At 66.8% G+C, this 55335-nt stretch carries 60 protein-coding genes and 1 tRNA gene (1 of these 61 running past the window's edge); 48 read left to right on the forward strand and 13 right to left on the reverse strand.

Annotation, left to right across the window (positions count from 1 at the left end; translation table 11 throughout):
- The first annotated feature begins 213 nt into the window (after window positions 1-213).
- Window positions 214-2451, forward strand: a complete 2238-nt coding sequence (locus BW991_RS13355; RefSeq protein ID WP_076602605.1) for an NADP-dependent isocitrate dehydrogenase — start codon at window positions 214-216, stop codon at window positions 2449-2451.
- Window positions 2452-2755: 304 nt separating this feature from the next.
- Window positions 2756-4000: an NADP-dependent isocitrate dehydrogenase gene (gene icd, locus BW991_RS13360; RefSeq protein ID WP_076602606.1), complete on the forward strand. Its 1245-nt coding sequence runs from the start codon at window positions 2756-2758 to the stop codon at window positions 3998-4000.
- Window positions 4001-4093: 93 nt separating this feature from the next.
- Here icd and BW991_RS13365 read toward each other — a convergent pair whose 3' ends face one another.
- The 5 genes from BW991_RS13365 to BW991_RS13385 form a co-directional block, all read right to left on the reverse strand.
- Window positions 4094-4354: a DUF4212 domain-containing protein gene (locus BW991_RS13365; RefSeq protein WP_076602607.1), complete on the reverse strand. Its 261-nt coding sequence runs from the start codon at window positions 4352-4354 to the stop codon at window positions 4094-4096.
- Window positions 4355-4372: 18 nt separating this feature from the next.
- The gene (gene fusA / locus BW991_RS13370; protein ID WP_076602608.1) at window positions 4373-6424 is read right to left on the reverse strand and encodes an elongation factor G; all 2052 of its coding nucleotides are present in this window, start codon (window positions 6422-6424) and stop codon (window positions 4373-4375) included.
- 76 nt (window positions 6425-6500) lie between these two features.
- Entirely contained in the window at window positions 6501-8126 is a 1626-nt protein-coding gene (locus BW991_RS13375; RefSeq protein ID WP_076602609.1) for an MFS transporter, read from the reverse strand.
- Between the two features lie 49 nt (window positions 8127-8175).
- A complete protein-coding gene (locus BW991_RS13380; RefSeq protein WP_076602610.1) occupies window positions 8176-8907 on the reverse strand; it encodes an LrgB family protein in 732 nt (243 codons plus the stop codon).
- Window positions 8904-9263, reverse strand: coding sequence for a CidA/LrgA family protein (locus BW991_RS13385; protein ID WP_076602611.1), 360 nt, complete (start codon window positions 9261-9263; stop codon window positions 8904-8906). Before BW991_RS13385 ends, BW991_RS13380 begins: the two co-directional genes overlap by 4 nt.
- 344 nt (window positions 9264-9607) lie before the next feature.
- Here BW991_RS13385 and BW991_RS13390 point away from each other — a divergent pair, with 344 nt between their 5' ends.
- Window positions 9608-11740 (forward strand): TonB-dependent receptor plug domain-containing protein, encoded by a 2133-nt coding sequence (locus BW991_RS13390; RefSeq protein WP_076602612.1) that lies wholly within the window; start codon window positions 9608-9610, stop codon window positions 11738-11740.
- Between the two features lie 24 nt (window positions 11741-11764).
- On the opposite strand, the gene BW991_RS13395 is transcribed toward BW991_RS13390, so the two are convergent.
- Window positions 11765-12703 (reverse strand): nucleoside recognition domain-containing protein, encoded by a 939-nt coding sequence (locus tag BW991_RS13395; protein WP_076602613.1) that lies wholly within the window; start codon window positions 12701-12703, stop codon window positions 11765-11767.
- Between the two features lie 130 nt (window positions 12704-12833).
- Here BW991_RS13395 and BW991_RS13400 point away from each other — a divergent pair, with 130 nt between their 5' ends.
- Window positions 12834-13259 carry an acyl-CoA thioesterase gene (locus tag BW991_RS13400; protein ID WP_076602614.1) on the forward strand — a complete coding sequence of 142 codons (426 nt, stop codon included), beginning with the start codon at window positions 12834-12836 and terminating at the stop codon, window positions 13257-13259.
- 90 nt (window positions 13260-13349) lie between these two features.
- Here BW991_RS13400 and BW991_RS13405 read toward each other — a convergent pair whose 3' ends face one another.
- From BW991_RS13405 to BW991_RS13415, 3 genes are read right to left on the reverse strand one after another with little or no spacing between them, the layout of a single operon-like run.
- Window positions 13350-15527 carry a malate synthase G gene (locus BW991_RS13405; RefSeq protein WP_076602615.1) on the reverse strand — a complete coding sequence of 726 codons (2178 nt, stop codon included), beginning with the start codon at window positions 15525-15527 and terminating at the stop codon, window positions 13350-13352.
- A gap of 13 nt (window positions 15528-15540) precedes the next feature.
- Window positions 15541-16317, reverse strand: a complete 777-nt coding sequence (locus BW991_RS13410) for a sulfite exporter TauE/SafE family protein (RefSeq protein WP_076602736.1) — start codon at window positions 16315-16317, stop codon at window positions 15541-15543.
- On the reverse strand, window positions 16314-17021 hold the full coding sequence (locus BW991_RS13415) for a haloacid dehalogenase type II (protein ID WP_076602616.1): 708 nt from the start codon (window positions 17019-17021) through the stop codon (window positions 16314-16316). Before BW991_RS13415 ends, BW991_RS13410 begins: the two co-directional genes overlap by 4 nt.
- Window positions 17022-17198: 177 nt before the next feature.
- Between BW991_RS13415 and BW991_RS13420 the strand changes: the two genes are divergently transcribed.
- Window positions 17199-18140 carry a LysR family transcriptional regulator gene (locus BW991_RS13420; RefSeq protein ID WP_076602617.1) on the forward strand — a complete coding sequence of 314 codons (942 nt, stop codon included), beginning with the start codon at window positions 17199-17201 and terminating at the stop codon, window positions 18138-18140.
- 7 nt (window positions 18141-18147) lie between these two features.
- On the opposite strand, the gene BW991_RS13425 is transcribed toward BW991_RS13420, so the two are convergent.
- A complete protein-coding gene (locus tag BW991_RS13425) occupies window positions 18148-19764 on the reverse strand; it encodes a bacteriohemerythrin (RefSeq protein ID WP_076602618.1) in 1617 nt (538 codons plus the stop codon).
- Window positions 19765-19917: 153 nt separating this feature from the next.
- Here BW991_RS13425 and BW991_RS13430 point away from each other — a divergent pair.
- Window positions 19918-19993: transfer RNA gene (locus BW991_RS13430), tRNA-Thr, on the forward strand.
- A 416-nt stretch (window positions 19994-20409) separates the two neighbouring features.
- Here the strand turns inward: BW991_RS13430 and BW991_RS13435 are convergent.
- Window positions 20410-21066, reverse strand: coding sequence for a hypothetical protein (locus BW991_RS13435; RefSeq protein ID WP_076602619.1), 657 nt, complete (start codon window positions 21064-21066; stop codon window positions 20410-20412).
- 23 nt (window positions 21067-21089) lie between these two features.
- Window positions 21090-21602: a helix-turn-helix domain-containing protein gene (locus tag BW991_RS13440; protein WP_084205078.1), complete on the reverse strand. Its 513-nt coding sequence runs from the start codon at window positions 21600-21602 to the stop codon at window positions 21090-21092.
- A gap of 115 nt (window positions 21603-21717) precedes the next feature.
- Between BW991_RS13440 and BW991_RS13445 the strand changes: the two genes are divergently transcribed.
- From BW991_RS13445 to BW991_RS13635, 39 genes are all read left to right on the forward strand, one after another.
- The gene (locus BW991_RS13445; RefSeq protein ID WP_076602621.1) at window positions 21718-21981 is read left to right on the forward strand and encodes a DNA-binding protein; all 264 of its coding nucleotides are present in this window, start codon (window positions 21718-21720) and stop codon (window positions 21979-21981) included.
- Window positions 21968-22777: a hypothetical protein gene (locus tag BW991_RS13450; protein ID WP_076602622.1), complete on the forward strand. Its 810-nt coding sequence runs from the start codon at window positions 21968-21970 to the stop codon at window positions 22775-22777. The genes BW991_RS13445 and BW991_RS13450 overlap by 14 nt, the downstream gene beginning before the upstream one ends.
- A gap of 34 nt (window positions 22778-22811) precedes the next feature.
- Complete coding sequence (locus BW991_RS13455) at window positions 22812-24947, forward strand: DNA-binding protein (RefSeq protein ID WP_076602623.1); 2136 nt, start codon at window positions 22812-22814, stop codon at window positions 24945-24947.
- 61 nt (window positions 24948-25008) lie between these two features.
- Window positions 25009-25785, forward strand: a complete 777-nt coding sequence (locus BW991_RS13460) for an AAA family ATPase (RefSeq protein ID WP_076602624.1) — start codon at window positions 25009-25011, stop codon at window positions 25783-25785.
- A 2-nt stretch (window positions 25786-25787) separates the two neighbouring features.
- Window positions 25788-26351: a hypothetical protein gene (locus BW991_RS13465; RefSeq protein WP_139335935.1), complete on the forward strand. Its 564-nt coding sequence runs from the start codon at window positions 25788-25790 to the stop codon at window positions 26349-26351.
- Window positions 26348-26662 (forward strand): helix-turn-helix domain-containing protein, encoded by a 315-nt coding sequence (locus BW991_RS13470; RefSeq protein WP_076602626.1) that lies wholly within the window; start codon window positions 26348-26350, stop codon window positions 26660-26662. Before BW991_RS13465 ends, BW991_RS13470 begins: the two co-directional genes overlap by 4 nt.
- A complete protein-coding gene (locus BW991_RS13475) occupies window positions 26659-26889 on the forward strand; it encodes a hypothetical protein (RefSeq protein WP_076602627.1) in 231 nt (76 codons plus the stop codon). Before BW991_RS13470 ends, BW991_RS13475 begins: the two co-directional genes overlap by 4 nt.
- Window positions 26886-27140 carry a hypothetical protein gene (locus BW991_RS13480; protein ID WP_076602628.1) on the forward strand — a complete coding sequence of 85 codons (255 nt, stop codon included), beginning with the start codon at window positions 26886-26888 and terminating at the stop codon, window positions 27138-27140. The genes BW991_RS13475 and BW991_RS13480 overlap by 4 nt, the downstream gene beginning before the upstream one ends.
- Window positions 27137-28144 (forward strand): hypothetical protein, encoded by a 1008-nt coding sequence (locus BW991_RS13485; RefSeq protein ID WP_076602629.1) that lies wholly within the window; start codon window positions 27137-27139, stop codon window positions 28142-28144. The genes BW991_RS13480 and BW991_RS13485 overlap by 4 nt, the downstream gene beginning before the upstream one ends.
- 4 nt (window positions 28145-28148) lie before the next feature.
- The gene (locus BW991_RS13490; protein ID WP_076602630.1) at window positions 28149-28772 is read left to right on the forward strand and encodes a DUF3164 family protein; all 624 of its coding nucleotides are present in this window, start codon (window positions 28149-28151) and stop codon (window positions 28770-28772) included.
- Window positions 28773-28783: 11 nt separating this feature from the next.
- Entirely contained in the window at window positions 28784-29695 is a 912-nt protein-coding gene (locus BW991_RS13495; RefSeq protein WP_076602737.1) for a recombination-associated protein RdgC, read from the forward strand.
- A gap of 138 nt (window positions 29696-29833) precedes the next feature.
- Window positions 29834-30124 (forward strand): HU family DNA-binding protein, encoded by a 291-nt coding sequence (locus BW991_RS13500; protein WP_076602631.1) that lies wholly within the window; start codon window positions 29834-29836, stop codon window positions 30122-30124.
- A gap of 203 nt (window positions 30125-30327) precedes the next feature.
- Window positions 30328-30753 (forward strand): hypothetical protein, encoded by a 426-nt coding sequence (locus BW991_RS13505; protein WP_076602632.1) that lies wholly within the window; start codon window positions 30328-30330, stop codon window positions 30751-30753.
- Between the two features lie 2 nt (window positions 30754-30755).
- Window positions 30756-31190: a phage protein GemA/Gp16 family protein gene (locus BW991_RS13510; protein WP_076602633.1), complete on the forward strand. Its 435-nt coding sequence runs from the start codon at window positions 30756-30758 to the stop codon at window positions 31188-31190.
- Complete coding sequence (locus BW991_RS13515; protein WP_076602634.1) at window positions 31187-31627, forward strand: Mor transcription activator family protein; 441 nt, start codon at window positions 31187-31189, stop codon at window positions 31625-31627. Before BW991_RS13510 ends, BW991_RS13515 begins: the two co-directional genes overlap by 4 nt.
- Before the next feature lie 36 nt (window positions 31628-31663).
- Window positions 31664-32326: a hypothetical protein gene (locus BW991_RS13520; RefSeq protein WP_076602635.1), complete on the forward strand. Its 663-nt coding sequence runs from the start codon at window positions 31664-31666 to the stop codon at window positions 32324-32326.
- 111 nt (window positions 32327-32437) lie between these two features.
- Window positions 32438-32950, forward strand: coding sequence for an N-acetylmuramoyl-L-alanine amidase (locus tag BW991_RS13525; protein WP_076602636.1), 513 nt, complete (start codon window positions 32438-32440; stop codon window positions 32948-32950).
- Window positions 32947-33150, forward strand: a complete 204-nt coding sequence (locus tag BW991_RS13530) for a hypothetical protein (protein ID WP_076602637.1) — start codon at window positions 32947-32949, stop codon at window positions 33148-33150. The genes BW991_RS13525 and BW991_RS13530 overlap by 4 nt, the downstream gene beginning before the upstream one ends.
- Complete coding sequence (locus tag BW991_RS13535) at window positions 33147-33572, forward strand: holin family protein (RefSeq protein ID WP_170879103.1); 426 nt, start codon at window positions 33147-33149, stop codon at window positions 33570-33572. The genes BW991_RS13530 and BW991_RS13535 overlap by 4 nt, the downstream gene beginning before the upstream one ends.
- On the forward strand, window positions 33569-33931 hold the full coding sequence (locus tag BW991_RS13540) for a DUF2730 family protein (protein ID WP_076602638.1): 363 nt from the start codon (window positions 33569-33571) through the stop codon (window positions 33929-33931). The genes BW991_RS13535 and BW991_RS13540 overlap by 4 nt, the downstream gene beginning before the upstream one ends.
- Window positions 33928-34218 (forward strand): VpaChn25_0724 family phage protein, encoded by a 291-nt coding sequence (locus BW991_RS24020; RefSeq protein ID WP_076602639.1) that lies wholly within the window; start codon window positions 33928-33930, stop codon window positions 34216-34218. Before BW991_RS13540 ends, BW991_RS24020 begins: the two co-directional genes overlap by 4 nt.
- Complete coding sequence (locus tag BW991_RS13550; RefSeq protein ID WP_076602640.1) at window positions 34218-34535, forward strand: hypothetical protein; 318 nt, start codon at window positions 34218-34220, stop codon at window positions 34533-34535. Before BW991_RS24020 ends, BW991_RS13550 begins: the two co-directional genes overlap by 1 nt.
- The gene (locus BW991_RS13555; RefSeq protein ID WP_076602641.1) at window positions 34522-35022 is read left to right on the forward strand and encodes a DUF1804 family protein; all 501 of its coding nucleotides are present in this window, start codon (window positions 34522-34524) and stop codon (window positions 35020-35022) included. Before BW991_RS13550 ends, BW991_RS13555 begins: the two co-directional genes overlap by 14 nt.
- Before the next feature lie 19 nt (window positions 35023-35041).
- On the forward strand, window positions 35042-35329 hold the full coding sequence (locus BW991_RS13560) for a Gp49 family protein (protein WP_076602739.1): 288 nt from the start codon (window positions 35042-35044) through the stop codon (window positions 35327-35329).
- Complete coding sequence (terL, locus tag BW991_RS13565) at window positions 35310-36956, forward strand: phage terminase large subunit (protein WP_076602642.1); 1647 nt, start codon at window positions 35310-35312, stop codon at window positions 36954-36956. The genes BW991_RS13560 and terL overlap by 20 nt, the downstream gene beginning before the upstream one ends.
- Window positions 36956-37267 (forward strand): hypothetical protein, encoded by a 312-nt coding sequence (locus tag BW991_RS13570; RefSeq protein WP_076602643.1) that lies wholly within the window; start codon window positions 36956-36958, stop codon window positions 37265-37267. Before terL ends, BW991_RS13570 begins: the two co-directional genes overlap by 1 nt.
- A gap of 2 nt (window positions 37268-37269) precedes the next feature.
- Complete coding sequence (locus tag BW991_RS13575) at window positions 37270-38868, forward strand: DUF935 domain-containing protein (protein ID WP_076602644.1); 1599 nt, start codon at window positions 37270-37272, stop codon at window positions 38866-38868.
- Complete coding sequence (locus tag BW991_RS23520; RefSeq protein WP_084205081.1) at window positions 38858-40123, forward strand: phage head morphogenesis protein; 1266 nt, start codon at window positions 38858-38860, stop codon at window positions 40121-40123. Before BW991_RS13575 ends, BW991_RS23520 begins: the two co-directional genes overlap by 11 nt.
- A 106-nt stretch (window positions 40124-40229) precedes the next feature.
- Window positions 40230-40757 (forward strand): phage virion morphogenesis protein, encoded by a 528-nt coding sequence (locus BW991_RS13585; protein WP_076602645.1) that lies wholly within the window; start codon window positions 40230-40232, stop codon window positions 40755-40757.
- Between the two features lie 133 nt (window positions 40758-40890).
- Window positions 40891-41685, forward strand: coding sequence for a response regulator (locus BW991_RS13590; RefSeq protein ID WP_139335936.1), 795 nt, complete (start codon window positions 40891-40893; stop codon window positions 41683-41685).
- A gap of 439 nt (window positions 41686-42124) precedes the next feature.
- Window positions 42125-43174 carry a phage protease gene (locus BW991_RS13595; RefSeq protein ID WP_076602647.1) on the forward strand — a complete coding sequence of 350 codons (1050 nt, stop codon included), beginning with the start codon at window positions 42125-42127 and terminating at the stop codon, window positions 43172-43174.
- A gap of 6 nt (window positions 43175-43180) precedes the next feature.
- Window positions 43181-43588, forward strand: a complete 408-nt coding sequence (locus BW991_RS13600; protein ID WP_076602648.1) for a hypothetical protein — start codon at window positions 43181-43183, stop codon at window positions 43586-43588.
- 28 nt (window positions 43589-43616) lie between these two features.
- Window positions 43617-44633, forward strand: coding sequence for a Mu-like prophage major head subunit gpT family protein (locus BW991_RS13605; RefSeq protein ID WP_212566896.1), 1017 nt, complete (start codon window positions 43617-43619; stop codon window positions 44631-44633).
- Between the two features lie 6 nt (window positions 44634-44639).
- Window positions 44640-45191 carry a hypothetical protein gene (locus BW991_RS13610; RefSeq protein WP_076602649.1) on the forward strand — a complete coding sequence of 184 codons (552 nt, stop codon included), beginning with the start codon at window positions 44640-44642 and terminating at the stop codon, window positions 45189-45191.
- 34 nt (window positions 45192-45225) lie between these two features.
- Window positions 45226-45498 carry a hypothetical protein gene (locus BW991_RS13615; protein ID WP_212566897.1) on the forward strand — a complete coding sequence of 91 codons (273 nt, stop codon included), beginning with the start codon at window positions 45226-45228 and terminating at the stop codon, window positions 45496-45498.
- A 3-nt stretch (window positions 45499-45501) separates the two neighbouring features.
- Window positions 45502-45924: a gp436 family protein gene (locus tag BW991_RS13620; protein ID WP_076602650.1), complete on the forward strand. Its 423-nt coding sequence runs from the start codon at window positions 45502-45504 to the stop codon at window positions 45922-45924.
- Window positions 45921-46373 (forward strand): phage tail terminator protein, encoded by a 453-nt coding sequence (locus BW991_RS13625; protein ID WP_076602651.1) that lies wholly within the window; start codon window positions 45921-45923, stop codon window positions 46371-46373. The genes BW991_RS13620 and BW991_RS13625 overlap by 4 nt, the downstream gene beginning before the upstream one ends.
- 16 nt (window positions 46374-46389) lie before the next feature.
- Window positions 46390-47157, forward strand: coding sequence for a phage tail tube protein (locus tag BW991_RS13630; RefSeq protein WP_076602652.1), 768 nt, complete (start codon window positions 46390-46392; stop codon window positions 47155-47157).
- A gap of 148 nt (window positions 47158-47305) precedes the next feature.
- The gene (locus BW991_RS13635) at window positions 47306-50779 is read left to right on the forward strand and encodes a tape measure protein (protein ID WP_076602653.1); all 3474 of its coding nucleotides are present in this window, start codon (window positions 47306-47308) and stop codon (window positions 50777-50779) included.
- 11 nt (window positions 50780-50790) lie between these two features.
- Here the strand turns inward: BW991_RS13635 and BW991_RS13640 are convergent, their stop codons facing one another.
- Window positions 50791-51102 carry a hypothetical protein gene (locus BW991_RS13640; protein ID WP_076602654.1) on the reverse strand — a complete coding sequence of 104 codons (312 nt, stop codon included), beginning with the start codon at window positions 51100-51102 and terminating at the stop codon, window positions 50791-50793.
- Window positions 51103-51230: 128 nt separating this feature from the next.
- Here BW991_RS13640 and BW991_RS13645 point away from each other — a divergent pair, with 128 nt between their 5' ends.
- The 3 genes in view from BW991_RS13645 to BW991_RS13655 are tightly spaced (at most 15 nt apart) and all read left to right on the forward strand, a layout consistent with a single transcriptional unit that may run on beyond the window.
- Entirely contained in the window at window positions 51231-51635 is a 405-nt protein-coding gene (locus BW991_RS13645) for a hypothetical protein (protein WP_076602655.1), read from the forward strand.
- 6 nt (window positions 51636-51641) lie between these two features.
- Window positions 51642-55157 carry a hypothetical protein gene (locus BW991_RS13650; RefSeq protein WP_076602656.1) on the forward strand — a complete coding sequence of 1172 codons (3516 nt, stop codon included), beginning with the start codon at window positions 51642-51644 and terminating at the stop codon, window positions 55155-55157.
- Window positions 55158-55172: 15 nt separating this feature from the next.
- On the forward strand, window positions 55173-55335 hold the 5' portion of the coding sequence (locus BW991_RS13655; protein ID WP_076602657.1) for a hypothetical protein. 968 nt of this gene lie beyond the right edge of the window; 163 of the gene's 1131 nt are visible here — the first part of the coding sequence; its start codon is at window positions 55173-55175; its stop codon lies off the right edge, out of view.

A 55335-nucleotide genomic window follows, 5' to 3' on the forward strand; every position in this document is an offset into this window, starting at 1 on the left:
CCGATCCGGCGCGGGTTCATGTCGTCTGCAACATCTTGTGTCTTATATAAGACCTGATTTATCCGAATTGCGCCAAACTGCTGCCGGGGCAGGTTTATAATGAGCGGTCGTCTAAAGATGTCCGGGTGCGATCCCGCTGTGGAGGGGCGTACTCCGGTCGGTTCAAGCGTCGGCCTGGCTTCGCGCCATATAGAGATAATCCGGGAGAAATGCATGACAGACAAGAGTTCGACGATCATCTACACGCTCACCGACGAGGCGCCCCTGCTGGCGACCTATTCGCTGCTGCCGATCATCGAGACGTTCACGGCGCCGGCCGGTGTGACGATCCAGAAGACCGACATCTCGGTCGCGGCCCGCGTGCTGGCTGAATTCTCGGATTACCTGACCGACGCTCAGAAGGTCCCGGACAACCTCGCCGAACTCGGCCGCCTGACCCAGGATCCCGACACCAACATCATCAAGCTGCCGAACATCAGCGCCTCCGTTGCGCAGCTGGTCGCCTGCGTCAAGGAACTCCAGTCGAAGGGCTATGCGATCCCGGACTACCCGGAGAACCCGACGACCGAGGAAGAAAAGGCGCTGAAGGTCCGCTACGGCAAGTGCCTCGGCTCCGCGGTGAACCCGGTGCTGCGCGAAGGCAACTCCGATCGTCGCGCGCCTGCGGCAGTCAAGAACTACGCGAAGAAGCACCCGCATTCGATGGGCGAGTGGAAGCAGTGGTCGCAGACCCACGTCTCGCACATGGAGCACGGCGACTTCTACCACGGCGAGAAGTCGATGACGCTCGACCGCGCGCGCAACGTGAAGATGGAACTCGTCACGAAGAGCGGCAAGGCCATCGTGCTGAAGCCGAAGGTCGCGCTGCTGGACGGCGAGATCATCGATTCGATGTTCATGAGCAAGAAGGCGCTGTACGAGTTCTACGAGCAGCAGCTCGACGACTGCCGCGAAGCCGGCATCCTGTTCTCGCTGCACGTTAAGGCGACGATGATGAAGGTGTCGCACCCCATCGTCTTCGGCCACTGCGTGAAGATCTACTACAAGGAAGCCTTCGAGAAGCACGGCAAGCTGTTCGACGAGTTGGGCATCAACGTCAACAACGGCATGGCCACGCTGTACGAGAAGATTGCGACGCTGCCGGAATCGCAGCGCGACGAGATCATCCGCGACCTGCACGCCTGCCAGGAACATCGTCCGCGTCTGGCGATGGTCGACTCGGCCAAGGGCATCACCAACTTCCATTCGCCCAACGACATCATCGTCGACGCTTCCATGCCTGCCATGATCCGCTCCGGCGGCAAGATGTGGGGCGCCGACGGCAAGCAGTACGACAGCAAGTGCGTAATGCCGGAATCGACCTTCGCCCGCATTTACCAGGAGATGATCAGCTTCTGCAAGTGGCACGGCAACTTCGACCCGGCGACGATGGGCACGGTGCCGAACGTCGGCTTGATGGCGCAGCAGGCCGAGGAATACGGCTCGCACGACAAGACCTACGAGATTCCGGAAGACGGCGTCGCGAACATCACCGATCTCGACACCGGTGAAGTGCTGATGTCGCAGAACGTGGAAGAAGGAGACATCTGGCGCATGTGCCAGGTCAAGGACGCGCCGATCCGCGACTGGGTCAAGCTCGCCGTCACGCGCGCGCGCAACTCGGGCATGCCGGCGATCTTCTGGCTCGACCCGTACCGTCCGCACGAGAACGAACTGATCAAGAAGGTGCAGAAGTACCTGAAGGATCACGACACGAACGGCCTCGACATCCAGATCATGTCGCAGGTACGCGCGATGCGCTTCACGCTGGAGCGCGTGGCGCGCGGTCTCGATACGATCTCGGTGACCGGCAACATCCTGCGCGACTACCTGACCGACCTGTTCCCGATCATGGAGCTGGGCACCAGCGCGAAGATGCTGTCGATCGTCCCGCTGATGGCCGGCGGCGGCATGTACGAGACGGGCGCGGGCGGTTCGGCGCCCAAGCACGTGCAGCAGCTGGTCGAGGAAAACCACCTGCGTTGGGATTCGCTCGGCGAATTCCTCGCGCTGGCGGTGTCGCTCGAGGAGATGAGCTTCAAGACCGGCAACGCCAAGGCGAAGCTGCTCGCGAAGACGCTCGACCAGGCGACCGGCAAGCTGCTCGACAACGACAAGTCGCCGTCGCGCCGTACCGGCCAGCTCGACAACCGCGGCAGCCACTTCTACCTCGCGCTGTACTGGGCCGAGGCGCTGGCTGCGCAGGATGAGGATGCGGATCTTAAGGCCCGTTTCGCGCCGCTCGCCAAGACGCTGGCGGAGAACGAGCAGAAGATCGTCGCCGAACTCAGCGCCGTGCAGGGCAAGCCGGTCGATATCGGCGGCTACTACTATGCCGATCCGGTCAAGACCGAGGCGGTAATGCGTCCGAGCGCGACGCTCAATGCGGTGCTCGCTGCCGTGAATGCCTGACGGCGAGTTGCGCCGGTCCTGCCCTTGAGCCGGGCGGAGCCGACAATCCAGAAAAGCCAGCGCACTGCGCTGGCTTTTTTTTCGGCGGATTTCCCCGGGGAGCCCGGTAGCGGCGGTACAACGCGCGCCGGATCGTCCGTCTTGCATTTTTGAGCCATAATCGCAAGCTGGATTGGGGAGATGTCATCCGCTTTGCATGATCCTGTCACGACCTGCATGCGCGATGGTCCCCCAGCTGCAAGCCAAGGGTTTTCAGCGACGAGCTGAATCGAGCGAGACATATCCACATGAAGAGGGAGTAGGCATGAGCGCATCCAAGATCAAGGTTCCCGCAGGCGGCCAGAAAATCGTTCCGGGGCAGGCAATTCCCGACCAACCGATCATCCCCTTCATCGAAGGCGACGGCATCGGTGTCGACATCACGCCGGTGATGATCAAGGTCATCGACGCGGCGGTCGCGAAAGCATACGGCGGCAAGAAGAAGATCCACTGGATGGAGGTCTACGCGGGCGAGAAGTCGACCCAGCTGTACGGCCCGGACGAGTGGATGCCGAAGGAGACCTTCGACGCGCTGAAGGAATTCTCGGTCTCGATCAAGGGGCCGATGACGACCCCGGTCGGCGGCGGCATCCGTTCGCTGAACGTGGCGCTGCGCCAGGAGCTGGATCTGTACCAGTGTGTGCGTCCGGTACGCTACTTCAAGGGCGTGCCCTCGCCGCTGAAGAATCCGGAACTGACCGACATGGTCATCTACCGCGAGAACACCGAAGACATTTACGCCGGCATCGAGTGGGCGTCGGGCTCGGAGCAGGTGAAGAAGGTGATCGCCTTCCTGCAGAACGAGATGGGCGTGAAGAAGATCCGCTTCCCCGAGACCTCGGGCATCGGCATCAAGCCGGTGTCGGTGGAAGGCACGACCCGCCTGGTGCGTGCGGCGATCAAGTACGCGATCGACAACGACCGCAAGTCGGTGACAATCGTGCACAAGGGCAACATCATGAAGTTCACGGAAGGCCTGTTCCGTGACACCGCTTACAAGCTCGCGCAGGAAGAGTTCGGTGCCCAGCCCATCGACGGCGGCCCGTGGTGCAAGTTCAAGAACCCGAAGAGCGGTCGCGAGATCGTCGTCAAGGACGCGATCGCCGACGCCTTCCTGCAGCAGATCCTGCTGCGTCCGGCCGAATACGACGTGATCGCGACCACCAACCTGAACGGCGATTACATCTCGGACGCACTGGCCGCGCAGGTCGGCGGCATCGGCATTGCGCCGGGGGCGAACATCTCCGACCAGTACGCGTGCTTCGAGGCGACCCACGGGACGGCGCCGAAGTATGCCGGGCTGGACAAGGTCAACCCCGGCTCGCTGATCCTGTCGGCCGAGATGATGCTGCGCCACCTCGGCTGGAAGGAAGCCGCGGACCTCGTCATCAAGGGCATGGAAGCGGCGATCGGCGACAAGGTCGTGACCTACGACTTCGCGCGCCTGATGGAGGGGGCTCAGGAAGTGTCATGCTCGGCCTTTGGCGATGCGATGATCGCGCGCATGTAAGACGCACGTGCAGGCGCCCCGCGCGGGGCGCTCCGACGAAAAACCCGCCGTCTCGTCGATTCGGCGGGTTTTTTGTCGCCGGTTGCCCGGAGTTCAGCGCTTTTCGCCGATCTGGTACTTGCGGTCGAGGTAGTTCATCGCCAGCACGTAGATCCCGATCAGGATGACGAAGGTGATCTGCGAACCCTGGGCGAAGATGTAGAAGCCCAGCGGGAAGCTCATGAACGAGAAGCGGTTGAGCGCGTCGGCGTAGTAGCCGGCGACGAAGCTCACGAGAAACCACACCGACAGCAGCGAGAAGGTCAGCAGCAGATTGCTGCGCCAGTACGCCCGATGCTGTTCGGTGAGTTTCATCGTGTTCCCTCGCCGGTCTTACTGGCCGCTGCCGTGGCCTGTCCAGGACTTGACGAGACGCTGCTGCACGTCCTGCGGAGCGGGCTCGTAGCCGGCTGCGGTGATCGAGAACTCGCTCTCGCCGGCGCAGATGGCCTTCAGCCGCGCCTCGAAGCCTTCCATCTCGGCCAGCGGCAGTACGGCGGTGAGCAGCGTGACGCCGCTCGCCGGGCTCTCGGTGGTCGTGAGGTGCCCGCGCCGGCCCGCGAACTCCGCACTGACTTCGCCGAAGTTGCCGTCGGCGACCTTCACCGTGACGCTGACGAGCGGTTCCAGCACCACGGGACGTGCGCCGAGCAGCGCCTCGAGCGTCGCGTGCCGGCCGGCCGTGACGAAGGACACCTCGTTCGAGTCGACGGCGTGCGCCTTGCCGTCGACCAGCACGACCCTGACGTCCTGCACCGGGAAACCGGCGAGCGCCCCTTCGGCCAGCGCCTGGCGCACGCCCTTTTCGACCGCGGGCAGGAAGTTGGTCGGGATCGCGCCGCCCTTGACCTCGTTGCCGAGTTCGATGCCCGCGCCGCGCGGCAGCGATTCGACGCGCAGGGCCACTTCGCCGAACTGGCCGGCGCCGCCGCTCTGCTTCTTGTGCCGGTAGCGCGCCTCGGCCGTGCCGTTGATCGTCTCGCGATAGGGCACGGAGGGCGTCGCGGTGTCGAACTGCAGGTTCCAGCGCGTGCGCAGCTGCTCGAGGATGATCTTCAGGTGCAGCTCGCCGAGGCCGCGCACGACGGTCTGGCGGGCCTGATGGTCGAAGCCCACTTCGAGGCAGGGGTCCTCGTCGAACAGGCGTGCGAGCGCTTCGGCGAGTTTCTGTTCGTCGCCGTGTTTCTGCGGGATCAGCGCGAGGCCGAACACCGGCTGCGGGTAGCTGGCGGGCGCGAGGTGGTAGTTGTCCTCGTCGTGCGAGTCGTGCAGCACCGCGTCGGGGTGGATGTCGTCTACGCGCGCGACCGCGCAGATGTCGCCGGGCACGCCCAGCGGCGTCTCGGTCTGGTTCTTGCCCTGCAGCCGCAGCAGGTGCGAGACCTTGAAGGGCTTGCGGCTGTCGCCGATGTAGAGCTGGGTGTTGGGGCTGATACGCCCCTGATGGATACGGAACAGGCCCAGTTTGCCGCGGTAGGGATCGTTGGCAACCTGGAATACGTGCGCGATGACGTGGCGTTCGGGATCGGCGGCGACCTCGACTTCCAGAGCGGCGGCGCCTTCGCCCTTGAGGAAGCGGGGCGGGTTGCCTTCGGTCGGGTCGGGCATGAGGCGGCCGAGGATGTCGAGCAGTTCCTTCACGCCGGCGCCGGTGCGCGCGGAGACGAAGCACACCGGGATCAGGTGGCCTTCGCGCAGGGCCTGCTCGAAGGGGGCATGGAGCTGCTCGGGATCGAGCGATTCGCCCTGTTCGAGATAGCTCGCCATCAGGGCCTCGTCGAGTTCGACGACCTGGTCGACGATGCTGTCGTGTGCGGCGGAGACCGAGGAGAACGCAGGTTCGCGGTTGGCGTCGGGGTCGAAGAAGCAGTCGATCACCGAATCGCCGCTCGCGGACGGCAGGTTGATCGGCAGGCACTCGCGTCCGAAGGTCGCGCACAGCTCGTCCAGCAGCGCGGCGAGCGATGCCGGGGTGGCGGCGTCGATCTTCGATACGACGACGAGGCGGCATTTGTCGCGCGCGGCTTCCATCATGCGGCGGGTCCCGCTCTCGATGCCGGCCGGGGCGCTCACCAGCACCGCAGCGGTCTCGACCGCCGGCAGCGCGGTCAGGGCGCGGCCGGCGAGGTCGGGCAGGCCCGGGGTGTCGAGGAGATTGACCCAGTGCCCGGCCCATTCGAGGTGCGCGAGCGAGGTCGACAGCGAATGCCCCATCGCCTTTTCCTGCGGATCGAAATCGCTGACGGTATCGCCACGCTCGATCGTGCCGGCGGCGCCGATGGTGCCCGAGGCGACGAGCAGGGCTTCGAGCAGGGTGGTCTTGCCGCAGCCGGCGTGACCGAGCAGGGCGAGGTTGCGAATGTCGTGAACCGAAGCAGGTGTCATGGACTTGTCCTCATGTGGCCTTTGTCTCGCAGTTTCCCCCTGTCGCCGCGGCTGTGCAACGGTTTCGCGCCCATGCTCATGCGCTGCGCAGCCCGAGCAGGCGCGTGGCGGCGATCGCCAGCAGCGGCAGCACGAGGCCCAGCACCAGGACCGTCACGAGGAGCTGGCCGAGTTCGGAGTAGTCCGCCGGCACCGTCACCGCAGCGCTCGCTGCGTCGCGCACTTCGCGGGTCACCGTGTAAATGCCGTTGAGGTATTTGGTGCCGAGCTGGGAGGCCGACAGGGCGAGGTTCGTGAACGAGGCCATGACCGCGAAGAAGGTCGCCTTGAGGTGGGACGGGGCGGAGTTCGCGATCCATGCAAGCATCGGCACCATCGACACCTGTCCGAGCGGCGATTCCAGCGCGGTGTTGGCGATGGCGATGAAGCGCGCGTCCACGAGGCCGCCCGTCGCGGCGGCGGTCCACTCGTGCAGGCCGTGGAACATGCCGATGATGGGCAGCGACAGCAGCGTGCTGGCAAGGGTGAGGAAGATGACGATGTGGGCGATCGATTTTTCGGCCATGAAGCGGCGGAAGAGGAAGAGGCCCGCGAGCGTGAGAGTGCTGGTGATGAGATCGAGCCGCGACAGGAAGCTCTGGTCGAAGCCCAGTTCGTCGATCATCCACCAGCCGGCGCCGGCGCCGGGACCGGGCATGGCGCGGAAGACGAAGATCACGATGACGGTGCCGAGCAGGGTGCGGCGGGCGTCGTCGGACAGTTCGCGCACCAGGCGGTAGATCATCACGCCGATGATCGCGAACGAGGCGCCGAAGATCAGTTCCTGGCCGTAGCCGAGGCCGGACAGTCCGACCGCGAGGGTGAGCGCGACGAAGGCGGCGCTGCCGCCGAGGATCCACCAGTTCGGCGCGGTGGTCTGCTCGGGTGCGTGGACGAGGCGGTCGATTTCCGCCGCGCCATGGCCGAGGCGGGCGAGGCGACGGGCTTCGCGGCGCTTCAGGATGCCCGCGAGCAGCACGCCACTGATCGACATCAGCGGGATGACCAGCGCGAGCTCGTAGATGCGTACGTAGATCGCGACCTTTTCGGCTTCCGGCAGCGTTTCGCTGCCCTGGAACATTACGACATTGGCCAGCGCCACGATCACCGTGCCGCCGATGATCGCGACGCGGCCGAGCATCTGCATCGTGGTGTGCATCAGGCGCACGGTCTCGTCCGGGAAGGGACGGCCGTCTTCGCCGATGCGCGGCACGGCTTCGACCGTCATCGCGTCGGCGACGGCGTCCTGCATCACGTAGCCGATCGGCGCCAGCAGCGTCGACAGGACGAACCAGGCCTCCGCCGACATCACCTCGCGCATGGCGGCGGGGTTGCCGATCAGGCCGATCATGACGAGCAGGCTGGCGGCGATGAGCGAGGCGCCGAGATAGACCAGCCCGGCCTTGTGCCGCCACAGCAGGTCCACGAGATGGCCGATGGGCATCTTGAGCGCCCACGGGATGCCCGCCCAGAATCCCAGTGCGGCGAGGAAGGAGGCCGACAGGCCGAGGTAGTCCTTGACGAAGAACGTACCGACGATGCCGGTGAGGCCGGAAACCCCGGCCGCCACGTAGACCATCAGCGGCGGCAGATAGGACAGGCGCATTTCGCGGCCGAGTTCGAGGATGTTGCGGTTGAACCAGCGAAGCAGGGCGGTAATCAAGATCGGGTTCCGTCGGAGCGTGGTCGGGGGAGGGGGATTGCGGCCGGCATCAGCGCAGCAGCGCCTCCAGCCACGGCAGGATCAGGGGCAGCATCACGGCGGTGAGCAGGCCGTTGAGACCCATCGCCAGCGCGGCGAAGGCGCCGGCCTGTTCGCTGACCTGGAATGCGCGTGCGGTGCCGATGCCGTGCGATGCGATGCCGATCGCGAAGCCGCGTACCGCGTGGTCCTCGATGCGCAGCAGGCGGTAGACGTAACGGGCACCGACGGCGCCGAGGATGCCGGTGCTCATCACCAGCACCGCGGTCAGCGAGGGCAGGCCGCCGAGGCGTTCGGCGACGCCCATCGCGATCGGCATCGTCACGCTCTTGGGGGCCATCGACATCACCGACTCGCGGCTGGCGCCGAGCAGCGCGGCGATGCCGACGGCCGACAGGGCTGCGGTCAGCGAACCGGCGACGAGCGTGACGAGGAGCGGGAGCAGCATTCCCTTCAGGCGTTCCCATTGCGCATAGAGCGGGATCGCCAGCGCGACTGTCGCGGGGCCGAGCAGGAAGTGTACGAACTGTGCGCCGTCGAAGTAGGTCTGGTAGGGCGTGTCGGTGAGCGTCAGCACGAGCACGAGGACGGTCACTGCGACCATCACCGGATTGAGCAGCGGGTGGTGGTTCGCCCGGCGGTAGAGCCACAACGCGCCCTGATAGGCGAGCAGCGTGAGGGTCAGACCGAGCAGCGGCGTGGTCGAGAGGTAGACCCAGATTTCGCCGAGCGCGGGGTTCATGGCTGGTCCTCGCCGTGCGGGGTATGTCGGGAAAGCGCGTGGAGGAGCAGCGCCGATACCGCGATCGACAGCAGGGTGCTCGCGATCAGCGCCACCGTCAGCGGCAGCCATTCGTCGGCGAGGCGCTGGAAGTGGAGCATGACGCCGGTGCCGGCGGGGATGAACAGCAGCGAAAGATGCTGCAGGATGCCCGTTGCCGCGCCGCGCAGTTCCGCGCCCGGGCCCTTGCGCAGCACCAGGGCGGCAAACATCAGTCCCATGCCGATGACCGGGCCGGGGATGGGGAGGTCGAGCCCGCGGGCGAGAGCCTCGCCGACGAGTTGGAACACAAGCAGTACGGTAAGTGCGCCGATCATCGGATTGGGAGCTTCATGTCGTGCGGGGTGGCCCTCATTCTAGTGTCAGCGGCGATCGCGGCGTAAGGGTCAGCGCGCCGATGTGTGTCCGCAGGCGCATCCCGTGCCGCTGCCTGAGCCCTGGCTCGTCGCAGAAGAGACGATTGCCCGTTAAGGGAAATGTTGCGTTGCCGCGGGCGGAATTTCTGGTTCAATGACGAATGCGGCGCTTCGCGATGCATCGCGAACGGGAGAGCGCCGCACTGCGGGCATGGGGCGTAGCCTTCAGGGGAAATGATCGCCGTGCTGCAATGCAGCGGACAGGGCGACGGATCATTGCAGTTCGGGACTCGAAAGGGGTGGAGATGGGGTTGAGGAACGCTGCGGCGGCCCTGGTGGCCGCCCTCGCCTGGCCGGCCCTGGCCGCGGAGTCGATCGGCCCGTTGGCTCGGGTGGTCGAGGATCCTTATTTCGACGAACTGCCGGTCGTCCTGTCGGTGTCGCGCCTCGCGCAACCCTTGCACGACGCGCCGGGTTCGGTCACCGTGATCGATGCCGACACGATACGCACCTCGGGTGCGCGCGATTTCGCGGATCTCCTGCGCCTGGTGCCGGGTTTTCTCGTTGCGCACTCGGTGAACGGTGCGCCCAATGCGGTCTACCACGGCATGACCGACGAGAATCCGCGCGGGTTGCAGATCCTGATCGACGGGCGCTCGCAATACAGTCCGCTGTTCTTCGGCGGTGTCGCGTGGAACCTGATCGATGTGGCGCTCGACGAGATCGAGCGCATCGAGGTGATCCGCGGCTCGAATTCGGCCGCCTACGGCTCGAATGCGTTTCTCGGCGTCGTGAATGTCGTCACGCGCTCCGCCGCCGAGACCCTTGGCGTCCGCGTGCGTGCGGGCCAGGGCAACGACGGGATTGCGGACCGCTACGCGCGGGTCGGGATGCGCATCGGCGACGGATCGGTCCGCGTCTCCGCGGAGACCCTGGGCGACAACGGCATCAAGCACTTCGACGACAGGCGCGAGCATCGGCGCATCAATCTGCGTGCCGACATGCCCTTGAGTGCGGCCGACGAGTTGCAGGTGGAGGCGGGGGCCGTCGACCTGCGTCTGCGCATGGGCGAGGCGGGCGAGACGCTTAATCCGGCGCGCGGGATCGAAGCGGAGAAGACCTTCGGATCGCTGGCGTGGCAGCATGCCACCAGCGACGGCGGCGCGATCTCCTTGCGCTTCACGCATACGGCCGAGCGTTATCGCGACGACTACACCGTGTCCGACCCCGATCTCGACAAACTCCTCGGTTCGGTCGGATTGCCGACCCCCTTCCGGCTCGAGATCGATCAACGCATCGACACGGTCCGCGACGAACTCGAATTCCAGCATACCCTGATCCCGAGCGCGAACACGCGTTTCGTCTGGGGGGCGGGCGCGCGCTACGATGCGGTCGAGGGCCGGCAATTCTACGGCCGCGACGGTGACGCGGTACGACAAGCGGTGCACCGGCTGTTCGGCAACTTCGAATGGCGGCCGTCGGAGGCGTGGACGACCAATCTGGGCATGACCTGGGAGAACGATTCGCTTTCGAACACGTCGCTGGCGCCGCGGCTGGCGGTGAACCATCACCTGTCACCGGGGCAGACGCTCCGCGCCGGAGTCTCGCGCGCTCACCGTATTCCATCGCTGACCGAGGCGAAGTCGCGCGAGCACTATGGCGCGCTCGACACGACGCCGTTCGGGCTTCCGCTCGGTGTGATCCCGCTGGAAATACAGCGCGATGCAAGCGGACGTCTCGACAAGGAGGTCATCGACGTCACGGAAATCGGCTATCTCGGCGATTTTCGCGAGCAGGGCGTGTTTGTGGACGTCCGCCTGTTCGAGGAGAAGGTCAAGGATCGCATCATGCCCGTTTCCCTGACGCTTTCCCCGCCCGATTGCGAGGTGCGCGGGCTCAGCCGCTTGCGCCGGCGTCCGCCGGAATGCGGTAACTACCTCGATTACATGAATGCGCAGGACCTCGATATTCGCGGGGCCGAGTATCAGCTGCGCTGGTCTCCCCTGGATGGCACGGAGTTCACGCTCAACCAGTCGTTCATCGTCATCGACTCCGAGGCCAATGCGGAGTTTGCGGCACTCGGGCGGAAGGATGCGGCGAAGGCGGAGCGCCACATGGAGAATTCTGCGCCGCGGCGCGCGACGATGCTGCGCTGGGTACAGCAACTTCCGGGCGGAGCGGAATTCTCCGTCGCGCATTACCGCTACGGGCGCTTCCAGTGGACGCCCAACACGGCGGTCAAGGCATTTAACCGGACAGACCTGCGGGTGGCGTATCCGTTCCGGATCGGCCCGACGCGCGGCGAGGTCGCATTGACGGGGCAGGGGGTGGACGGTCGTCGGGCGGAGTTCAAGGAGCGTGACGCAGACGGGAACGGGCACGTGCAGCCGCAGTTCATCAATCCCCGCGTCTGGGCCGGCATCGCGCTGGAATTCTGAGCGGCGAACCGAGCCGCGCCGCGCTCAGGCCAGCAGTGCGTGACCGGCCGTGCGTGCCAGGATGCCGACGCCGGCGCCGAGCGCGGCCGGTTTCCATACCCCGGCGACGCGTCTGCCGGCCGAGATGAGTACCGCCACGCCCGGAACGTCCAGCGGGTGGATCAGGAAACCCGCGCTGCGGTTGAGCATCCCGATGCTGGCAGTCCCTTCGCGCAGCATTTCGTCCATCACGCCCATCATCGCTGTGCCGCCGCCGATGTACTTGGTCAGGGTCGGCAGGATCAGCGCGGGATCGATCGACACCGCGGTCATCGCCGGGGCAAGGAGGCGCGTGAGCAGGTCCACGGCGCCGCTCGTGCGCAGGGCCAGCACCGCGACGAGCGCGAGCACGAGCATGGGGATCGCCCCGACGGCGATCTTGAAGGCTTCCGCCCCGGCGCGGTTGATGACGTCGAGCACGCCCTTGGCGTCTTCGGCGACGCGGTGGTGCAGGGTCTCGTCGAGCTGCCCTTCGACGGCCGACAGCCCGCGGGCGAAGCCGTGATAGGTGACGGCGGCGGCGACGAGGCCGCCGACGACGGACAGCGCCAGGGTCAGCCCGAAGTCGAGCCCCATCGCGATCATCGGAAAGACCGCGTTGGCCTGTGCCATCGCCATCACCATCGCCAGCGTCGCGGCGAGGTGTCGGTCGGAGGCGCCGCGGCTCTCCATCATCGTCAGCGTTGCGACCGGAGCGGCGAAGCTGACGAAATTGATCTGCAGCGCGGCGAAGACGCCCAGTCCCGTGAGTCCGGCGGGACGCAGTACAGGGGCGAGCGCATGCACGATGCGGTCGAGCACGCCCTTCGCTTCGAGCAGGCGCATCAGCGACAGCATCACGACCATCACCGGCAGGAGCACGAACAGGGCGAGTTCCACCGCGGAGCGCCCGGCGCGCAGGATGATGTCGGTGATGATGTCCATGCAGATGACGTGGAGTGTGCGAAGCGGCGCATGATACCCGAGCAGGTGGATGGGGTGCGGGTATTGCCCTTGTGCGGCGCCGGGGCCTATCGTTCGAGTTCAAACAATTTGAAGTGACAAGGAGACGGACATGGCGATGGTGGAGACGGCGCGCGGCACGGTGTACGAATGGCAGCGGGACCACATGGGGCACATCAACGTGCGCGCCTACCTGGAGTTGTTCGATGCGGCCTGCTGGCAGTTCTACGGGATGCTCGGGCTGAGTCCGTCGCGGCTGCGCAGCGGGGAAGTCAAGCTGGCCGCGGTGCAGCAGAACGTCAGCTACATGAAGGAGCTGTATCCGGGCGATACCGTCTTCGTGCGAACGGGTGTGGTGGAGATGCGCGAAAAGGTCGTCCGTTTTCGCCACGAGCTGCTGAGCGCTGAAGACGGCGAGCTGTCGGCGGTGTGCGAATTCACCGCCGTGTGCCTGAACCCGGAAACGCGCCGTTCGCGGCCGTTTCCCGCCGACGTCGCGCTGCGTGCGGAAGGGCTGATGCTGCCGGCCGAAAACTGACACGGGGCGGCAGGAAAGAAACGGCACCGCATGTGCGGTGCCGTCCGTGAGCTGGCCGGGCCGGACGCGAGGTCCGGCCCGGGAGGCAACTCAGCCCTGCGCCTTCTTCACCTGACGCCACTTGTGCAGCAGCGGTTCGGTGTAGCCGCTGGGCTGCGCGCAGCCCTTGAAGATCAGGTCCTTGGCGGCCTGGAAGGCGACCGACTTGTCGAAGTCCGCAGCCATCGGCTGGTACAGCGGGTCGCCGGCGTTCTGCTGGTCGACAACGGCCGCCATGCGCTTGAGCGTTTCCATGACCTGCGCCTCGTTGGTGACGCCGTGGCGCAGCCAGTTGGCGATGTGCTGGCTGGAGATGCGCAGCGTCGCGCGGTCTTCCATCAGGCCGATGTTGTTGATGTCCGGCACTTTGGAGCAGCCCACGCCCTGGTCGACCCAGCGCACGACGTAGCCGAGGATGCCCTGGGCGTTGTTGTCGAGTTCCTGCTGGATCTCGGTGGCGCTCCAGTTCGCGGTGGCCGCGACCGGCACGGTCAACAGGTTGTTGAGGAGGGTTTCGCGCTCGGCGGCGAGGCTGATCTTCTCCATCTCCTGCTGCACGGACTGGACGTCGACCTGGTGGTAGTGCAGCGCGTGCAGCGTCGCACCGGTCGGCGACGGCACCCATGCGGTCGTGGCGCCGGCCTTCGGATGGCCGATCTTCTGCTTCAGCATCTCGGCCATCAGGTCCGGCATCGCCCACATGCCCTTGCCGATCTGCGCCTTGCCGCGCAGGCCGCAGTCGAGGCCCACCAGCACGTTCTGGCGCTCGTAGGCCTGGATCCACGCGGAGCTCTTCATGTCGCCCTTGCGGATCATCGGGCCCGCTTCCATCGCGGTGTGCATTTCGTCGCCGGTGCGGTCGAGGAAGCCGGTGTTGATGAAGGCGACGCGCGACTCGGCGGACTTGATGCAGGCGGCGAGGTTCACCGAGGTGCGGCGCTCCTCGTCCATGATGCCGACCTTCATCGTGCTGGCGGGCAGGCCCAGCATCTGTTCGACGCGCCCGAACAGCTCGTTGGTGAAGGCGACTTCGGCCGGGCCGTGCATCTTCGGCTTCACGATGTACATGCTGCCGGTGCGCGAGTTGTTCTTCAGCTTCAGGTCGCGCAGCGAGATCAGCGCCGTGACGACGCCGTCCATGATGCCTTCGGGGATCTCCGCGCCGTCGGCAAGCAGGATGGCCGGGTTGGTCATCAGGTGGCCGACGTTGCGGATGAAGAGCAGCGAGCGGCCATGCAGGCGCAGCGTGCCGCCGTTGGGTGCGGTGTATTCGCGGTCGGCGTTCATCCGGCGCTCGACCGTCTTGCCGCCCTTTTCGAAGCTTTCAACCAGGGTGCCGGTGATGAGTCCCAGCCAGTTGCGGTAGGCGAGGACCTTGTCCTCGGCGTCGACCGCGGCGACCGAGTCCTCGCAGTCCATGATGGTCGAGATCGCGGCTTCGACCAGCACGTCCTTGATGCCGGCGGCGTCGGTCTTGCCGATCGGGTGGTTGCGGTCGAACTGGATCTCGAGGTGCAGGCCGTTGTTCTTCACCAGCACGGCCTTCGGCGCGGCGGCGTCGCCCTGGAAGCCGGCGAACTTCGAGGCGTCGGCGAGGCCGGTCTTGGTGCCGTCCTGCAGCGTGACGACGAGCTTGCCGCCTTCGACGGCGTAGCTGGCGGCCTTGGTGTGGTCGCCCTGGGCGAGCGGGGCGGCCTGGTTCAGCACGTCGCGCGCGAAGGCGATGACGCGCGCGCCGCGCACCGGGTTGTAGGACGAGCCGGCTTCGGCGCCGCCGTCCGAGGGGATTGCGTCGGTGCCGTAGAGGGCGTCGTACAGGCTGCCCCAACGCGCGTTCGCGGCGTTGAGCGCGTAACGGGCGTTCATGATCGGCACGACGAGCTGCGGGCCGCATTGCTCGCGGATCTCGATATCGACGTTGGCGGTCGTGACCTTGAACGGCGCGGGCACCGGCTGCAGGTAGCCGATCTTCTCGAGGAAGGCGCGGTAGGCCGGCATGTCCTGGATCGGACCGGGGTGGGCGCGGTGCCAGTTGTCGAGCTCGGTCTGCAGGCGGTCGCGTTCGGCGAGCAGCGCGCGGTTCTTCGGTGCGAGTTCGTTGGCGAGCTCGCTGAAGCCTTTCCAGAATGCGCCGGCGTCAACGCCGGTGCCGGGCAGGGCTTCGGTTTCGATGAAGCGGTGCAGTTCGGCGTCGACCTGCAGCTGATGGCATTGGATTCTCGTGCTCATGGTTCCTCGCTCTTCAGATGAGATAGGTTTTGTAGAAATAGTAGATGGTGAGGACGCTGCCCACCCCGATGATGAAACGCCTCAACCACGCGGGCGGCACCTTGCGGGCACCGACCGCCCCCCAGTAACCGCCTATGGCGGCAGTGATGATCATGACCAGCGTGTGCGGCCAGCTCACGGCACCGGCGGCGACGAAGGTGACCACCGCGACGCTGTAGATGATGGCCGACAGCCAGTTCTTCAGCGCGTTGATGTCGTGGATGTCGCGATGGCCCTGGATCGCCAGTGCGGCGATCATCACGATGCCCATGCCGGCGCCGAAGAAACCGCCGTAGATCGACACGCCGAGCTGGAACAGCAGGCCGCCGACGGTGCCGTGCGAGGGGTTCTCGTCGCTGCGCTGGCGGAGCCGGGCGAGCAGCGCCGAGATCCGGCCGCTGCCGGCGAACATCACGGTCGCGACGAGCAGCAGCCACGGGATCAGCTGCGAGAAAGTGTCGTCCTCGGTGGACAGCAGCAGCAGCCCGCCGGCGATGCCGCCCACGAGCGCGACGAGCGACAGGGTGGCCAGACCCTTGCGGAAGCGCGCGAGTTCTCGGCGGTAGGCCCAGGCGCTCGACAGGCTGGCGGGCCACAGCGCGACCGCATTGCTGGCGTTCGCGACCACGGGCGGCACGCCGACCGCGAGCAGGGCGGGGAAGGAGAAGAACGTGCCGCCGCCGGCGACCGAATTCATCGCCCCCGCCATTGCGGCGGCCAATCCGATAGTGAGGATTTCGCCGGGACTCATCGGCCGGCGGCCGGCGCGCAACGCGCCTGCACGAATTCGACGATGTCGGTCAGGCGCTGGCCGACCGCGGTGGGCGTCACGCCGAGCTCTTCCATCGGCAGCTGGGCGCGGTTGATCCAGAAGGTGGTGTAGCCGAACCAGGTCGCGCCGGCGGCGTCCCAGCCGTTCGACGACACGAAGAGGATTTCCTTCGCCGGCACGCCGAAGGCGTCGGGGCCGAGCTGGTAGGCGGCGTCGGCGGTCTTGTACTGGCGCACGGCGTCGACCGACAGCACGTGGTCGAACAGCCCGCTCATGCCGGCGCTCTTGATCGCGACGTCGAGCATCTGCGGCGTGCCGTTCGACAGCACGGCCATCGGCAGGCCGAGGGCGCGCAACGCCTTCAGCGCGCCGAGGTTCTCCGGAAAGGGCGACAGGCAGGCATACTGGTTCATCAGCTGGCGGCGCTGCGCGTCGTTCAGCGCCAGGCCGAGCTTCTTCGCCGAATATACGAGGCCGTCCTCGGTGATTTCGAGAAAGGGCCTGTAGCGTCCGGACAGGGTGCGCAGGAAGGAGTATTCGATCTGCTTCAGGCGCCACAGCGCGGTCAGCGCCTCGCCCTTGCCCGGGAACAGCTGTTCCGCGAGCGCGCCCACGGAATACACGTCGAACAGCGTGCCGTAGGCGTCGAAGGCGACTGCGCGGATGCGCTCGGAGGGTTTCATGCGGGGTTCCTGGTGTTGTCGTTCGCGCCTTGCGTGGCCGGCATCGCTGCCGGCCACGGTGGCGTCTGTCGTCGGGGCAGCGTCTCCTCCGCCCTTCGTTGAGGATGAAGTGTATTGAACTCTTGTATAAGACTGAATACTCTGTCCGGTCAATTGATCTTTTACTAAAAGTACAAAATGGATGCGTTCAAGCAGGTTGAAACCTTCGTCAGTGTCGCGGCCAAGGGCAGTCTTTCGGCGGCGGCGCGGGCGGAGGGCGTCACCCCCGCGGTGATCGGTCGCCGGCTCGACGCGCTGGAACAGCGCCTGGGCGTCAAGCTCGTGACGCGCACGACGCGCAGCATCTCGCTGACCTTCGAGGGCGCGGCCTTTCTCGAGGATTGCCAGCGCATCCTCAACGACCTCGCCAATGCCGAGGCCTCGGTGAGCCTGGGGGGGGTGAAGGCGAGCGGCCATATCCGCGTGTCCGCGCCGGCCGGTTTCGGGCGGCTGCACGTCGCGCCGCTGCTGCGCGAGTTCCTGGAGATGAACGCGGACGTGTCATGCACGCTGGACCTCACCGACCGCGTCGTGGACCTGGTGAATGAAAGCATCGACTGCGCGATCCGCATCGGAGAGCTGCCGGACTCCAGCCTCGTGTCGATCCGGCTCGCGGAGAACCGACGCGTGGTGGTCGCCAGCCCGGACTATCTGGCGCGTCACGGCTCGCCGGCGGCGCCGCAGGATCTTGCCGCGCACAATTGCCTCTCGCTCGGCCAGCAGCGCGGTTGGCTGTTCTGCGGCGAGAAGGGCGAGACGATCGCGGTGAAGGTGAGCGGGCGGCTCGAATGCAACGACGGTGCGGTGCTGCACCAGTGCGCGCTGGCTGGCGACGGGCTCGCGTGGCGTTCGTTGTGGGAGGTCGATGCCGACCTGCGGGCGGGGCGCCTGGTGACGGTGCTCGACGAGTTCGCGGCGCCGACGATGGGGATCTACGCGGTGTTCCCGCAGCGCAAGCGCCTTGCGCTACGGGTGCGCCTGTTCATCGACCATCTGAAGAACCATTACGGCCGTCCGGACTACTGGGTGTCCTCACCTCCGTCGATCACCGCTCCGTCGATCACCGGACGCACGGCCTGACCGGCTGTCAGGCCGCCTGCCTGAGTTCGCGGGCAAGTGCCTTGTCGGTCTTCATGATGTGGTTGACCAGCCAGTCGCGCAGGAAACTCAGCAATTCGGATGACAGCGCCTGTCCGGCGTCGAACCGGGCCTTGTGCGCGAGTACGTCGGCGACGAGCTGCTTGTGCTGCTGCTGGTGCCGGAAGAAATCGGGGTAGTTCGCCTTCTTCATCAGGTCCTCCTCGAAGCCGAAGTGGAACGCGGTATAGCGGACCAGTTCGTCGAGGACCGCGCCGATCGCGCTGCGCTCCTCGCCGCGCTGCATCGCGGCGTTCACGGCATTTGCCAGATCGATCAGCTTGCGGTGCTGCGCGTCGATGTCCGCGTGGCCGGTCGCCAGCGCGCCGTTCCACGCCATGACCGGCGCGATCGCGGCGCGATTGGCGTTCTTCGCGGGTTCGAGCGTGCGGCCGAGGTGCGAGAAGAAACCCAGTCGTTGCAGCAGGCTGGTCGAGTGCGTCTCGAGCTTGGCCGCGGTACCGGAGGTCTCGCGGATGATCGCTTCGGTCTTCTCCGCCGCCGCAATCATGTTCGCGACGCCCTGCACGATCTCTTTCGCCTCGGTGCTCTCCTTGGCGGTCGCTGCAGCGAGTTCGGTAATCTTCTTCAGTGCGTCGTGCGATTGGTCCTTGATCCGGCGGAGCATGTCCGCTGCATGCTGCGCTTCGGCGACGCCGCTTTGCAGCTCGGGCGAGATCTCCGCCATCTGGGTCACCGCGGCGCTCGTGTCGGACTGGATCGTGCCGATCATGCGCGTGATCTCGGCGGTCGCGGTCGCCGTGCGCTCGGCAAGCTTGCGCACCTCGTCTGCGACCACGGCGAAGCCGCGGCCCTGTTCGCCCGCACGAGCGGCCTCGATGGCGGCATTGAGTGCGAGGAGATTCGTCTGGTCCGCGATCTCGGCGATGGTCTTCGCAATGCCCCCGATCCCGCGCACGCTCGCGACCAGGGATTCGATCTGCGCGGCCGAGGTCGTCACGGACTGCACGATCCGGGTCATCTTTTCGGAAGCGCGGCCGACAAATTGCTCGCCGCTGAGCGACAGCTCGGCGACGTCGCGCGAGTCGGCTTCGGTGTCGGCTGCGAGCTGGGATACGAGGGCGATGTTGCGGTCGATCTCGTGGATTGCCGTCGCGACCTCGTGGTTCGTGCTGGCCTGCATTTGCAGCGTGAGCGCCATCTCCGTGGTCTGTCCGGACATGCGCCGCACGTCCGCGGACAGTTGCTGCGCGTCACGCGCAACGTCGTCGATCACGCCCCGCAGCGTGTGTTGGGCGGCTGCCGCATGTCCCGAGATGCTGTCGGCGGCTGCGCCGTTATTCGCGGCCACCGCGAGCCGGCCGCCGGACAAGCCGCTCAGCAATCCTGCGACGTGCGACAGATCGCCACCGAGCCGGCGCAGTGCGAGCGCCCGGGCGGCAACGAGGATCCCGCCGTGCGCGATGCCAAGCATCAGGACGATGGCTGCGGCGTATGGAGCGAGCACAGGAATGAACTGCAGGCCGGCCGCTGCTGCGGAGCTCAGCACGACAGCGAGGATTGCGGGAAACAGCAGGCAGGTGCCGATTTGCGGAGTCTTCGCCATTGCATTCGATCCTGAGGACAGGTAACAAAAAGTTACGAACGCAGTATATCTTTTGTTATAACCATGCCGTCGACCCCGTATTTACCCTACGTTGTTCGATCGTGGCGGGGTACTTGTACGATCCGAAACCGTGCGGTATATTCCCGGCTCTTCGCCGTTGTAGCTCAGTTGGTAGAGCAACTGATTCGTAATCAGTAGGTCGAGTGTTCGATTCACTTCAACGGCACCATAGATTCAAGCACTTAGGCCAATCCTTCGGGGTTGGCCTTTTGCTTTCCGGCTGCGGAGCGGCCCGCGTGTCGCGCGATACGCCGGCCGCAGCCGATTTCCCGCCGATACTTCCCATGCCCGATGCATCCGGTTCTGCCACGCGCGACGGTTCCGCATGATGTGGGGGGGCTGTTCATTTGTCACGAGGGGCCAGGGAGGGGCGAGGACCCGGGAGGCCGCGCGGGGACTGGGATTCGGGGCGATTTCGGGGGGCGTCGGATTTGCGACGGATTCCGCGCGGAATGCTCAAAAAATGGGCAGATTCGCACCGGATTTGACATGCGATCGTTACTGGATCGGCACGGAATGAGCGGCGGCGGGGAAAAGTAACGGGCCTGGGGTTATCCACAGGCCCGTTTTGTATGGGGCGGCGGCTTATGCGTCGCGGGGGGCGGCCGGGAATTCGGGCGGTGCCGGCTCCTTGCCCATGATGTAGCTGTGGGTGCGGCGCAGCTGGTCGGTCGAGAGGTCGGCGAGGGACTCGAGGCTGAAGTTCTTGCGGATGTAGGACTTGTAGGCGTCGGCGTCACCGAGCTGGTTCTTGCAGCGGGCCTTGATGGCGCTGATTCTCGAGCGCCGCCAGTCGTCGTCCTTCGACGGCGCCGAGGGCATGGCGCGGAGCTTGGCCATTTCCTGCTTGATGAACTTGACGACCAGGTCGAAGCGCTCGGCGGGAATGAGGTGGTACGAGGTGACGCCGGCCTTGCGGTTGATGCGGATCCACGCGGCAGCGTCGGTCAACGGCGCACGCTTGATGCTGTTGTGCAAGGCGATCCAGTCGATGCGCAGCGCGTTGATGCGGGCCTTCTGCTCCTCGGTAACGACCCCGTCGCCGGGCGTGACGACAACGCGAGGCCGTGGTGGCCGCGCCACGGTGTAGTTGTTTACGTCGCCGCCCACGATCTGCCCGCTGACCGCGCCATTGACGGTGATCTGCACGGACTTTGCAGCGGCTGACCTGCGCCGTGGAGCGGGCGTCGCGCCCGCCTTGAAGAGCTGCAGGATCTGTGCGGTTTTTTCTTCTTCCGACATACGTTCCCCTGAAGATGCGGCGCTCAGGCCGCAGATTTGACGAGTTTGAGCACCCGGTCGCGGGTGATGGACGGTTCCTGGTAGAGGTCGTAGACGGCCAGCACCAGCTCGGCCTTCTTGTCGGGCGCCATGACGCGCCGCGTGGCGGCGAGCCCCTCTTCGACCGTGGCGAGCGCGAGCTGCAGGCGCCCCTGGTCGAGGCCGGCCGCTGGCGCGGCGCCGGCCGCGCGCAGCTCGGCGCGGGTCTTGGGCGGACGGCCCGTGGCCAGCCAGTCTATCGAGACCCCGCCGACATTAGCCATCGCTACGAGGTTCTCCAGCCCTGGCAGCTTCTCTCCCCGCAGGTAAGCGCCGAGGAGGCTGTCCGAGAACCCGCACTCCTTCGCAAACCACACTAATTTTCTGTCACCGATCGTCTCTCGAAGTCGGTCTTTGAACTGTTCCGATTCAGAAGAGCGAATCGGAACCGCCGTCGTTTTCAAATCGGAACTGTTCCGATTTTCCTTAAGTGTTGATCTTGCAGGGCTTTTAGTCATTTTTGCTCTCCGCTACAAAAAAGCGGAAATCGGAACGCTCAATGGTGGTTGACAGACACCACTATAGAGCGAATAATTCAACACAACGAAACGAAACCTAACGGAAGGATAAGCGATGGCGGCAGCTGTTCCAAAAGGAAAACGCGTGCGCTCGCTCAAGGAAGCGAGGGAGGCGTTTCACCGCTCCGGCAAGACGGTGGTGGCGTGGGCGAAGGAGAACGGCTTCACCCCGGCGCTGGTGTACATGGTGTTGTCGGGGCAGCGCCGCGGGTTGCGCGGGCAGAGCCACCGCATTGCGGTGAAGCTCGGCATCAAGAACGGCGTGATCGATGAGGCGCCGGTTTTTTCACACGAGGAGAAAGACGATGGAACTGAATGAACTGCGGGTGGATGTGATTCGGCTATGCGAGCGGGCGGTGTACGCCGGGTGGGGTTTGCATGTGCTGCGCGCGCTGTGGGCGATGGCAGAGCAGCCGGTGCCGGAAAAAGAAGAGGATCGGCTGAACCTGCCGATGCAGAGCGTGAGCTACGAGGCGTTGTGCCTGCGCCTGAATGGCTACATGCGGCTGGCGGCGGTGGATAGCCTGGCCAACCTTTCCGACGCGGATAGGGTGAAGGTTGGCGGCGTGATCCTGCTGGCGATGGCGAACCGCATTTTTCTGCCGCACGTGCCGGCCGAGCACGCGGCACGCCAGCCGACCGAGGCGCTGCTGGGGCATTTTTCGGCGTGGCTGGTGGACGGCGCGCCGGCGGAGCAGTACGTGGCGGAAGCCTACCGCTACCGCAGCCGCTTCGGCACGACCGTCACGGCGATCCGCACGGACCCGGAGTACGAGGAGCTGTTCGACGCCATGCCGTCGGCAGGGCTGGACTACGCGATGGGCGAGGGGCACTGGGATTTGTCGAGCCACTGGCACGGTTTCGGACGCTTTCTGGCGGCGCAGGGAGCCGACTGGCAGGCGCTGAGAGTGCTGGAGCAAAAGGCCGACGGTGTCGAGTTCGTCAGCGATGACGAATATGGCAACGACGAGGCGCATGCCGCGCTGCTCGGCCTGCTCGACGCGCAGCGCGATGGCTACGTCGATGTGGCGTTGAAGCCGCATGACGCGGCGCTGGCGGAGCTGGTGGACGGGGTGCTGGCAACGCTGCGCCGCGAGCCAGCGCGAGCCGCGTGATCAAACAACCCAAGACCGTGACCGGAGAGTAGGCATGCTTGACCCGCACAAGGGCTGGTACAGCGCGCAGGAGCTGGCGGGGCTGCCGGGGATGCCGACGACGGATCGCGGCGTGAAGAAGGCTGCCCAAAAAAATTTGTGGGCTAGTCGCTCAAAAGAGCGAGGCAAGGGCCTCGAATACGCCCTGACCGCCCTGCCGGCCGAAACGCAGCAGCATCTCCTCGGGCTGGTGCTGGACCAGTCGGCGGCGGCGAAGGCGCCGGCCCTGCCCGCCCCGGCGCGCCAGAACCTGCCGGCGGTGCAGGCGCCGGGGGAAGTGGTGACGGTGCGCGGACAGGTGCGCAAGGCCGCCGGCGAGCAGCTCGACGACTGGGGGCGCCGCTACCAGGAGGCGGCGCTGATCCTGTGCCGTGCAGTGGAGGCGGCGATGGCGGCGGCGGACTGTTCGGTGAAGCGGGCGTGCACGGAGCTGGCTGAGCGGCTGGTGAGCGGCGAGGCGCGCATCGAGCTGCAGGACGCGGCGCTGAAAACCTACCTCAAGCCGCGCAAGACGGGCGGGCCGCTGGGCGGGGTGACGGCGCAGCTCGGGCGGCTGCAGCGGATGATGGCCTTCTACGAGCAGGGGCGGCTGGCCGGGGACGTGGGGCTGTACCTGGTGCCGGGCAAGCGCGAGAAGACGGGGCACGACCCGGTGCATGTGATGGCCTTCCTGATCTTCTTCTGCGTGCCGACGCGCCCGCCGGTGGCCGATGTGCACCGCAAGATTGTGCCGTACCTGGCCGAACGCGGGATCGAGGCGCCGAGCTATGCGACGGCGGTGCGCATCGAGCAGAGCCTGCCGGTAACGGTGAAGTACCGCGGCCGCATGACGGGCAGCGAGTGGCGGGCGCTGCGGCCGTACGTCGAGCGCGACGTGTCGATGTTCAAGAGTAACGACATCTGGGTGGGCGACGGCCACAGCTTCAAGGCGAAGGTGCAGCACCCGATCCACGGCCAGCCTTTCACGCCGGAGATCACGGTGATCATCGACTGGGTGAGCCGCAAGATCGTGGGCTGGAGTGTGGCGCTGGCGGAGTCGACGGTGGCGGTGTCGGACGCCTTCCGCCATGCGCAGTCGGTGACCCGCGCCCGGCCGCTGGTCTATTACAGCGACAACGGCAGCGGGCAGACGGGCAAGCGGCTCGATTGCCCGGTGGCGGGCACGCTGGCGCGCCAGGGCATTGCGCACGAGACGGGCATCCCGGGCAACCCGCAGGCGCGCGGGATCATCGAGCGGCTGTGGCAGGTGACGTTCATCCCGCTGGCACGCGAGTACCCGACCTGCACGTGGCGCGGGGCGGACGAAAACGCGACCACGAAGATGCTGAAGCTCCTGAACCGCAAGGATCAGGGGGGCGTGCGCATCCCGAGCTTCCGCCAATTGCTGGATGACGTGGCGCGCGTGGTCGATGAGTACAACCTGCACCACGCGCATCGGGAGCTGAACGGCAACACCCCGGAGGACGAGTATCAGGCACGGCTGGACCGCGATTCGATCGTGTTCGGCCCGACGGATGCGGAGCTGGCGGCGCTGTGGCTGCCGGAGGTGGTGCGGGTGCCGCAGCGCGGCCGCGTGAGCCTGTTCGGCAACGCGTACTGCAAGGCCGATCTGGTGGAGCTGCTGCCCGAGGGGGCGAAGGTGCGGGTGCGCTATGACCTGCACGACGCGAGCACGGTGCAGATCCTGACGATGGAAGGGGTGTTTCTGGGCGTGGCCGACTGGGAAAGCCACAGGGAAGCGGCCTTCCCGGTGCCGGAGATGGACCGGCTGCGGGCAGCGCGGGCGGCCGGCAAGACGCGGCGTGGCGAACGGATCATCGCCGAGGCGCAGGCAGAGCTGGGCGAGGTGTTCGACCTGACGCCGATGGTGCCGGCCGCGCCAATTGACCTGGTGGGGGCGATCAGCGACGAGGAGCTGGCGGCGATGGAAGCGCGCCGGCCGCAGGGCGAGGCGTTGCCGGACCTGCTGGCGCTGGCCGACGAGGCGCCCGAGGCGCCCGACGAGATCCCGGCCGCGACGATGGATTACCTGCAGATGGCGACCTGGCTGGCGGGCGACGCGCTGGACGCGGACGCCGACGAGGACGGGCCGGCCGATCAGGCCCCCAGAAAAGACAAGGCCGCCGGGTAGCGGCAACCCCCGACGGCCGATTTCGGAACACGACTTCGAAACACAACACAAGGGAGCTTACATGAAACACCTGTTCGTGAAGACGGAGAACCACCGGCGCTTTCTGGCATCGGTGTCGATGCTGGAGAACCGCGGGGCGATCGAGCGCTGCCTGCTGCCGGTGAAGGGTAAGCCGGGCGTGGGCAAGACGCGTGTGGTGGACAACTGGGGCAGCGCGGTGGATGCGGTGTTCCTGGAAGGGATTCCGGGCATGAGCCTGCGCTACCTGAAGGATGCGTTGAAGGCCGAGACGGGCGTGAAGGAGCGCTCGGGGTTCGCGGAGTTCCTGGCGCTGGTGGAGTTCTTCAAGAACGAGCACGGTGCGCCGCGCCCGATCATCCTCGACGAGTGCCAGCACGGCTTTCACAACAAGGCCGAGTGCATCGAGTACCTGCGCCGGCTGGCGGAGAAGGCGGGGACGATCCTGGTGCTGGTGTGCCACACGAGCGAGAGCTACCTGCTCGACAGGTACGACCACATCAAGACGCGCATCGGCTGCGTGTGCGAGTTGCTGCCGCCGAGCCTGGAAGACTCGGCCCTGTATGCCCGCGAGCAGTGCGAGGTGGGGCTGGACGATGCGCTGATTGCCGAGGTGCACAAGCAGAGCGGCGCGCGCTACCGATTGATCTCGGACGCGCTGGCGAACCTCGAGCGTATCGCGGAGAAGCTGGGCAAGCGCTCGCTGGTGCTCGCCGACGTGCAGGGCCTGCCGTTGTGCCAGGACTGGGAGCGCGCGCTGAAGGCGGCGCCCAAGCGTGCCGCGGCGCCGCTCCACCTCGCGCACGGGGGTAAGAAGTGAGCGTGAGTGCACAAGCCGTATTGGTGGAGATCGTGCGCGGCACGGTGCAGCTGCCGGCGATCGCCGCGGCGGTGGGCGGCGGCAGCAAGGCCGTGGTGATGGCGGTGCAGCGCCTTAAGCGGCGCGGGCTGGTGACGGCAGTGGCAACCGGCGAATACGCCCCGACCGAGGCCGGTCGGATGTTTCTGGCCGAGGGCCGGCAGGTGGCAAGCGGGCAGGGAAAGCGCCTGCACACGCGGACGCGAGGGCTGCGCCAGCGGGTGTGGTGGGTGCTGCGCGCGCGCGGCACGGTGAGCCTGCCCGACCTGCTGTCGACGCTGTCGGACGGCAGCGAGCGGGATGCCTGCGCGAACCTGTCGGCGTACCTGCGGGCGCTGGAACGGGCGGGGTTTGTCGCGGTGCTGGAGCAGCGCCACCCTGGTCACACGCCCACCAGCAACGGGTACAAGCGTTACAGGCTGGTGCGCAATAACGGCCGGCAGGCGCCGGTGGTGCGGCAGGCGCACGGCGTGGTGTTCGACCCGAACAGCGGGGAGACGTTTGCGATCAGGCGGGGCGCGGCATGAGTCCCGCGCAGGTGCTGCTGCGCGCCCAAAGGGCCGCGGGCAAGACGCTGACGCAGATCGCCGCTGAGATCGGCTACAGCCGCACCGCGGTGTCGCTGTACCAGGGCGGCAAGTACGACCGCGACGCGGCGCGCCTCGAGGCGGCAATCGTGCGGGCGTATGACCGGCGCGTGTGCCCGCACTTGGGCGAGTCGGTGGAGCCGGAGCTGTGCGTGCGCAAGGCGCTGGCGCCCAAACCTTTCGGCGGCTCGGCCCGCCTCACCTGGTGGATGCGCTGCCAAGGCTGCGCCCATCGTCCGGAGGAATCATGAACCTGACCGAGTTTTGCGAAAAGCGCCTTCTGCCCGTGGTGCTGGCGTTTGCCTGCGGCGTGCTGGTGATGGACGTGGCCGACGCCCGACGCGTGGAGGAAGCCCGGTCGCAGGCACAACGTGCGGTGGATCTCGCCGTGCAGTTCCGCGCGCTGTGCGGCGATGAGGAGCCGGCAGAGGAAGTGGCGTTCGTTGATCCGGTGCAGTTGCAGGGGGCGACGCGATGAAGGCCGATAGCTATGGCACCCCGACCGAGCAGGCGCGGTACCGGATGGGCTGGATGACGCCGACGGAGCGCAAGAAGGACGGGCAGCAAAACCGTTGTGCTACCTGCCGCTACTTCCATTTCGAGACGGTGACCAGTGGCTGGGGCGGAGTGAACCTGAAGGCGCGTTGCGGTCATCCGATGGCCGCGGGTGAAACGGGGCACGCGACCAGGGAAAACGCCGTGTGCGCCAAGTGGGAGATCAAGGCATGACCACGCCTGCTGATCTTCACGGCCGCATCCTCGCCAGGATCGCCAAGTCGACCGGTCAGCGCCCGTCGCGCGCGGCCGACGTGCTGGCGATGGTCGGCGGTGCCGAGCCGGGCTTCTGGGCCGCGGTGGAGCAGCTGTACCGCGAGCGGCGCATCAACACCGCGCACATCCAGAAGAAGGGCGACCCGGAACCGTGGCTGGCGCTCTGGCCGACCGGGCTGCCACCGAGCAGCTCCGGCTGGACGAGCAACAGTCATACCGCGCTGTTCGTGAAGCCGCGGGCGGATGACCTGTTTCAGGCCTTTGCACCGCGCAGCGCCCCGAAACCCGCCGTTGCGCCGAAGCCGGCGCCGGCCAAGAAAACCGAAACAAAAAAGGAGCCCGTTATGGATACCCCCACCAACGCCCGCCGCGCTCATGGAACGCTGCAGGCCGAGCTTGCGAAACACCTAACCGGCGTGAGCAAGGCCGACTCGTGGCGCGTTTCGCAGCTTGCAGAAAAGATGTTCGACGACCCGCAGAACATCCGCTTCGCCCTGAAGGCCTTGGTCGCCAAGGGAGAACTGGCCGTGATCGAGGTCCAGAACGGCGGCCGGACGGCGGCGGCGTACTACGACCCGGCGACGGAGCCAGCCCCGGAGGCGGCGCCTGCCTCACTGCCGGAGGAGCCGGTACCGGCTGCCGTCGTCACTGCTGCAGCCGAGGTGCTGACGACGATCGCCGAGGCGGCAGCGCCCGCGCCCGTCGAACCCGAGCCGGCCGCGATCGCACCGACTGTGGAACGGCGCGCGCCCACCCCCTTGTATCGGGCCGGTGATCTGACGGTGATGGAAGTTGCCGAGCCGCCGGCGCCGGAGCGCGTGGAGTTCGCACTGTGGGACGACGGACGACTGACGATCGCCGCCCAGAACGAAATCCTTCTGATCCCCGCGGACGCCACCAAGCGCCTCGCGCTGCTGCTCGGCGTGCCGGGCAATCAACCTGTTTCCAACCTCGGAGCCTGAACCGATGAGCACCACCGACACCGCCGTCCCGGACGGCTACATGCGCAACGCTGCCGGCCACCTCGTGCCCCGCGACCAGGTGCGCGAACAGGATCTGCTGCGCGACGAGATCGCCCGCGAACTGTCCGGACTGGCGGTCGCGCTGAACCAGCAGCTGGCCGCTTTCAAGGCGCGAGCCCTGAACGACATCGCCGACCTGGTGAAGATCGCCGGTGAGCGCTACGAGGTCACCCTGGGCGGCAAGAAGGGCAACGTCAGCATCACGACCTACGACGGGCGCTACAAGGTGCAGAGGTCGGTCGCCGAGCGCATCACCTTCACCGAGGAGCTGGAGGCCGCCAAGGCTCTGATCAACAACTGCATCGAGCGCTGGAGCCAGGGCGCCAACCCGCACATCCGCGCCCTGGTCGATCGCGCGTTCCGCACCGACTCGAAGGGCCAGATCAAGACTGCGGCCGTGCTTGAGCTGCTGCGGCTCGAGATCGACGACGAGGAATGGATAAGCGCGATGGAGGCCATCAAGGATTCCATCCAGAGCACCGGGACTGCGATCTATGTGCGGGTGTACGAGCGCATCGGGGACTCGGACCAGTACCGGGCGATTCCGCTAGATCTGGCGGCGGTTTGAGGAGGTCCATGATGTTCTTCAAGAACCTGATGATTTACCGCCTGCCGGCGCCGTGGGCGATGACCGCCGAGGACTTGGCCGAGCAGCTCGCACGCAAGGGCTTCCAGCCCTGCGGCAACCAGGATCAGGAGACACGCGGCTGGGTGTCGCCGACCGGTGACGAGTTCCTTTTGCATCAAGTCGGCGACCAATGGCTGATCGCACTGGGCTTCGAGCAGAAGCTGCTGCCGTCGTCGGTGGTGAAGCAGGAAGCCGAGGTGCGCGCCGAGGCGATCGCCGAGCAGCAGGGCTACAAGCCCGGCCGCAAGCAGATGAAGGATCTGCGCGAGCAGGTTCTGCAGGAGCTGCTGCCGCGTGCGTTCGTCCGCCGTACCAAGGTTTTCGCGTGGATCGATCCGGTCGACGGGTGGCTCGGGGTCGATGCCCCCAGCCAGACGCGGGCCGAGGACGTGCTGGAGGTGTTGCGCCAGACCCTCGACTGGCTGCCGCTCGCGCTGCTGCGCACCGAGCTGTCGCCGACCAGCGCAATGGCCGACTGGCTCGCAGGCGGCGAGGCGCCGGCCGGCTTCACGATCGACCAGGACTGCGAGCTGCGCTCTATCACCGAGGACCATGCCGCGGTGCGCTACGTGCATCACCCGCTCGAAGGCGAAGAGGTGCGCGGGCATCTGACGGCCGGGAAGCTGCCGACGCGCCTGGCGCTGACCTTCGATGACCGCGTGAGCTTCGTGCTGACCGAGAAGCTCGAGTTGAAGCGGCTCGACTTCCTGGACCTGGTGAAAGAGAAGCTCGAGGAACAGGGCGCCGAGGACGCGGCTGCGCTGTTCGACGCCGGCTTCGCGCTGATGACGGGCGAGCTGCGGCGTCTGCTGGCGGCCGTTGTCGAGGCGCTTGGCGGCGAGCTGCGGCCGAACGACGGCTGAATCGAATTTGCGAACCGCAGGAAACCGTCGGGCACATAACGGAACCAGCCGGTACGGAAAAAGCAAAGAGCCGCCAGGGGCAACCCGAAAAGGCAGCCGGGAGCCGGCAACCCTTACAAACTTTGGAGCATTCGAAGCATGAACAAAGCCGAACTGATCGACCGCATCGCCGCCTACACCAATCTGCCCAAGGTGGCAGTCGAGTCGATTCTCGACGCGCAGGGCAAGGTCATTGCCAACCATTTCGGTCTCGCCGCCGGAGCTTGCGATGCCGAGGTCGTATTGCCCGGCCTGGGCAAGCTGAAGACCAGCACCCGCGCCGCGCGCACGGGGCGCAATCCGCAGACCGGCGCGGAGATCCAGATTCCCGAGCGCGTCGCCGTCAAGTTCTCGGCCGGCAAGGTGCTGGACGACATCCTGAACCCCTGACCCGGCTGGCTCGATGGCCTCCGCAGTTTCGTTACTGCACGGGGCCATCCGGCGAGACGAGTAACGCCAACGGAGGCCGACATGCCGCTGATTGCCTATGTCCTGCTGATCCCGGCTGCGGGGATCGTTGATGGCCCCCTGGGGCTGCTCATGTTCCTTGTCGCGGCGATCGGTATCGCCACCCTGAAACCCGGAGATTGAAGATGCTTACGAAGGAACAATGGGCGCAAGTCGAAAGCGACCTTTCGCACCCGTATTGCCCCGTCAAACTGCGCTGCGACGATCACGAGATCACGCTCAAGGTCGAGCGCGAAAAGGGGTTGAAGTATGTGGTCTCCGTCTATGTGGACGGCTGGATCAAGGGCGAATGGTTCAAGGGTGAGCCGGAGTATGTGCGCAAGTTTTGGCGCGAGCATTGCTCGTTCCTGTGGAAACCCAAGGAGCGGGCCGAGGCCGCCAAGCGACTGAAACAGCGGGGGCTTCCGAAGGACATCCGCGACTGGTACCGCGGCGTCGCCGAGAAGAAAACCGATCCGATGTGGTTCCCGCACTGGCCAAACGCGAAGGCCCTGTGTCGCCACCTGCGCAAGACCTGCACGACGGTCGAACGCATCCAGTCGGAGGCCTGACCATGGCGGCATCCGCTCCCCTCGCTGCCCAGATTGCCAAACGACGCAGCGCGATCTGTGCCACCTGCGCCAAGCTCGGCATCGACGAAGATGCGCGCAGGTTGCTGGTGAAGAACCTGACCGGCCATACGAGCCTGAAAGACTGCACGATGGGGCAGCTGTCCGAGGTACTGGACCACCTGAACCGCGGCAAGAACGGCTATGCGGGGCGCAGGCGCACGATGCCGACGGCCGATCGGGCGCCGCTGCTGGCGAAGATCGACGCGCTGCTGGCCGAGCTGCACCGCGTGACCGGCGAGGTGCATACGCTCAAGTACGCGGACGCGATCGCCAAGCGCAACGGCTGGGCGGAGTGTGTCGACTTCGCCGACCCGGTGGCGCTGAAGCACCTCGTCGGCGCGCTGCACCGTACCTTGCAGTTCAAGCTCGCCAAATGAAGCGGCCGGCGCCCCCGATCCTGGAATCCGACCTGCCCGCGACGGCGCGCGACTTGGTGCGCCTGGTGGGCTGGGCGAAGGCTGAGGCGCTGATCCGCGAACTGGGCGGGATTCCGTACCCGGTACCGAAGGCGGCAGACAACAACGCGGCCGGCGCGGCGCGCTTCGAGCGCCTGGCGGAGATCGTCGGGCAGCGCGGCGCCGAGCGCATCGTGGCGGAGTACGGCGGCGACGTGATGGAGATCCCGAACTGCAAGACGGCGATCGCGCGGGCACGGATGCGCGCGATGCGCGCGCGCTGCGATGCCGGTGCGACGCTGGAGGAAATTGCGATCGAGTTCGGCTGCACCACGCGGTGGGTGACTGAGGTGCTGAAGCGCCCGGACGACGGCGCGGGACGGGTGCTGGAACGGGGTGGGCAGATGGGGTTGTTCTGACGGTAGAATCCTGCGGCAATGCAAAGGAGATATGCCATGACGACGTGCCCGAAGTGCGGTTACACCAGGCAATCGACTGATGCCGCGCCGGACTACGAGTGTCCGAGCTGCGGCGTGATCTATCAGAAATTCCTTGAGGCTCAGGCCAAGAAGCGCCAACAGGCCGAGGAACAGGCCGCGCGCGATGCGGGCGTCGCTGAAGCTGCTCGAAAGCGGGAGGACGAGGCGCGAGTTGCCGAGGAAGACAAGATCAAGGCGAATCTCACGTCCTGCCGCGCCTGCAAGGGGGTGGTGTCGTGGGGGGCAAAGAGCTGCCCTCACTGTGGGCAGCGGAAACCTGCCGGCCCGAAGCCCGTATCGCGCCGGACACAGGTAATCGTTTTGCTTGGCCTCGTCGCAGTAATCGTGGCCCTGGCGAATGCCCCGAGGGACGGCAACGCAACTGACGATTTTTCGGCAACAGCTGCGTGCCAGAGCGTCATCAAACGCGGGCTGAAAGCGCCATCCTCTGCGAGTTTTGCATCAGGGAAGGATCTGGTGCGTCGGCGACCGGACGGATCGGTGAATGTCATCGGGTACGTGGATGCCCAGAACGGATTCGGGGCCACGTTGCGCAACGAATACGAGTGCGAGCTGGTCCAGAACGGCGGGGGTTTCAGCGTGAAGCATGCGGGAATGAACGGAGAAGTCCTCTTCTAGTTTCTCCCGTGCTAGAGTCCGACCCCGAGCCCCGCCCCGAGCGGGGCTTTTCGTTTCACCCGGAATCGCTTCCGCCTGTCGCGTCGTGCGTGCGCCCCGCATCCTGCGGGCATGAACCCAACGCGCACAATCGACCTCATCGTCATCCACTGCTCCGCCACGCCCGATGGCCGCTGGACGAGCACGCTGGATATCGACCATTGGCACGCCCAGCGCGGTTTTCGCCGCGATCCGTCGGCGGCGGCCCGTTTCAATCCTGACCTTCGCAGCATCGGTTACCACTGGGTGCTGTACCCGAACGGCGCACGCGCCGCGGGGCGGCATCCGTCCGAGGTGGGCGCGCATGCGCGCGGGGTGAATTCCCGCTCGCTGGGCATCTGCCTCGTCGGTACCGACCGTTTCACGTACCCGCAGTGGGGCGCGCTGCTCGACCAGCTGCGGCATCTGTGCGCGGCCCATCGCGTACCGCTGCAGCTTGCCGACGCGTCGAACGGTTACCGCGGGGTGTGCGGTCATCGCGATCTGGCCGGGGTGAACAAGGAGTGCCCGGGGTTCGATGTGGGCGACTGGCTGGCTGGCGACATGCTGCCGCTGCGCAATCACTCGCTGGAGCTGCCGAAATGACGACGCGCGTTTCCGTGACGCATCACGACGCCGAGAGCGGCGTTTCACTGCTCGCCCAGGTGTTCCAGGTGGATCCGTATGGCCAGGTGATCGACACGCCTGTGCGCTCAAATGCGATCGCGCCGGGCGTGACGGCGACCGTGCATCTCAAGCCCGGCAACGTGCTGGTGGTGCGCGAGATGGGGGAATCGCAGGGATGAGCATCACGATTCCGGTCATCGACCGCGTGCTGGAGCTCGGCAGCGAGATCCTGAAGCGCGCCATCCCCGACCCCGCGCAGCGTGCCGCGGCGGAGCTGGAGCTGTACCGCGCGCGCCAGGCGGGCGAGCTCGACGTGGTGCGGGTGCAGCTGTCGGCGATCCTGGCCGAGGCGCAGAGCGCAGACCCCTGGACCAGCCGGGCGCGGCCCAGCTTCATGTATGTGATGTACGTGATGATCCTGGCGTCGATCCCGGTGGGCATCGCGCAGGTGTTCAACCCGGCCGCAGTGGCCGCCTTCACGGTGGGCGTCACCGCCTGGCTGAATGCGATCCCGGAGGAGCTGTGGTGGCTCTTCGGCGCCGGTTATCTCGGTTACACGGGCGCCCGTTCGCTGGAGAAGCGCAAGGGGGCCGCCCGGTGATATCCGACGAGATCAAGTTCGGGCTGGTGCTCCTCGGCAGCCTCGGCAGCATCATCAACACGGTAGCCAACGCCGGGTTGTGGCTGTACGTGCGCTACGGCGATCGCAACAAGGAAGTGGACCGCAAGTTCTCGAAGTTGCAGGAGGACTTCGACGATCGCGCCGACGAGCAGGACAAGCGTCTGGCGCGCCTGGAAGGCCGTCTGGACCGGGCGCCCACGCACGACGACCTGGGCAAGCTCTACGAAAAGATCAACGCCACCACGCAGGCCGTGAGCCAGATGGCGGGCGAAATGAAGGGCATGAACGACACGCTGCGCCTGATCCTGGCGCAGATTGCAGAGAAGGGGATGCGATGAACACCGCCGAACAGATGGTCGAGAGGGACCGCCGCCGCGCGATCCTTGTGGTGCTGGTGATGGCGCCCGCCTACATGATGCCGGCCCGCGGCCTGCGCGAGCAGATCGGCCTGGTCGGCTACACGGTGAGCCTCGACCGCGTGGCGACCGATTGCGCCTGGCTGGCCGAGCAAGGGCTGGTGGAGTGGAAGAACGACGTGGCGACCTTGACCGATCGCGGGTCGGACGTGGCGACCGGCCGTGCGCAGGTGCCGGGCGTGAAGCGTCCGGAGCCGGGGCAGCTGTGATGAAGATCATGGCTTCCGTTCCCGTTCGCAAGGTCCAGCTTGTTGGCGCGTCGACGTTCGAGTGCGAATGGATCGAGTGCGAAGTGGTCGGGCTCGCCCGGTGGCGTGCCGACCGGCATCGCCCCCGCTACTACTACCAGGCATTTGTCCTTAAGCCGGTAGAACTGCACCCGGAAGCGCCGAACGGCGCAGCGTACATCGATGCGGCGTTGTTTCAGGTCAATGTGTGCCGCAGGAAGAATTCTCGTTGGAAGCCGCCGGTATTCCCCGCGGGCAAGGGGCATGTGTGGTTGAAGGACGGCTATGGCACACGGTGAGGACACCCGCCGGGCCGTGCGCGGCGCCTACGTCTTCGACCAGCTCGGCCTCGAGGTGGCGGCCGTCAAGGAAGGCGTGCCGACCGCGACCGCGCGGCGCTGGAAGCGCGAGGCGAAGGACGCGGGCGACGACTGGGACAAGGCGCGCAGCGCGCAGATGATCGCAGGGGGCGGTATCGAGGACGTGGTGCGCCAGACGCTGGCCGTGATGGTGCAGCAGGTACAGGCCACCATCGAATCCATCCAGGCCGCGCCGGATATGGACCCGACCACCAAGGTGCAGATGCTCGCGAGCCTGGGAGACTCGTACCACAAGCTGGCGAATGTCTCGCGGCGGCTGATGCCGGAGACGGACAAGCTGGCGATCGCGATGGACGTGCTCAAGCGCTTCGGGGAGTTCATGGCGAAGCGCAAGCCGGCGCTGGCCGGGGAGTTCGTGGAGCAGCTCGAGGCGTTCGGGGATGAGATTGCGAGGGCGTATGGGTAACAACCAGGAGCAACCCAAGATGAAGACGTACCTTACGCCGGCAGACGTGGAGTCCGTGATCGTAAAAGAGACCGTGGAGAACGTCCCCGCGACGACGATCACAATGGTTACGCTGCATCTGCGCAACGGCGCGAAGGTCGTGGGGATTAACTACGGCGCCATCGATCCGACCCGGCAGGACTGGAGCATCGGCCGCAGCGAAGCTCGAAAGCAGGCCATCGAGAAGGTCTGGGAGCTGGAGGGCTACCTCCTGCGCGAGCGCTTGGCACCGCCTGTGGCTCGGTACAATGACCACCAGCACCCGTAAATCCTTCCTCGCCGACCTCGCGAACCTCGCCGCCTCCTTCCGTGCCCGGATCGAGGCCGAAGTTGCCGGCTTTGACCCGGACCCCGCCGAGTGCCAAAAGCGGCGCAAAGCCGCGCACGCGGACTTCGGCTACTTCACGAACACCTATTTCCCGCACTACGTCCGCAGCCCGCACCGCTCGCGCCTGCACGACTACCTGTTCGCGCGGCTGCCAGAGATCGTCGCCAGCAGCAAGAGCGAGACCGACGCGATCGCCGCTCCTCGAGGAGAGGCGAAGTCGACGCTGGTGTCGCAGCTCTTCGTGCTGTGGTGCCTGGTCACCGGCCGCAAGCGTTACCCGGTGATCGTGATGGACTCGATCGACCAGGCGTACCCGATGCTGGAAGCGATCAAGGCGGAGCTGGAGTTCAACCCGCGGCTGCAGATGGACTTCCCCGAGGTCACCGGCCAGGGGCGCGTGTGGCAGGCCGGGACGATCGTTACCCGCAACGACGCGAAGGTGCAGGTGGCGGGCTCAGGCAAGAAGCTGCGCGGTCTGCGGCATGGCCCGTACCGTCCGGATCTGGCCGTGCTCGACGACATCGAGAACGACGAGCAGGTGCGCAATCCCGACCAGCGCGACAAGCTGCAGAGCTGGGTGTCGAAGACGATCCTGCCGCTGGGCGGCGCGGGCGCCAAGTTCGACGTGGTGTATATCGGCACCATCCTGCACTACGACTCGGTGCTGAACCGCACGCTGGCGAACAAGCTGTGGCGCGCGGCGAAGTTCAAGGCGCTGCTGAAGTGGCCGGACCGCATGGACCTGTGGGAGCGCTGGGAAGAGCGCCTGCGCAATGACGGCGAGGACGCCGCGGACGCGTTCTACCAGGAGCACCGCGAGGCGATGGAGGCCGGTTCGGAATGCAGCTGGGCGGCGCGCCCGCTGCTGGCGCTGATGAAGATCCGCGCCCGCGACGGCCACGACACCTTCGACAGCGAGTACCAGAACGACCCGGTAGCGGGCGACAACGCGCCGTTCGCGAAGGTGATTTCCTTCTGGGTCAATCGGCTCGCGGACTGGATTTTCTACGGCGCCTGCGACCCCTCGCTGGGCAAGGCCGGGGCGAGCCGCGATCCGTCGGCGCTCCTGGTGGGCGGCTTCAACCGCTCGACCGGCATCCTGGATGTGGTCGAGGCCGGCATCAAGAAGCGCCTGCCCGATCGCATCATCGAAGACGTGATCGCCTACCAGGCGGAGTACCGCTGCCTGCTGTGGGTGATCGAGACCGTGCAGTTCCAGGCCTTCCTGTACTCGGAGCTGGTGAAGCGCGCTGCCGCCCGCGGCATTCCGGTACCGGCGCGGGGCGTGCAGCCGATCGCGGACAAGCTGCTGCGCATCGAGAGCCTGCAGCCGCACATGGCGAACGGCCTGATCCGCCTGCACCCGGGGCAGACCACGCTGATCGACCAGCTGCGCCACTTCCCGAAGGGCGACCACGACGACGGCCCGGACGCGTTGCAGATGCTGTGGATGGCGGCGACCAGCGGCATGGGGAGCATCGGCGGTTTTCAGAGCGTGGCGCGGCATGGGGGCGGCGGCGTGGGCGGCGACGACTTCGGCGGGTTCTCCTCGAGGAGGATGTTCTGATGATCATCAAGATCGACGACATCGAAGCGCCGACCAACGTCATTTGCCTGTCGGAGGCCCGCACCCGTTTTCAGATCGACAAGTGCCGGCATGTGCATCTGGCCGTCGATGAGGATCTGGCCGAGGTCGAGTGCACCGATTGCGGCGCGAAGTTGAACGCGATCGCCGTGCTTGCACGGCTCGCCCGCGAGGAAAGCCGCTTCGAGCAACGCCGCGTGGCGATGGTCGCGGAACGCGAAAAGCTCGAAGCGAAATCACGAACGAAGTGCCAGCACTGCGGGCAAATGACGCACGTGCGGCCCGGAAGGTAACCATGGCAAAGATCCTCGACCAACACGGCACCCCCATCGACACCGGCATCCTGCGCGAGCCGCAAACCGCGCGCGTGGCGGTGCTCCAGCACGAACTGGTGCAATCGCAGCTCGACGGCCTGACCCCCGCGAAGGCGGCGCGCATCCTGAAGGAGGCCGACACCGGCAACATCATCGCGCAGCACCAGTTGTTCGACGACATGTACGACCGCGACGCGCACCTGCGCTGCGAGTTCGACAAGCGCCGCGGGGCGGTGCTGGGGCTCGACTGGTCGATCGAGCCGCCGGCCAACGCGAGCCGCGCGGAGAAGAAGCTCTCGGCTTGGGTCGAGGAGATCCTGCGCGACGTGGTCGACGATCTGGAAGACGTGATCCTCGCGATGATGGATGCGGTGGGCCACGGCTTCGCGCCCATAGAGATCGAGTGGGAGCGCTGGGGAACGGAATGGCTACCGAAGTTCCACCCGCGCCCGCAGACGTGGTTCCAGCTCGACGCGATGCGCCGCTCGCTGCGCCTGAAGGACGGCAGCTCGGACGGCGCGGAGCCGATCCCGATGGGCTGGATCATGCACCAGCACGTGAAGGCGAAAACCGGTTACCTCGGCCGCATGGGCCTTTCGCGCGTGCTGCTGTGGCCCTTCCTGTACAAGGCGTACAGCATCGGGGACTTCGCCGAATTCCTGGAAACCTACGGGCTGCCGATCATCGTCGGAAAGTACCCGCAGAGCGCGACGCCCGAGGAGAAATCGAGCCTGATGCGCGCGGTGACGGCGCTGGGGCACGATGCGCGGGCAATCATGCCCGAGCAGATGGCGATCGAGATCCAGAAGATCACCGGCAGCGCCTCGGGCACGCCGCACCTGGAGATGGTCGATTGGGCCGACCGGGCGCAGTCGAAGGCGATCCTCGGGCAGGTGCTCTCCAGCGAGGCGAAGGCGACGGGGCTGGGCTCCGGCGTCGCAGATCTGCACGCCGAGGTGCGCCGCGACATCCTGATCGCCGATGCGCGCCAGATCGCCGGCACGCTGACGCGCGACCTGGTGTATCCGCTGATCGCGCTCAACCAGGGCGGGCTCGATAGCTATCGCCGCTGCCCGCGCTGGGTGTTCGACCTGGGCGAGGCGGAAGACCTGAAGCTGTATTCCGAGGCGCTGCCGGCGCTCGCCCAGGGCGGCGCGCGCATCCCGGTGAGCTGGGTGCATGAGAAGCTGCGCATCCCCGAAGCGGCCGACGATGAGCCGGTGTTCGGTGGCAACGTAACGCCCCCGGTACAGCCGGGCGCGCAGTCCGTGGCGCTGACCGCGCGTTATCGCACGGCCGCGCTCGCGACGCGGCTGGAAACCGGCGCCTCGTCGGGCAACTTCGCGGATCCCGCCGACCGCCTGACCCCGGCGCTGGCCGCGCAGGCGGAAGAGCAGATCAACGCCTGGCGCGAGGACATCGAGGCGATGCTGGCCGCAGCCGGCAGCCTGGAGGAGTTCCGCGAGCAGCTGCTGGCGCGTTACGAGCACCTGCCCGCCGACGAGCTGGTAACGGTGATGGCCACGGCCCTGTCGGCGATCCACCTCGCCGGCCGCAGCGAGGTGCAGGATGGCCGATAAGGCCACCGCGGGCGCGGCCGGCGCGTTCGATCTCCCGTTCGCGGAGCAGATCGGGTTCTTCCGCCGGAAGCTGAACCTGCCGACCGAGGCCTGGGACGACATCCGCAAGGCCGCGCACGACCGGGCCTTCGTCGTTGCCGGGGCGATGAAGGCCGACCTGCTGCAGGATCTGCGCGAGGCCGTCGCCAAGGCGATCGCCGCCGGCACCACGCTGGAGACCTTCCGCAAGGACTTCCGCCAGATCGTCGCGAAACACGGCTGGACGGGCTGGACCGGCGAAGGCTCCAAGGCCGGCGAGGCGTGGCGCACGAAGGTCATCTACGAGACGAACCTGCGCACGAGCTACGCGGCCGGCCGCTGGGCGCAGCTCACCGACGCGGACATGGTGAAGAACCGCCCGTTCTGGCGCTACGTGCACAACGACTCGGTGCTGCACCCGCGCCCGCTGCACAAGCGCTGGGGCGACATGCGCCTGACGCTACCGCACGACCACCTCTTCTGGCAGACCCACTTCCCGCCCAACGGCTGGGGCTGCCGCTGCCGTGTGACGGCCGTGACCGGTCCGAAGGACGGCGACGCCACCGAGCCGCCCGCGGGCTGGCGCGCGATCGACCCCAAGACCGGCGCGCCGATGGGCATCGACAAGGGCTGGGCCTATGCCCCAGGTGCGAACGCGGCGACGCCGCTCGCCGATCTGGTCGGACAGAAGCTGCTGAACCTGGACGCGCCGATCGGCGCCGCGATGTGGGAGCAGCTCGCCCCCGCGCTGGCGATGGAACGGCGGCTGGCCTGGTACGACACCGTCGACGCCTGGCGCGCGAGCGGACCCGTCGGCGCGCGCCGTCATCACGTCGTCGGCGCACTGCAGCCTTCGGTCCTCGACTGGTTGCGCACCGAGCGCCAGATCGAGCCCGCGTCCGCCGAGATCGCGGTTCAGGACAACCTGGTGCTGGGGCCGAAGGAACGGCGCCACCAGGAGCGCTCCCGCGATGGCCTGACCGATGCCGAATGGCGGCGCCTGCCGGAGCTGCTCGACGCGCCCGAACAGGTGCTCTTCCACGAGCGCACCGGGCACCTGCTGTTCGTCCTGCCGGCCGGCGAGGACGCCGCGCAGAAGATCGCCGTCGAGTTCGATTACCGCATCGGCAAGAAGACGGACGCCCGCGAGCTGAACATGATCGTCAGCGCGTACCGCCAGGCGATGCGCGACATCGACGGTGAAGTGAAGGGCGGAGTGTGGGTGCCGGTGGAGTGATGCGGGCGGAGAGTCGGCAGTCTCTCATTCACCGGCGGCAGCGCCGCCCGGGACACGTGGACGCCGAAAATTTCCACGCCTCGCCCGCACTGAGAGGATAGCCCAGATGGCCGACAGCATCACGATCGAATTCGACCGCGCCCCCGTCCGCGACGCCCTGAACCGCCTGCTCGCCACCCTCGGCCCCGCGGGCATGGCCCCGGCCATGAAGGAAATGGGCGAGGTCCTGCAGGAATCCACCAAGCAGCGCTTCGCCACCAGCACCGCTCCGGACGGCACGCGCTGGGCGCCCAACGCGCAGGCGACGTTCGACAGCTACCTGAACCGCGACGGCAAGAACTTCAACAAGGACGGCCGCCTGGGCGCCAAGGGCGCAGCGCGGGCGATGAACAAGAAGCCGCTGGTCGATACCGGCATCCTCGCCGACTCCATCGACTGGCAGCTCGTCGAAGGTGGGGTCGAGATCGGAACCAATCGCTTCGCAGGGGAATGGGACGGCGGCGCGGCGGTGCACCAGTTCGGCAACCGCAAGGGCACGATCCCGGCTCGGCCGTTTCTGGGGGTGTCGGCGGAGGATGAAGTGCAGGTCCTGGAGATCGTGGAGCGGCACCTGCTGGGGGCGCTGGGAGGGTAAAGCGCCCGACGCGTTTACAGCCCCGTGGAGCGGTTTGAAGGGGTGAGGGGCGGCGTAGGTATGTCCGCAGGGGTGTTGCGGGAAAGTAACGGGGTAGTAACGGGGTTTATGAGTGGCTGATATGATATTCGCCATGCAACACATCTCACATCCGATGCCCCAGCCGAAGACCAGCGAACTTGAGCAGCGCTTGGTTGTGCTGTTTGACGAGCAGTGTCCCGACGATTTCAGGTTGCGCCGCCTTGAGGGGGACGCCCTAAAGCAAGTCGCCTCGGGCGTCGATGTTGCTGCGGCATACACAGTGCTTGGGGGCGTGGCCTTTCTTAGGATGGACGAACGAGCGATGCGCTCGGCGTTTGAGCGGGCGTTCTCTTGCCCTGGTATTGCTGTGGAGTCGTACCTGAATTACGCGACATTTCTTTCTGCTCTGCTGTATTTTGAGGAGTCGCAGGCGATTCTTTCGGATCTCGTCCAACGCTTCCCGGACAATCCCACGGTATTAGGCAGTGCAACGGAGGCCGCCATGGCTGCAGGACGATTCAGATTTGCCGCCGACTGCCGCTCGGCAGCCCATAGGCTTGGCCTTTCAGATCAAGGCAGCTCACAGTTCAATCTGACGGGTAATCCGATGCTCCCCCTTCTCTTGGATCGACTCGCCGGCGACGGCGTGGATGAACGGGTAATTCATCAGGCCGTGCAAGTGGCGGGGGAGGTTATCCGTAGGCGCCACGGGCAAGTCATCAGTTGGGTCGGCGACTTTACCGACGCGCCATCCATGGTGAGCATGTTCACAGTTCGTGCCGAATTCGATGACATTGCCAAGACGAATCTGTTGATAGCAGATGCGTTAGTCGAGCATGGACTCGATGACACGGCCAGCTATCTGACCCTCAGTTGTGTGCGACACGCCGATGCCTATTACGCCTGACAGCTTTATCGGCCTCGCGAGGGAGTTGCTTTCCGATGACGCGTCCGAGGTGGCTTTAAGATCAGCTACCAGTCGCGCGTATTACGCCGCTTACCATCTCGCAAAGGATCGTGCCGAGGCAAGCTGTCCTCAAGTTCCTGCGCACGAAATCAGAGGGGGGAGCCACGAATTAGTAGTGCACCGCTACATTGCAGAGGGTTCGCTGGCCGCTCGATCAATCGCATACACGCTGCGTGATCTCAAGGCGAAGCGTGTGATTGCAGATTACGAACTTGGCCAGCACTGGAAGCGGGAAGAATCTGAAAGTCACGTAGCCACGGCCGCGGCGCTTATGGAACGAATCGCTCAGCGGTAGGATCTGCAGGCCTCCTGCGCGCCCTTGTCCATCGGAACGCCTTCCCCTCCCTAGCCCCACCCCCCGCCGCCGATTATCGGCGGCATGGCTACCCGCACCGCTTCCCTGACCGTCCTCCTGCCCGCCGCCGGCGCTGAGATTCAGCTTCTGCCGGCGGGCGTGTTCCGTTCCGCCGACGGCTCGGGCCGTCCGGCCGGCGTGGCCGGCTGGAAGCTCGATGCGCTGACGGCTGCCCGTGTCATCCAGGCCGCAGCCGCCCGCGAAACCCCCCTCGTCATCGACTACGAGCACCAGACGCTACACGCCGAGAAGAACGGCCAGCCCGCGCCCGCGGCCGGCTGGTTCCACGGATCGGGCCTGCAATGGCGCGAAGGCCGCGGACTCTACGCGACCGACGTCGAATGGACCGCGCGCGCCCGCAACATGATCGGCGACCGCGAATACCGCTACCTGTCTCCGGTGATCGACTGGGACGACAAGACCGGCGACATCCTCGCGCTGCGCATGGCGGCGCTCACCAACAACCCCGGGCTCGACGGCATGACGGCCGTGGCCCTGTCCGCACTTTTCCACCACCCCTCTGAAGAGGAGAACTCCGTGAACGAGATGCTCAAGAAGCTGCTCGCCGCGCTGGGTCTGCCCGAGGACGCCAGCGAGGAGACGGCCGTCAGCGCCGTTGCCGAGCTCAAGTCCAAGGCGGACAAGGCCGGCGAAGCGCAGACCGCGAAGGCCGAACTGGCCGCCCTGAAAGCCTCAGTGGCCACCGCTGCCGGCGCCACCCCCGACCCCGCGAAGTACGTGCCGGTCGAGACCATGCAGGAGCTGCAGACGCAGGTCGCCGCGCTCACCGCACGCATGACCGAAGGCGAAGTCGCCGACGTGGTCGAAGGCGCGCTGGCCGCCGGCAAGCTGCTGCCGGCGCAGAAGGAATGGGCCGAGAGCCTGGGCAAGAGCAACCTGGCCGCGCTCAAGGGCTACATCGCCACGGCTCCGCAGGTCGCTGCGCTCAAGGGCATGCAGTCGCAGGGCAAGCAGCACGGCGGAAACGCCGACCAATCCACCGACGCAGATCTCGCGGTGATGAAGGCGCTGGGCCTTTCCGCCGAAGAGTTCGCCAAGGGCAAGAAGGAGTAACGCGACATGGCATTGACCGCCCCCCGTAACACCCTCGCGCGCACCGGCGATGTGCTCGACTTCCCCGTCGCCGCTTCCACCACCATCCACCAGGGCGCCCTGGTCGCGCTGTCGGCCGGCTACGCCGCGCCCGGCGCCACCGCAACTGGTCTCGTCGCGATCGGCCGCGCGGAGGAATCCGCCACCGCCGTGTCGGCAGGCGACGCCAAGGTGCGCGTACGCCGCGGCACCTTCAAGTTCGCCAACAGCGCGTCGGGCGACCTGATCGCCCAAGCCGACGTCGGCGCCGACTGCTACATCGTCGACGACGCCACCGTCGCCAAGACCAACGGCACCAACACCCGCTCGCGCGCCGGCAAGATCGTTGCCGTCGATACGGATGGCGTGTGGGTGCAGATCGGCCTCGGTCAGTAACGCCCCATCCCACCAGGAGTACTTCCTTATGAAATCGATTCCTCGCCTGGCCTTCGTGTGGGCCGTATCGCTGGCCGTCGTCGGCCTCGCACTCGCGTTCGGCTATGGGCCGTCGCACACCGAAGGTGTCGCGCTGATGGGCTTCGGCGGCATGCTCATCACGCCGTCGTCGCTCGCCTCGCTGGCACAGGGCTTCAACGCCGCCTTCCTGCGCGGCTTCGAGTCCGTGCCTTCTACCTACAAGCAGGTGGCCATGGTCATCCCGTCCACGTCCGACGCCGAGAACTACGGCTGGATGAAGGACATCCCCGGCATGCGGGAATGGGTCGGCCAGCGCACCATCAACAACCTCGAAAGCTCGCCCGCCCAGCTCAAGAACAAGACGTGGGAACACACCATCGGTGTGAGCCGCGACAACATCGAAGACGACAAGCTCGGCATCTACAGCAACCTGTTCGCGATGCAGGGCGAGATCGTCGCGCGCCATCCGGATGACCTGGTGTGGGGCCTGCTCGCCGCCGGCTTCGCGACCAAGGGCTTCGACGGCCAGTACTTCTTCGATACCGACCACGTCGGCTACACCCGTGCCGGTGCCGAGGCGAGCTGGAGCAACACCGGGGGCGGATCGGGCGCGCCGTGGTTCCTGATGGACCTGTCGCGCGCCTACATGAAGCCGCTGATCTTCCAGGACCGCCGCAAGCCCGCGTTCCGTCCGCCCAAGGTCGATGACGAGTCGGTGCAGAAGGAGAACACCTACCTGTACTCGGCCGACGCGCGCTACAACGCCGGCTTCGGCTTCCACCAGCTGGCCTACGGCAGCAAGGCGACGCTGGATGCCGCCGCGTACGAAGCCGCCCGCGTGAAGCTCGCCGGCCAGTTCCGCCCGGACGGCTCGCCGCTGGGCGTGAATGGCACGCACCTGGTCGTCGGCCCGAGCAACGAGGCCGAAGCGCGCAAGCTGCTCGTCGCCGAAACCGACGCCGCCGGCGCGACCAACGTCTGGCGCGGTTCCGCCCAGCTCATCGTCTCGCCCTGGCTGGAGTAATCCCCCATGGCAAAGGGCACCCAAGCCGGCCGACTCAGCGGGCCGGGCGCAGCCGGGGGCGCGGGCCCCGGCACCACGAATACAACCGCAGCCGAGAAGGCAGAGAACGCGGTTGTGGCCGAAGGGGCGGCTCCGGCCGCCCCGGAAGGCTCCAGCCAGTTCGACGCCACGCACGTCACCGGAGAGGGGAGCAGTCTCCCCTTGGGGGGCGAGATGGTCCCGCAGGAAGGCGTACTTCGCCCCGGGGTGTTGCAGACAGATCCTCCGGACTGGCTTGCGATTGCCAGAGCCGCGGGACGGGGGGCGATCGAGGGCACGGTCGAGGAGATCGCCGGCGAGCCCGGTCCGGGAACCGTGGTGAGCGGTTTTGTGATGACGCACCTGCGCATCGCCTCGCGCTCGCCGGCGGGCTTCCGCCGCTGCGGCCGGCGCTGGGGGCCGGAGCCGGTCGAGGTGGATGCGGACGAGTTCACGGAAGCCGATATCCTGCGCCTGCTCGATGAGCCCGAACTGATCGTGGCAGCCGTTACCGGCGGGCTGCTGCCGGTTGTCGAGTAACGCCGGAAGTTTCGGCACAACAAGAGAAACCAGAATGCCCGAGATGAGAGCAAAGCTGCAGGTGAGTTTTGTCCAGGAGCACTTTTCCGAACTGGACGGGGTGAAGACCAAGTACAGCGAAACGGTGGTGATGCACGCGGTTTGCCGGACCAACGGCTATTCCGACACCAACGGCGACGACGAGGACAACACCTACGCCAAGTACTCGCCGCAGGCGGACTTCCGTATCACGGTTGCCAACCCGGCGCTGTTCGGCCAGTTCAAGACCGGCGACAAGTACTACGCCGACTTCACCCGCGCCGAGTAAGCCGTGACCTACGCGACCGTCGCCGATCTGGTCACCCGCTTCGGTGAAGCCGAGCTGATCGACCTGACCGACCGTGCCGACCCGCCCGCGGGCGTCGTGGACACGGCGGTGGCCGACGGCGCGATCGCCGATGCGGTGGGCGAGATCGACACGTACCTGGGCGTGCGCTACGCGTTGCCGGTGTCTCCGCTGCCGGCCCTGCTGGTGATGGTGACGTGCGACATCGCGCGCTATCGCCTTCATGGCACCCGCGTCACCGACGAGGTGCGCGCCCGGTACGACGACGCCCTGCGCTGGCTGAAGGACGTGGCCCTGGGCCGTGCGCTGCTGCCCGGTGCCACGGCTGCGGCCAATGGCACGACGACGGCCGCGCTGGCTGAAGTCGTGCAGGCTGGGCGCAAGGTGTTCGGCGGGGGCCTGCAGTGATTCCCCCGATCGACTTCCTCGGGCTGGAGCCGCTCATCATCGAGCGGCTGAAGGCCACCGTGCCGGCAGCACGCGCAGTGCTCGCGGCCGAGGATCTCGCCGACGTGCAGGAGCGCAGCCAGGTGGCCCCGGCCCTGCACGTGATCTACGGCGGTTACCGCGTCCTGGAGGCTACCGACACCGGGCGCGCCGCGACCACGGAGCAAACGTGGATCGTGGTGGCGGTGGTCAAGGGAGCAGGCCAGCGCGGCGACGCTCCGGCCGCGCTGCGCGCCTCGGCCGCGGCCCTCGTCAGCCCGGTGCTGTCGGCGCTGATGGGCTGGCGCCCGGCCGATCGCATGCGCCCCCTGAAGCTCGCAAACGGCCCGCGGCCCGTGTTTTCCGGCGGTTTCGCCTATTTCCCCCTGACCTTCACGGCAACGGTGCCGGTGCAGGTCGAAAAGCAATGAAGAGGAGTACCAAACAATGAGCACTGCACGTGGATTTCTGGGCGAAGGCGACGTCCTCTTCGACGTCTGGGACGACGACACCCAGACGTGGTGGAACAGCTGGAAGCCGATGGGCGAATCGTCGAAGTTCGCGATCGGCGCCCAGTCCGAGCTGAAGGAGAAGGAATCGCGCGGCCGCGGCACGCGCGGGCAGCTCATCGCCTCGGTGGCGCTGCTCAAGTCGCCCGAGATCGAGGTCGTGCTCGACGAGGTGAACGCCGACAACATCAAGCTCGCCTTCATGGGCACGCTTGCCAGCCTCACCCAGGGCAGCGGCTCGATCGCCGACCAGGTCATCACGGCCAAGCTCGGCCACTGGATCCCGCTCGGCAAGCGCAACTTCGCCACCGCGGCCTTTACCGTGAAGAGCAGCGACGGGGTCACGACGTACGCGCTGGGGACGGACTACGAGGTGAACTACCGCCTCGGCATGGTTCGCCCGCTCGCCACCGGTACGATCGCCGATGCGGCAAGCCTGAAGGTGTCGGGCACCTACAACGCGGTGTCCGGCTCGACCGTGAAGGGCGCGACCAAGGCGCAGCTGCGTTGCCGCCTGCTGCTCGATGGCCGCAACCTGGTCGATGGTTCGGATGCCGAATGCGAGGTCTTCGAGGCGATCCTGGCGCCCGAAGGCGAGTTCGACTTCAAGGCCGAAGATTTCGGCTCCATCACCCTGAAGGGCAAGCTGGTGACCCCGGTCGGCAAGACGAGCCCGTTCGAGGTGCGCTTCCCTGAGCTGACCTGACCCCAGGCGCCAGACCAAAGCCCCCGCCCGGGGGCTTGAGCCTGTCGCCTGAATTCCCCGCTGAGATCCCGTAACCCCGGAAGCGCTTCCCCTGCCGGGGATTACGCGCGCGCGCGAACATGGGCCGGTCCCCACCCGACCCCGCGCCATGGCCGATCTCGTCGCAAAACTCCGTCTCATCGCCGAGACCTCCGGAAAGGAGGGGATTGCCGCGCTCGCGTCCGAGCTGGAGAAGCTGGCCGCGGAAGGCGGCGAGGCGGGGCCGAAGCTTCGCGAAATGGCGTCCGAATTGCGCGGTGCGGCCAACGCGGCGCCGCAGCTCAAGGTGCTCGGCTCTGCTGCAGATCAAGCCGCTGCGGCGCTAGACCGTATCGGCATCCGCTCGTCGGACGCGATCCAGGGCGAGATCAACCAGATCAACCAGGATCTGATTCGCCTCGGCAGTAACGCCAAGGTCAGCGCCGCAGACTTCGATCGCGCCTTCGCCCAGGCACAAGGACGCATTGCCGACCTACAGCGCGAGATGAGCGGCAGCGTCGATCCCTTCACTGCGTCCGTGGGGCGTGCGACGGGCGGGCTGGGCGGTCTGCTGACCAAACTGGGGCCGATCGGCGTAGCGATCGCGACGGCCTTCTCGGTCGATCACCTCGCGCGCGCGGCGGTCGAGTTCGATCGCATCAACCGCACGCTGGAAGCCATCCAGGGCAGCGGCCAAGCCGCCGCCCGTGAGATGGGGTACATCACCGAGGCCTCGCAGCGCCTGGGGCTGGAGCTGGCGTCTGCATCACGCGCCTACGCCAACTTCATGGCCTCGACCAAGGGCACCGCCCTCGAGGGGCAGAAGGGCCGAGAGGTCTTCGAGTCGATCGCCGGGGCAATGTCGCGCCTGGGTAAGAGCAGCGCCGACACCGAAGGGGCGCTGTTCGCCGTCGGGCAGATGGTGAGCAAGGGCGTGGTGAGCATGGAAGAGCTGCGCCTGCAGCTCGCCGAGCGCCTGCCCGGGGCGATGCAGGCCGCGGCCAACGGCGCGGGCGTTACCGTCACCGAGCTGACCAAGATGGTCGAGTCCGGCCAGGTGCTGGCCGAGGATCTCCTGCCGGGGATGGCGGCGGAGCTGCAAAAGCTTTACGGCACGTCCGCCGGTGCCGAGGGCTACACCGCTTCCTGGAACCGCTTCACCAGCGCGATCGCCGAAGCCGGTGGCCGCCTCGGCCAGACCGACGCCGTCATGAAGAGCACGACCGGCGCGCTGTGGCTGCTCGAAAAGGGGACGCAGGGCGCGGGCCTGGTGGTGTTGGGCTTCTCCGAGGCGGTGTCGCTGCTGGGCGGCTCGCTGGGCGCGCTGGCCGGCGCGATCGCCTCCGGCAACTGGTCGCAGCTGGGCGACGAAATCTCGGCGATGGCGCTGAAGAGCGGCGCCAATCTCGGCGCGCTGCGCGACCGTCTGCGGGGCGTACAAGACGCGTCGACGGGCGCGGGCGGCGCCGCGAAAAGCGCCGCCGACCAGGCCATGGCGGGAAACCCCGGTTGGCTCGCCGTCGCCAACGCCTACGCGCAGGTCACGACCTCCGTCGATGCCTACGTGAAACAGGCCGAAAAGGCCCTGGAAGCGCGCCAGGCGGAAGCCGCCGCGGCGATCCAGTTCGCCCAGGCGAGCGGTAACGAGGTGCAGCTGCGGCAGGCCGAAGCCGCAGGGGCCGCAGCTGTGGCCGATGCGACGCGCCGCGTGGCCGAAGCGAAAGCGGCCCAGCTTTCGGCCTCGCAAGCGGAGCTGGTGACCAAGCAGCAGGTGGCCGCCGCCGACGGAAAGGAGTCCGAGGCCAAGCGCGACCTGATCGAGAAGATCCGGCAGAAGCTCGCGCTGCAACAGGAAGAGGCGGACAAGGCGCGCGCGGCGGCGCAGTCTGCGCAGATCGAAGCGGCAGCACGGCAGGCCACGGCAGACGCGGTGCGGGACAACTCGGGGCGGCTGGAGGAGCTGCGTGCGGCGGCGGAGCGTGCTACGGCGGCAGTGCAGGCGCTCGAAGCCGCCGAGACGGCGAACGGCGCGGGCGCTGCTGCCCTTACTGCCGCCCGAGCCGAAGCGACGCGTGCCGCGATCCTGTACAACGACGCGATCTCGGACACCATCGCGAACATCGAGGCGCAGTCTCGCGCGGAACAGGCCGCGCTGGGTGTCGAAGAGCGCCTCGGTCAGCTCAAGCTCGCGCAGATCCGCACGAGCGAACAAGTTGCGCGGGCGCTGGGGAATGAACAATACGCCGCATGGCAGGTGGTCAACGCCAAGCGCCAGGAAGCCAGTCTCGCCCAGCTGCGCGCGCGTTCGCTGCAGGTGGAGGCCGCGGCGCAGCTCAAGGCGGTGGAGGCCCGGCGTGCGGAGCTCAAGGCCGCCGGCCAGCTCACTCCGGCCAAGATCGCGGAACTCGAAGCGGCCAAGGCGTCCGCCCTCGCCAAACAGATTGAAGGTCAGATCACTGCGGAACTCGCCGCGCAGCTGAACGCGGCAGCCGATGCGGCCATCCGCCTGATGAACGCGCAAGCTGGTGCAGGCGCCGGAGGCCAGAAAATGGCCGACGGCGCACAGCAAGCCGGCCAGGGCATGCAGCAGCTCGGCAACGACATGGAATCGCTGGGCGGGCGGCTGGGCAAGATCTGGCAGGCCGCCGTCGAAGCGATCCGCGCAATCTCCCCCGCTGCCGCGGATGCGGTCGGCAAAGTCCAGGCGACCAGCAACTCGTTTCACGAGTTCGAGAGCGGGGTGCGCGGCCTCGGCCGCTCTGCTCAAGAGCTGGTTACGGAAGGCCCGCTGGGCGACCTGACGGCCGAGCTCGAGGCGGTGCGCGCCGAAACCGCCGACGTGACGACGGCCCTCGAGGGGCTCAACAACATCAACAGCCAGATGGCTGCGGGTCTGGGCTTCGCCGGTTTCTGGAAGGGCGTCGCCGCGATGACCGAGCTGCGGCGCAGCCTCCTGGACGCGAAAGCGGCGCAGATCGAGTTCTCGATCGAGGTCCAGAAGTTCAACGACCGCGTCGACGAGGGCAATCTGTCGCTGGCGAGCCAGGAGCGCCGCCTCGCCGGGCTGGTGTCCCGCGCCAAGGAACTGGGCTCTCAAGAGCTTTCCGGCTTGCGCTCGGCGCTAGAGTCCGTGCGCAGCCAGCTGCGCAGCATCGAGGACTCCGCCCGCTCGACGCTCGACAGCATCAGTGACGAACTCGACCAGATCAACGGCCGCTACGAAGACATCGAACGCCGCCGCGCCGCATCGCGCCGCGCTGAAATCGAGGGGCAGCTCGCCGAAGCGCGTGCGTCCGGCGACCAGTCGGCCGCGGCAGATCTGCAGCGCGCGCTCTCGCGGCTATCTGAGCTGGAGCGCGCCCGCCTGGCCGAAGCCCGTGCGCGCGCAGCGGAGGAGCAGGCCCGGAAGCAGGCCGAGTCTTCCCGCCAGGCGCAGCCGGCTCCTGCTGCGTCGGCTGCCCCGGTGCCGTCCTCGACGGTGCGAGTGGAGATCGCGATGCCGGACGGCACCAAGAAGCGCGTCGACGTCGTCTCTGCCAATGACGCCCAGGCGCTCACCGGCCTGCTGCGCGAGTTCGAATCCGCGATGTCGAGATCCTCATGACCATCACCCGGTTATCCGCCCACCGCCTGCTTCGCCAGTTCCACGCCCAGGCCACTCGCGAAGCCCATGCCGTACCCGAGCAGCGCCAGGCAGGCCTGCATCAGGCGGTAACGCCACGAGGTGCGGTGCAGCTGCTCGGCAAGCTCATCGGCAAACAGCTGGCCGCGGATATTCACACTGAATTCGATGAGTTTTTTCACCTCGCCGTAGGTGTCGCGCGCTTTATCGCGCGCGTATTTCCCGTCCGCATAGCCGGACTCGATCAGCTTCGCGGCGGAGCTCCAATCTTCAGGTCCCGCTGGCCCGGAGGTCAGTATGCGCAAGTACGTCGATTTCCAGTTGCTGCTCTTCCTGCTGATGTTTGCGCTCGGCATGGTCTGCGGCTCGCTCTTCGGATGGTGGTGGGCATTATGACGCTGAGAATGGCGGGCGGAGCATGCCGGGGGGGAGCATGACCATCACCCTGACCGCCGGCGCCATCGCGCTCGCCCTCGACCCCGATCTCCTCTGGGACGACGAATTCGCCTGGGCCGCGACCGAACAGAGTTTCACGCGCGGCCTCACCGGCAAGCCGATCATCCAGGCCGCCCTGCGCCAAGCCGGCCGTCCGATCACGTTGCGCAACGAGGACGACTCGAGCGCCTGGATGACCCGCGCCGACATGGCGCAGCTGCAGGCCTGGGCCGACACGCCCGACCTGCGCCTGACGCTCACGCTGCGCGGCACCGCCTACCTGGTCGTCTTCCGCCACCACGACGGCGGCCCCTTCGAGGCCCGCCCACTCGTCCATTACGCCGATCCGGTGCCTGCTGATTGGGTGCTGGCGACGCTTCGATTCATGACTGTTACTGAGTAACGCCAGATGGCAATCCAAGAACAAAACATCGTCTTCGTGCAATCGCAGGTGATGGCCGACGTCCCCGAAGGCGGCGGCGCGGCGACGGGCGCCGTCATCGTCGACGGCGCCATGAACAACGTGTTCGAGGACATCAGCGACCTCGACCGCGCCTATGGCCGGTTCAACCTCCGGAAAATCTTCATCGCGATCCGCGAGCTCGGCACGAGCCTCTACGCCGGCGCGAAAACCGTCATCACCGCGCTGCCGACCGACCCCGCCCTCGGCTACACGCTGTTCACGACGAACGACCCGTTCGACACCCGCACCGAGGCGGCCAGCCGCGTGCAGGCGTATCTCTTCAAGGGCACGACGTGGCCCGGTTACCTGAACGAAAACCACATCAGCGGCATGCAGACGATCTCGCTGATTCAGCGCATCGGCTCGCAGCTGCCCGCCATCGGCAAAACCCTGTGCATCGTCCAGGACGAGGGCCTCGCCACCGAGAAAGAGCAGTACGTGCGCGTTACAGGGGTGTCGTTTGTCGAGGCGACCTTCACCGATGGCATCGGCGATTACACGCGCTGGATCGTCACCCTGACCATCTCCGACGCGCTGCGCTACAACTTCAATGGCCATTCGATCGCGCGGGTTGAATCCGCGTACTCCTACACCGGCAAGGCACGTATCCGCGACACCTCGGTCGCCGACGCGACGCGCTACTACGGCGCGCAGCCGCTGCAGCTCGCGGCGGCGATCGGCGACCTGCAGGTGCGCGCTGCGTCGATGTTCGCGCAGTTGGTGCCCAGCGCCCAGACGGAAACCCCGCTCGTGTCGCGCACGCTGGCCGACGGGGTGGCGCCGATGATCGCGTCGTCCGCGGCGGATCTCTCCTATACCGCGGCCGGCGCCGCCATCGGCCCGGGACTGCGTCTCGTGCTGCGGGGTGGGGCGATGCCGGGCACCGTATCGGTGATGGTGGGCGCCGTGACGGTGACCGACGATCGCGCGGGCAATGTCCTGTCGGGCACGACGATCATCGGCACCATCAGCCATGCCACGGGCGAGATCATCTTCTCGAGCAACGCCCCGGCCGCCTCGGGCACCGCGAACATCACCTATCGCCCGGGGGTGGCAGCGGCCAACCAGGCGCACACGCGCACGCAGTCGGTCACGGTCGAGAACCGCGCGCTCAACTGGGTGCTGACGCTCGCGCCCATCCCCGCGCCGGGCTCGCTGCAGATCGCGTACATGGCGCAGGGCAATTGGTATCTGCTCACGGACGACGGCGCGGGCGGGATCGTCGGTGCCGAGGCCTCCTATGGTGCGGGCACCATCAGCTATGTGACGGGCGCCGTTTCCATCACGCTCGGCGCCCTGCCGGATGCCGGCTCGCAGATCCTGTACACGTGGGGCTCGCCTGTCCATTACGTGGTGCGGGCGGGGGCAACCGAAGACGCCGCCGCGACGCTGCGGCTCGAATTCACGCTGGCCCAGCATCCGGTGGTGCCCGGCAGCTACACCGCGAGCTATCCCGTCGGCGGGGTGTCGCGCAACGCCACCGACGCCTCGGCCAACGCCTCGATCAGCGGCACGGGCGTCACGGGAACGATCGACTACGCAACGGGGGCGGTCGCGCTGGAATTCACGGCGCCGCCGGACTCGGGCGCGAGCGTGACGAACGCCTACACCTGGCGAAATGGCACGGGGCTGATGAGCGGCACCACCGCCACCATCTCCGGCAGCCAATTCACGATTCCCGGCACGGCGCCGTTCCGCAATGGCGGCACGATGCTGTTCAACGTGGTGACGAGCAAGGGCAACGTATCCGCGTCCGCGTTCATCACCACCGGCGGGCAGCTGCGCGTGAAAGCCGGCGGCGCAACGCTGCAGACCTACCGCGTGTCCTGGTCAGAGCAGCCGATCGGCACCTTCGACGCGGCAACCGGCGTCGTCACCCTCACGGCTTCGCTGTCGGTGATGGTCATGATGTGGACCGAGAACGTGAAGTCGTGGGAAGGGCCGGTCGAGTCGGCGTCCCTCGCGGGCGTGTCGTCGATCGCGGTGGAGCGCGACACCACGGCCTACGACCCCAACGCCATCACGGGCGAGACGGTGGCGCTGAGCTCCGCCGGCCTCGATCTGGACCTGACGACCACGGTGGGAGACGCCACCGTCGCCTCGTCGGTGATGCTGCTGCTCGCCGGCAGCATCTACGTCGACCGCGGCGGCGTGCTGTACAAGGACCCCAGCGTCACGACCGGCTCCGGCCTCGCTGCTGGCAGCATCGACTACTCGACCGGCCGCGTGAAGGTCACCAGCTGGACGAACAACACCGCGCTCGGCCTGCAGGTGCTCAGCTGCCTGACCCAGTACGGCGATTTCACCACCGTCGCAGCCTCGTTCCGCGCCCCCATCGCCCCGCTGAAGCCGACCAGCGTCAGCATCACGGCCACGGCCGCCGACGGCACGCTGATCTCCGCCACCTCCGACAGCGACGGCAACATCGCCGGCGCCCTGGTGCGCGGCGCGGTCAATTACGAGTTCGGCACGGCCTGGCTCGAGTTCGGCGAGCTGGTGGCGAGCGTCTGGGCGCCGCGCGACGTGATCCCCGCGTCGATCCGCTACAACGCCGTCGGCTACACCTATCTTCCGCTCAACGCGGACATTCTGGGCATCGACCCCGTGCGCCTGCCGCCTGATGGCCGGGTGCCGATCTATCGCCCCGGCGATGTCGTTATGGTGATGAACATCGCCGACACCGCGCCGGCCACCGTCGCCAACGGCGGCACCATCGCCTGCGGCCGCACCCGTATCGCCTGGGTTCGCGTCATCGACGCCAATGGCGCGACCGTCACTGCCGGCTACACGCTCGACCGCGACACCGGCGTCGTTACGTTCACCGACGTCACCGGCATCGTCATGCCCGTGACGGTACGCCACACCGTCGGCGACCTGCGCCAGATCACGGACGCCCAGATCAGCGGGCAACTCACGCTCGCCCGTGCGCTCACGCACAACTATCCGGTCGAAGGCACGCTCGTCGCCTCGTGCCTCATCCACGGCGACCGCCGCGCCCGCGTGTCGGCCGTGTGGGACCAGGCGACGTGGGACAACACCTGGGTCGATAACATCGTCGGCTCGGCGGCGACGGCGACGCTCGACACCATCGCGCACCCCATCACCGTCACGAACGATGGTGCCGAGACCGAGCGCTGGCTGCTGCGCTGGACCAGCACCACGAACGTGGAGCTCATCGGCGAGACGCGCGGCCTCGTCTATAGCGGGGCATTCACTGCGAACATCGCCCCGATCAACCCGCGCACCCGCAACACGGACGGCTCGGGCGGGGTGCCCTATCTCACCATCCCCGTCGCTGCCAACGGCGGCGGCTGGAGCGCCGGCAACGTCGTGCGCATCAACACCGTGGGCGCGCTCGCCGACATGTGGCTCGCGCGCTCGATCCAGCAATCCGACATGCCCGCCGGTACTGGCGCCGACGGGTGCGAGATTTACGCGCTCGGCAACATCGATCGGCCGTAAGGGAGGCCTGCAGCAATGGCAATCATCAATAACGCGGTGCGCTCGTACAACAGCACCATGCCCAATGGTCCGCAACTACCCGGTACAGCCGGCTCACTGGTCGCGCTGCTGAAGGCGTGTTTGGTGGACGGATTCGACACCCGGTCGGTCAATAGCATCTCAGTCTCGGGCGGCATCG

Origin of the sequence: Aromatoleum tolulyticum, assembly GCF_900156155.1 — a bacterium.
In the GTDB taxonomy this organism is placed as follows: domain Bacteria; phylum Pseudomonadota; class Gammaproteobacteria; order Burkholderiales; family Rhodocyclaceae; genus Aromatoleum; species Aromatoleum tolulyticum.

Coding starts and splice junctions, on each gene's coding strand:
- BW991_RS13520 (WP_076602635.1), top strand. CDS start 31,664: ATGACGACGTGCCCGAAGTGCGGTTACACCAGGCAATCGACTGATGCC.
- BW991_RS13415 (WP_076602616.1), bottom strand. CDS start 17,021: ATGAAACCCTCCGAGCGCATCCGCGCAGTCGCCTTCGACGCCTACGGC.
- BW991_RS13610 (WP_076602649.1), top strand. CDS start 44,640: ATGGCAAAGGGCACCCAAGCCGGCCGACTCAGCGGGCCGGGCGCAGCC.
- BW991_RS13445 (WP_076602621.1), top strand. CDS start 21,718: ATGGCGGCAGCTGTTCCAAAAGGAAAACGCGTGCGCTCGCTCAAGGAA.
- BW991_RS13425 (WP_076602618.1), bottom strand. CDS start 19,764: ATGGCGAAGACTCCGCAAATCGGCACCTGCCTGCTGTTTCCCGCAATC.
- BW991_RS13500 (WP_076602631.1), top strand. CDS start 29,834: ATGAACAAAGCCGAACTGATCGACCGCATCGCCGCCTACACCAATCTG.
- BW991_RS13605 (WP_212566896.1), top strand. CDS start 43,617: ATGAAATCGATTCCTCGCCTGGCCTTCGTGTGGGCCGTATCGCTGGCC.
- BW991_RS13385 (WP_076602611.1), bottom strand. CDS start 9,263: ATGATCGGCGCACTTACCGTACTGCTTGTGTTCCAACTCGTCGGCGAG.
- BW991_RS13470 (WP_076602626.1), top strand. CDS start 26,348: ATGAGTCCCGCGCAGGTGCTGCTGCGCGCCCAAAGGGCCGCGGGCAAG.
- BW991_RS13420 (WP_076602617.1), top strand. CDS start 17,199: ATGGATGCGTTCAAGCAGGTTGAAACCTTCGTCAGTGTCGCGGCCAAG.
- terL (WP_076602642.1), top strand. CDS start 35,310: ATGACCACCAGCACCCGTAAATCCTTCCTCGCCGACCTCGCGAACCTC.
- BW991_RS13560 (WP_076602739.1), top strand. CDS start 35,042: ATGAAGACGTACCTTACGCCGGCAGACGTGGAGTCCGTGATCGTAAAA.
- BW991_RS13650 (WP_076602656.1), top strand. CDS start 51,642: ATGGCAATCCAAGAACAAAACATCGTCTTCGTGCAATCGCAGGTGATG.
- BW991_RS13510 (WP_076602633.1), top strand. CDS start 30,756: ATGGCGGCATCCGCTCCCCTCGCTGCCCAGATTGCCAAACGACGCAGC.
- BW991_RS13525 (WP_076602636.1), top strand. CDS start 32,438: ATGAACCCAACGCGCACAATCGACCTCATCGTCATCCACTGCTCCGCC.
- BW991_RS13530 (WP_076602637.1), top strand. CDS start 32,947: ATGACGACGCGCGTTTCCGTGACGCATCACGACGCCGAGAGCGGCGTT.
- BW991_RS24020 (WP_076602639.1), top strand. CDS start 33,928: ATGAACACCGCCGAACAGATGGTCGAGAGGGACCGCCGCCGCGCGATC.
- BW991_RS13405 (WP_076602615.1), bottom strand. CDS start 15,527: ATGAGCACGAGAATCCAATGCCATCAGCTGCAGGTCGACGCCGAACTG.
- BW991_RS13595 (WP_076602647.1), top strand. CDS start 42,125: ATGGCTACCCGCACCGCTTCCCTGACCGTCCTCCTGCCCGCCGCCGGC.
- BW991_RS13630 (WP_076602652.1), top strand. CDS start 46,390: ATGAGCACTGCACGTGGATTTCTGGGCGAAGGCGACGTCCTCTTCGAC.
- BW991_RS13355 (WP_076602605.1), top strand. CDS start 214: ATGACAGACAAGAGTTCGACGATCATCTACACGCTCACCGACGAGGCG.
- BW991_RS13550 (WP_076602640.1), top strand. CDS start 34,218: ATGAAGATCATGGCTTCCGTTCCCGTTCGCAAGGTCCAGCTTGTTGGC.
- BW991_RS13480 (WP_076602628.1), top strand. CDS start 26,886: ATGAAGGCCGATAGCTATGGCACCCCGACCGAGCAGGCGCGGTACCGG.
- BW991_RS13615 (WP_212566897.1), top strand. CDS start 45,226: ATGCCCGAGATGAGAGCAAAGCTGCAGGTGAGTTTTGTCCAGGAGCAC.
- BW991_RS13590 (WP_139335936.1), top strand. CDS start 40,891: ATGCAACACATCTCACATCCGATGCCCCAGCCGAAGACCAGCGAACTT.
- BW991_RS13365 (WP_076602607.1), bottom strand. CDS start 4,354: ATGAAACTCACCGAACAGCATCGGGCGTACTGGCGCAGCAATCTGCTG.
- BW991_RS13600 (WP_076602648.1), top strand. CDS start 43,181: ATGGCATTGACCGCCCCCCGTAACACCCTCGCGCGCACCGGCGATGTG.
- BW991_RS13570 (WP_076602643.1), top strand. CDS start 36,956: ATGATCATCAAGATCGACGACATCGAAGCGCCGACCAACGTCATTTGC.
- BW991_RS13575 (WP_076602644.1), top strand. CDS start 37,270: ATGGCAAAGATCCTCGACCAACACGGCACCCCCATCGACACCGGCATC.
- BW991_RS13555 (WP_076602641.1), top strand. CDS start 34,522: ATGGCACACGGTGAGGACACCCGCCGGGCCGTGCGCGGCGCCTACGTC.
- BW991_RS13450 (WP_076602622.1), top strand. CDS start 21,968: ATGGAACTGAATGAACTGCGGGTGGATGTGATTCGGCTATGCGAGCGG.
- BW991_RS13490 (WP_076602630.1), top strand. CDS start 28,149: ATGAGCACCACCGACACCGCCGTCCCGGACGGCTACATGCGCAACGCT.
- BW991_RS13535 (WP_170879103.1), top strand. CDS start 33,147: ATGAGCATCACGATTCCGGTCATCGACCGCGTGCTGGAGCTCGGCAGC.
- BW991_RS13455 (WP_076602623.1), top strand. CDS start 22,812: ATGCTTGACCCGCACAAGGGCTGGTACAGCGCGCAGGAGCTGGCGGGG.
- BW991_RS13585 (WP_076602645.1), top strand. CDS start 40,230: ATGGCCGACAGCATCACGATCGAATTCGACCGCGCCCCCGTCCGCGAC.
- BW991_RS13395 (WP_076602613.1), bottom strand. CDS start 12,703: ATGGACATCATCACCGACATCATCCTGCGCGCCGGGCGCTCCGCGGTG.
- BW991_RS13410 (WP_076602736.1), bottom strand. CDS start 16,317: ATGAGTCCCGGCGAAATCCTCACTATCGGATTGGCCGCCGCAATGGCG.
- BW991_RS13635 (WP_076602653.1), top strand. CDS start 47,306: ATGGCCGATCTCGTCGCAAAACTCCGTCTCATCGCCGAGACCTCCGGA.
- fusA (WP_076602608.1), bottom strand. CDS start 6,424: ATGACACCTGCTTCGGTTCACGACATTCGCAACCTCGCCCTGCTCGGT.
- icd (WP_076602606.1), top strand. CDS start 2,756: ATGAGCGCATCCAAGATCAAGGTTCCCGCAGGCGGCCAGAAAATCGTT.
- BW991_RS13400 (WP_076602614.1), top strand. CDS start 12,834: ATGGCGATGGTGGAGACGGCGCGCGGCACGGTGTACGAATGGCAGCGG.
- BW991_RS13435 (WP_076602619.1), bottom strand. CDS start 21,066: ATGTCGGAAGAAGAAAAAACCGCACAGATCCTGCAGCTCTTCAAGGCG.
- BW991_RS13485 (WP_076602629.1), top strand. CDS start 27,137: ATGACCACGCCTGCTGATCTTCACGGCCGCATCCTCGCCAGGATCGCC.
- BW991_RS13495 (WP_076602737.1), top strand. CDS start 28,784: ATGTTCTTCAAGAACCTGATGATTTACCGCCTGCCGGCGCCGTGGGCG.
- BW991_RS13645 (WP_076602655.1), top strand. CDS start 51,231: ATGACCATCACCCTGACCGCCGGCGCCATCGCGCTCGCCCTCGACCCC.
- BW991_RS23520 (WP_084205081.1), top strand. CDS start 38,858: ATGGCCGATAAGGCCACCGCGGGCGCGGCCGGCGCGTTCGATCTCCCG.
- BW991_RS13505 (WP_076602632.1), top strand. CDS start 30,328: ATGCTTACGAAGGAACAATGGGCGCAAGTCGAAAGCGACCTTTCGCAC.
- BW991_RS13390 (WP_076602612.1), top strand. CDS start 9,608: ATGGGGTTGAGGAACGCTGCGGCGGCCCTGGTGGCCGCCCTCGCCTGG.
- BW991_RS13440 (WP_084205078.1), bottom strand. CDS start 21,602: ATGACTAAAAGCCCTGCAAGATCAACACTTAAGGAAAATCGGAACAGT.
- BW991_RS13515 (WP_076602634.1), top strand. CDS start 31,187: ATGAAGCGGCCGGCGCCCCCGATCCTGGAATCCGACCTGCCCGCGACG.
- BW991_RS13380 (WP_076602610.1), bottom strand. CDS start 8,907: ATGAACCCCGCGCTCGGCGAAATCTGGGTCTACCTCTCGACCACGCCG.
- BW991_RS13475 (WP_076602627.1), top strand. CDS start 26,659: ATGAACCTGACCGAGTTTTGCGAAAAGCGCCTTCTGCCCGTGGTGCTG.
- BW991_RS13460 (WP_076602624.1), top strand. CDS start 25,009: ATGAAACACCTGTTCGTGAAGACGGAGAACCACCGGCGCTTTCTGGCA.